The organism is Streptomyces sp. LBL, assembly GCF_029893585.1.
GTDB lineage: Bacteria > Actinomycetota > Actinomycetes > Streptomycetales > Streptomycetaceae > Streptomyces.
The window spans coordinates 1-57,671 of the sequence record NZ_JARXYX010000005.1; the positions used below are offsets into that span (position 1 = coordinate 1).

General features: G+C 70.8%; 44 protein-coding genes, 3 pseudogenes and 1 riboswitch (1 of these 48 running past the window's edge). Of the genes and pseudogenes, 18 read left to right on the forward strand and 29 right to left on the reverse strand.

All coding sequences use genetic code 11. The annotated features are described in order from the left end of the window. A partial coding sequence (locus M2271_RS07040; RefSeq protein WP_280886247.1) for a hypothetical protein occupies positions 1 to 796 on the forward strand: 796 nt, incomplete at its 5' end. Between the two features lie 33 nt (positions 797 to 829). Here the strand turns inward: M2271_RS07040 and M2271_RS07045 are convergent. Beyond that, positions 830 to 2,239: pseudogene (locus M2271_RS07045) on the reverse strand (DUF6350 family protein); the annotation flags it as partial. A gap of 174 nt (positions 2,240 to 2,413) precedes the next feature. On the opposite strand from M2271_RS07045, the pseudogene M2271_RS07050 reads away from it, so the two are divergent. Then, positions 2,414 to 3,208 (forward strand): annotated as a pseudogene (locus M2271_RS07050) (RNA polymerase subunit sigma-24); the annotation flags it as partial. Between the two features lie 209 nt (positions 3,209 to 3,417). Here M2271_RS07050 and sucD read toward each other — a convergent pair. The 7 genes from sucD to M2271_RS07085 form a co-directional block, all read right to left on the reverse strand. Next, positions 3,418 to 4,302 carry a succinate--CoA ligase subunit alpha gene (gene sucD, locus M2271_RS07055; RefSeq protein WP_280886249.1) on the reverse strand — a complete coding sequence of 295 codons (885 nt, stop codon included), beginning with the start codon at positions 4,300 to 4,302 and terminating at the stop codon, positions 3,418 to 3,420. A gap of 21 nt (positions 4,303 to 4,323) precedes the next feature. Beyond that, positions 4,324 to 5,502: an ADP-forming succinate--CoA ligase subunit beta gene (gene sucC, locus M2271_RS07060; protein ID WP_280886250.1), complete on the reverse strand. Its 1,179-nt coding sequence runs from the start codon at positions 5,500 to 5,502 to the stop codon at positions 4,324 to 4,326. Between the two features lie 492 nt (positions 5,503 to 5,994). Next, a complete protein-coding gene (locus M2271_RS07065; RefSeq protein ID WP_280886251.1) occupies positions 5,995 to 8,148 on the reverse strand; it encodes a hypothetical protein in 2,154 nt (717 codons plus the stop codon). A 177-nt stretch (positions 8,149 to 8,325) separates the two neighbouring features. Beyond that, positions 8,326 to 8,946: a hypothetical protein gene (locus tag M2271_RS07070; protein WP_280886252.1), complete on the reverse strand. Its 621-nt coding sequence runs from the start codon at positions 8,944 to 8,946 to the stop codon at positions 8,326 to 8,328. 706 nt (positions 8,947 to 9,652) lie between these two features. Further along, positions 9,653 to 10,954: a VWA domain-containing protein gene (locus tag M2271_RS07075; protein ID WP_280886253.1), complete on the reverse strand. Its 1,302-nt coding sequence runs from the start codon at positions 10,952 to 10,954 to the stop codon at positions 9,653 to 9,655. A gap of 145 nt (positions 10,955 to 11,099) precedes the next feature. Then, positions 11,100 to 13,535 carry a DUF5682 family protein gene (locus M2271_RS07080; RefSeq protein ID WP_280886254.1) on the reverse strand — a complete coding sequence of 812 codons (2,436 nt, stop codon included), beginning with the start codon at positions 13,533 to 13,535 and terminating at the stop codon, positions 11,100 to 11,102. After that, the gene (locus M2271_RS07085; RefSeq protein WP_280886255.1) at positions 13,532 to 14,662 is read right to left on the reverse strand and encodes an AAA family ATPase; all 1,131 of its coding nucleotides are present in this window, start codon (positions 14,660 to 14,662) and stop codon (positions 13,532 to 13,534) included. The genes M2271_RS07080 and M2271_RS07085 overlap by 4 nt, the downstream gene beginning before the upstream one ends. A gap of 133 nt (positions 14,663 to 14,795) precedes the next feature. Between M2271_RS07085 and M2271_RS07090 the strand changes: the two genes are divergently transcribed. Together M2271_RS07090 and M2271_RS07095 are read left to right on the forward strand one after the other, a co-directional pair. Continuing rightward, positions 14,796 to 16,151, forward strand: a complete 1,356-nt coding sequence (locus tag M2271_RS07090) for an SWIM zinc finger family protein (RefSeq protein ID WP_280886256.1) — start codon at positions 14,796 to 14,798, stop codon at positions 16,149 to 16,151. A 158-nt stretch (positions 16,152 to 16,309) separates the two neighbouring features. Beyond that, on the forward strand, positions 16,310 to 17,956 hold the full coding sequence (locus M2271_RS07095; RefSeq protein WP_280886257.1) for a DUF5691 domain-containing protein: 1,647 nt from the start codon (positions 16,310 to 16,312) through the stop codon (positions 17,954 to 17,956). A gap of 227 nt (positions 17,957 to 18,183) precedes the next feature. Here M2271_RS07095 and M2271_RS07100 read toward each other — a convergent pair whose 3' ends face one another. Further along, complete coding sequence (locus M2271_RS07100) at positions 18,184 to 18,600, reverse strand: cobalamin B12-binding domain-containing protein (RefSeq protein ID WP_280886258.1); 417 nt, start codon at positions 18,598 to 18,600, stop codon at positions 18,184 to 18,186. A 416-nt stretch (positions 18,601 to 19,016) separates the two neighbouring features. Here M2271_RS07100 and M2271_RS07105 point away from each other — a divergent pair, with 416 nt between their 5' ends. Together M2271_RS07105 and M2271_RS07110 are read left to right on the forward strand one after the other, a co-directional pair. Then, positions 19,017 to 19,886, forward strand: coding sequence for an alpha/beta fold hydrolase (locus M2271_RS07105; protein ID WP_280886259.1), 870 nt, complete (start codon positions 19,017 to 19,019; stop codon positions 19,884 to 19,886). A gap of 458 nt (positions 19,887 to 20,344) precedes the next feature. After that, on the forward strand, positions 20,345 to 21,913 hold the full coding sequence (locus M2271_RS07110) for a M23 family metallopeptidase (protein ID WP_280886260.1): 1,569 nt from the start codon (positions 20,345 to 20,347) through the stop codon (positions 21,911 to 21,913). A gap of 115 nt (positions 21,914 to 22,028) precedes the next feature. Here the strand turns inward: M2271_RS07110 and pcrA are convergent, their stop codons facing one another. Continuing rightward, positions 22,029 to 24,557, reverse strand: coding sequence for a DNA helicase PcrA (gene pcrA / locus M2271_RS07115; RefSeq protein WP_280886261.1), 2,529 nt, complete (start codon positions 24,555 to 24,557; stop codon positions 22,029 to 22,031). 638 nt (positions 24,558 to 25,195) lie between these two features. Beyond that, positions 25,196 to 25,364, forward strand: a riboswitch (cyclic di-AMP (ydaO/yuaA leader). 8 nt (positions 25,365 to 25,372) lie between these two features. Between pcrA and M2271_RS07120 the strand changes: the two genes are divergently transcribed. Continuing rightward, positions 25,373 to 26,605: a C40 family peptidase gene (locus tag M2271_RS07120; RefSeq protein WP_280886262.1), complete on the forward strand. Its 1,233-nt coding sequence runs from the start codon at positions 25,373 to 25,375 to the stop codon at positions 26,603 to 26,605. Positions 26,606 to 26,664: 59 nt separating this feature from the next. Here the strand turns inward: M2271_RS07120 and M2271_RS07125 are convergent, their stop codons facing one another. Further along, positions 26,665 to 27,018, reverse strand: coding sequence for a hypothetical protein (locus M2271_RS07125; RefSeq protein WP_280886263.1), 354 nt, complete (start codon positions 27,016 to 27,018; stop codon positions 26,665 to 26,667). A gap of 534 nt (positions 27,019 to 27,552) precedes the next feature. On the opposite strand from M2271_RS07125, the gene M2271_RS07130 reads away from it, so the two are divergent. Then, positions 27,553 to 28,689 (forward strand): C40 family peptidase, encoded by a 1,137-nt coding sequence (locus M2271_RS07130; protein WP_280886264.1) that lies wholly within the window; start codon positions 27,553 to 27,555, stop codon positions 28,687 to 28,689. A gap of 16 nt (positions 28,690 to 28,705) precedes the next feature. Here M2271_RS07130 and M2271_RS07135 read toward each other — a convergent pair whose 3' ends face one another. After that, positions 28,706 to 29,680 (reverse strand): MarR family transcriptional regulator, encoded by a 975-nt coding sequence (locus M2271_RS07135; protein ID WP_280886265.1) that lies wholly within the window; start codon positions 29,678 to 29,680, stop codon positions 28,706 to 28,708. Between the two features lie 55 nt (positions 29,681 to 29,735). Here M2271_RS07135 and M2271_RS07140 point away from each other — a divergent pair, with 55 nt between their 5' ends. The 3 genes from M2271_RS07140 to M2271_RS07150 all read left to right on the forward strand — a co-directional run bounded on the left by M2271_RS07140 (position 29,736) and on the right by M2271_RS07150 (position 31,851). Further along, the gene (locus tag M2271_RS07140; protein ID WP_280886502.1) at positions 29,736 to 30,596 is read left to right on the forward strand and encodes an alpha/beta hydrolase; all 861 of its coding nucleotides are present in this window, start codon (positions 29,736 to 29,738) and stop codon (positions 30,594 to 30,596) included. Further along, complete coding sequence (locus tag M2271_RS07145) at positions 30,553 to 30,870, forward strand: alpha/beta fold hydrolase (protein ID WP_348539151.1); 318 nt, start codon at positions 30,553 to 30,555, stop codon at positions 30,868 to 30,870. Before M2271_RS07140 ends, M2271_RS07145 begins: the two co-directional genes overlap by 44 nt. Positions 30,871 to 30,951: 81 nt before the next feature. After that, complete coding sequence (locus M2271_RS07150; protein ID WP_280886266.1) at positions 30,952 to 31,851, forward strand: helix-turn-helix domain-containing GNAT family N-acetyltransferase; 900 nt, start codon at positions 30,952 to 30,954, stop codon at positions 31,849 to 31,851. Between the two features lie 108 nt (positions 31,852 to 31,959). On the opposite strand, the gene M2271_RS07155 is transcribed toward M2271_RS07150, so the two are convergent. Together M2271_RS07155 and M2271_RS07160 are read right to left on the reverse strand one after the other, a co-directional pair. Next, positions 31,960 to 32,718 (reverse strand): response regulator transcription factor, encoded by a 759-nt coding sequence (locus M2271_RS07155; protein WP_280886267.1) that lies wholly within the window; start codon positions 32,716 to 32,718, stop codon positions 31,960 to 31,962. After that, positions 32,715 to 34,007 carry an ATP-binding protein gene (locus M2271_RS07160; RefSeq protein ID WP_280886268.1) on the reverse strand — a complete coding sequence of 431 codons (1,293 nt, stop codon included), beginning with the start codon at positions 34,005 to 34,007 and terminating at the stop codon, positions 32,715 to 32,717. Before M2271_RS07160 ends, M2271_RS07155 begins: the two co-directional genes overlap by 4 nt. Before the next feature lie 179 nt (positions 34,008 to 34,186). Here M2271_RS07160 and M2271_RS07165 point away from each other — a divergent pair, with 179 nt between their 5' ends. Both M2271_RS07165 and M2271_RS07170 read left to right on the forward strand, forming a co-directional pair. Next, positions 34,187 to 35,569, forward strand: a complete 1,383-nt coding sequence (locus M2271_RS07165; RefSeq protein ID WP_280886269.1) for a PspC domain-containing protein — start codon at positions 34,187 to 34,189, stop codon at positions 35,567 to 35,569. After that, positions 35,556 to 35,798 (forward strand): hypothetical protein, encoded by a 243-nt coding sequence (locus tag M2271_RS07170; RefSeq protein WP_280886270.1) that lies wholly within the window; start codon positions 35,556 to 35,558, stop codon positions 35,796 to 35,798. The genes M2271_RS07165 and M2271_RS07170 overlap by 14 nt, the downstream gene beginning before the upstream one ends. 303 nt (positions 35,799 to 36,101) lie before the next feature. On the opposite strand, the gene M2271_RS07175 is transcribed toward M2271_RS07170, so the two are convergent. Together M2271_RS07175 and M2271_RS07180 are read right to left on the reverse strand one after the other, a co-directional pair. Then, entirely contained in the window at positions 36,102 to 36,626 is a 525-nt protein-coding gene (locus M2271_RS07175) for a DoxX family protein (RefSeq protein WP_280886271.1), read from the reverse strand. A 259-nt stretch (positions 36,627 to 36,885) separates the two neighbouring features. Continuing rightward, a complete protein-coding gene (locus M2271_RS07180; RefSeq protein WP_280886272.1) occupies positions 36,886 to 38,184 on the reverse strand; it encodes a hypothetical protein in 1,299 nt (432 codons plus the stop codon). A gap of 179 nt (positions 38,185 to 38,363) precedes the next feature. Between M2271_RS07180 and M2271_RS07185 the strand changes: the two genes are divergently transcribed. After that, complete coding sequence (locus M2271_RS07185) at positions 38,364 to 39,275, forward strand: DUF4429 domain-containing protein (protein WP_280886273.1); 912 nt, start codon at positions 38,364 to 38,366, stop codon at positions 39,273 to 39,275. 164 nt (positions 39,276 to 39,439) lie between these two features. On the opposite strand, the gene M2271_RS07190 is transcribed toward M2271_RS07185, so the two are convergent. Continuing rightward, positions 39,440 to 40,249 carry a class II aldolase/adducin family protein gene (locus tag M2271_RS07190; protein ID WP_280886274.1) on the reverse strand — a complete coding sequence of 270 codons (810 nt, stop codon included), beginning with the start codon at positions 40,247 to 40,249 and terminating at the stop codon, positions 39,440 to 39,442. 143 nt (positions 40,250 to 40,392) lie between these two features. On the opposite strand from M2271_RS07190, the gene M2271_RS07195 reads away from it, so the two are divergent. After that, positions 40,393 to 40,860 (forward strand): pyridoxamine 5'-phosphate oxidase family protein, encoded by a 468-nt coding sequence (locus M2271_RS07195; RefSeq protein ID WP_280886275.1) that lies wholly within the window; start codon positions 40,393 to 40,395, stop codon positions 40,858 to 40,860. Positions 40,861 to 40,882: 22 nt separating this feature from the next. Here the strand turns inward: M2271_RS07195 and guaA are convergent, their stop codons facing one another. Continuing rightward, complete coding sequence (gene guaA / locus M2271_RS07200; RefSeq protein ID WP_280886276.1) at positions 40,883 to 42,454, reverse strand: glutamine-hydrolyzing GMP synthase; 1,572 nt, start codon at positions 42,452 to 42,454, stop codon at positions 40,883 to 40,885. 422 nt (positions 42,455 to 42,876) lie between these two features. Here guaA and M2271_RS07205 point away from each other — a divergent pair, with 422 nt between their 5' ends. Beyond that, on the forward strand, positions 42,877 to 43,167 hold the full coding sequence (locus M2271_RS07205) for a chorismate mutase (protein ID WP_280886277.1): 291 nt from the start codon (positions 42,877 to 42,879) through the stop codon (positions 43,165 to 43,167). A 637-nt stretch (positions 43,168 to 43,804) separates the two neighbouring features. Here M2271_RS07205 and M2271_RS07210 read toward each other — a convergent pair. Further along, positions 43,805 to 44,941: a hypothetical protein gene (locus tag M2271_RS07210; protein WP_280886278.1), complete on the reverse strand. Its 1,137-nt coding sequence runs from the start codon at positions 44,939 to 44,941 to the stop codon at positions 43,805 to 43,807. A gap of 291 nt (positions 44,942 to 45,232) precedes the next feature. Next, positions 45,233 to 45,538, reverse strand: a complete 306-nt coding sequence (locus tag M2271_RS42470) for a hypothetical protein (protein ID WP_348539152.1) — start codon at positions 45,536 to 45,538, stop codon at positions 45,233 to 45,235. Between the two features lies 1 nt (position 45,539). Between M2271_RS42470 and M2271_RS42475 the strand changes: the two genes are divergently transcribed. Beyond that, positions 45,540 to 46,181, forward strand: a complete 642-nt coding sequence (locus M2271_RS42475; protein ID WP_348539153.1) for an LAETG motif-containing sortase-dependent surface protein — start codon at positions 45,540 to 45,542, stop codon at positions 46,179 to 46,181. Between the two features lie 97 nt (positions 46,182 to 46,278). Here the strand turns inward: M2271_RS42475 and M2271_RS07220 are convergent, their stop codons facing one another. From M2271_RS07220 to M2271_RS07235, 4 genes are all read right to left on the reverse strand, one after another. Then, a complete protein-coding gene (locus M2271_RS07220; protein WP_280886280.1) occupies positions 46,279 to 48,162 on the reverse strand; it encodes a GMC family oxidoreductase in 1,884 nt (627 codons plus the stop codon). A gap of 51 nt (positions 48,163 to 48,213) precedes the next feature. Then, complete coding sequence (locus tag M2271_RS07225) at positions 48,214 to 49,839, reverse strand: succinic semialdehyde dehydrogenase (protein WP_280886281.1); 1,626 nt, start codon at positions 49,837 to 49,839, stop codon at positions 48,214 to 48,216. A gap of 136 nt (positions 49,840 to 49,975) precedes the next feature. Next, entirely contained in the window at positions 49,976 to 50,920 is a 945-nt protein-coding gene (locus tag M2271_RS07230) for a serine/threonine-protein kinase (RefSeq protein WP_280886282.1), read from the reverse strand. A 190-nt stretch (positions 50,921 to 51,110) separates the two neighbouring features. Then, positions 51,111 to 51,374 carry a hypothetical protein gene (locus M2271_RS07235; protein WP_280886283.1) on the reverse strand — a complete coding sequence of 88 codons (264 nt, stop codon included), beginning with the start codon at positions 51,372 to 51,374 and terminating at the stop codon, positions 51,111 to 51,113. Between the two features lie 469 nt (positions 51,375 to 51,843). Here M2271_RS07235 and M2271_RS07240 point away from each other — a divergent pair. Then, positions 51,844 to 52,251 (forward strand): annotated as a pseudogene (locus M2271_RS07240) (tyrosine-type recombinase/integrase); the annotation flags it as partial. 174 nt (positions 52,252 to 52,425) lie between these two features. On the opposite strand, the gene M2271_RS07245 reads toward M2271_RS07240, so the two are convergent. From M2271_RS07245 to M2271_RS07265, 5 genes are all read right to left on the reverse strand, one after another. Further along, positions 52,426 to 52,899 carry a hypothetical protein gene (locus M2271_RS07245; RefSeq protein ID WP_280886284.1) on the reverse strand — a complete coding sequence of 158 codons (474 nt, stop codon included), beginning with the start codon at positions 52,897 to 52,899 and terminating at the stop codon, positions 52,426 to 52,428. Between the two features lie 72 nt (positions 52,900 to 52,971). Further along, complete coding sequence (locus M2271_RS07250; RefSeq protein ID WP_280886285.1) at positions 52,972 to 55,482, reverse strand: RHS repeat-associated core domain-containing protein; 2,511 nt, start codon at positions 55,480 to 55,482, stop codon at positions 52,972 to 52,974. After that, positions 55,442 to 56,149 carry a hypothetical protein gene (locus tag M2271_RS07255; protein WP_280886286.1) on the reverse strand — a complete coding sequence of 236 codons (708 nt, stop codon included), beginning with the start codon at positions 56,147 to 56,149 and terminating at the stop codon, positions 55,442 to 55,444. Before M2271_RS07255 ends, M2271_RS07250 begins: the two co-directional genes overlap by 41 nt. 81 nt (positions 56,150 to 56,230) lie before the next feature. Continuing rightward, complete coding sequence (locus M2271_RS07260; RefSeq protein ID WP_280886287.1) at positions 56,231 to 56,536, reverse strand: hypothetical protein; 306 nt, start codon at positions 56,534 to 56,536, stop codon at positions 56,231 to 56,233. Between the two features lie 349 nt (positions 56,537 to 56,885). Beyond that, positions 56,886 to 57,671, reverse strand: partial view of a serine/threonine-protein kinase gene (locus tag M2271_RS07265; protein ID WP_280886288.1) — the 3' portion only. It continues 1,005 nt past the right edge of the window; 786 of the gene's 1,791 nt are visible here — the last part of the coding sequence; its start codon lies off the right edge, out of view; the stop codon is at positions 56,886 to 56,888.

The following is a 57,671-nucleotide window of genomic DNA, read 5'->3' on the forward strand; positions in this document are numbered from 1 at the left end:
CAGCACCGACGGGCGCGACAGCACCGACGGGCGCGACAGCACCGACGGGCGCGACAGCACCGACGGGCGCGACAGCACCGACGGGCGCGACAGCACCGACGGGCGCGACAGCATCGACGGGCGCGACAGCATCGACGGGCGCGACGACAACCCCTTCGCTCCGCCGCCGGAGGGCACGCCGGACCGCCCCTGGCAACCGCGCCGTCCGGCGGACGGCAAGGGGGCCGACGGCGGACAGCCTCCGCAGGGCGCCGACAGTGGTGGTGGTTCCCCCTGGGGCAGCCAGTGGAGTGACCAGCAGCCCGGCCGCTCCCCCGGCGCTTTCGGCGAACGTCCGGGTGCCCCGAGCAACGGCCCCGAGGGACCGGGGAACTCCGGCCCTGGCTCTGGCATGCGGTGGGACCCGAAGGACCCGGCCCAGCGGCGCGCACGGTTCGCCCTGCTGAGCGGTATGTGGGCCTTCTTCTTCGCCCTCTTCAGCTGGCCGTACGTCGCTCTGCTCCTCGGTGCGCTGGCCATGTACTGGAGTATCAGCGCCCTCCGCGCCAAGCCCCGCACCGCCGACCCGGACACCCCGGCGCCCGTCCAGAACGCCCGCCCCCAGACAACCGCCGCGGTGAGCGGCCTGGTCACCGCGTCCCTGGCCATCGCCCTGGTCGCCGCGGGCTTCACCGCCAAGCTGGTCTACAACGACTACTACACCTGCACGAACGACGCCCTGACGAACCAGGCCAAGCAGTCCTGCACGGACCTTCTGCCGAAGGAACTCCGGGGTTTGCTGGGCACCAGCAGCTGACGTCCGCGACCTGCCTCACCCGGCGCCCTGACGCGCCCGTCGGCACCGCCACGCCCGCAATCCCAACGCCGCCGGAACCCCCGCCCCCGCCGTCCACACCAGTGCCGCTCCCCCCGCCTGCCACCACACCGGCCCGAAGTGGGCCAACGCGGACACCCCGAGCGGCCCACCTGCCAACCCGGCCAGCACCGCCACCAGTCCCGCGCACAGCACAGCGGCCACACCGGCGGTAACAGCAGTCCGTTCGCACGACCACACCCCAACCCCCACCCCGGCCCCGGCACCGCCCCCCGCAGCACTCCGCCCCGTGAACCACCCCATCACCAGTCCCGCAGCCACCGGCACCAAACCCGCCGCCCAGTTCCACGCCGCCCCCGCCCCCGCATCCGGCACGGCCGCCAGCAGAGGAAACGGTGGCAACAGCGGCGTCGGCGCCGAGGACAGCGGGGTCACCGCATGGCCGACGCCGAGCGTGAAGCCCGGGCCCAGCCCGTACGCCGCCGCCCACACCGTCGCGTTCGGCACCAGCGCCAGACACAGCAGCAGCACCGCGAACCGACCCGACCATCCCTCCGTCAGCTGGAGGAACGCGCCCCGCGCCGCCCCTCCGTGCCACACCAGCGAGGCCGCCAGCAACAACGCCCCGCCCCCGACCAGCACCGCCACCCCGGCCCCGGCCGCCCGCCCGGCGACACCGAGCCCTTCCCGCACGTCCGGCCCGGGGACGAGCCGTCGTACCCCCGCCGGCAACAGGACCAGCACGCTGTCCACCGCCACGCGCGGACGGCCGTACGCCCTCCACACCCCCGTCCCGGCCGCCCCCGCCAGCGTCACCGGAGAGCACACCGCCGTCCACCCCCACGCGGGGCGCAGTGCGCCGCCCGAGGCGTACAGCGCGGCGACCGCCGCGACGGCGAGGTAGCCGAGGACGACCCCCGTCCAAGCCGTCCAGGCCGTCCGCGCCGCAATCGGCGGCGGCGACCCGTCGGCTCCCCCGGCTCCCCTGGCTCCCCCGATTCCCCACCCCCCGCTTCCCCCCCAGGTCCCCCAGACCCCCCAGGCCCCTCCGGCCTCTCCGCCCGCGTCCACCGCGTCCCGCGCCGCCCGGCGCACCAGCCAGATCGGCGGCGCGAGCAGCAGGAACGGGGTGACGCCCATGGGCGCGGGGACGCCGGAGAGCGTGTCGGTGCGGACCAGGTCCGTGCCGTGCGCCAGCAGCCACAGCGACGCGGCGACATGCAGCGCGCCGTCAGGCCCGCTGTCGGGATACGGCGAACTGATCCACAGCACCATCACGAGCACGGCGAACGAGCCCAGCCCCAGCCCCGCGGCGAAGGCGCCGCCCAGGAGGCCGGGGGCCAGCCCGGGCGATCGGTCGCGGACCCGGGTGAGCAGGGACGACAACAGCGGGCGGCGAGCGGTCATCTGGATCACGACCGCCATGCTCCCAACGACACGCGCTTTCTCGCCGTAACAGGCCAACCGCCGATGTGTCGCTCAATATACGTTTATGTACTTTTTCGTGCGAAGGAGTGCCGGGTGACGCAGATCCCTGCCACTTCGCTTCCCCCGCACAAGGAGCGCCGACGCCCGCGCGATGCCGCGCCTCCCGCCCCCCTGACCCCCGCTCAGGCCTTCGACGCACTGTACGCGTTCTGCGCGCCCGCTCTCGTCCGGCAGGCCTATCTGCTCACCGGGCGCCGCGAGCTGGCGCGCGAGTCGGTGGAGCGGGCCTTCCAACTGGCCTGGCAGCGCTGGCCGGAGGTGGCCCGCGACCGGGACCCGGCAAGCTGGGTGCGGGCGACGGTGTACGAGTACGCGCTCTCCCCCTGGCACCGCTTCCGCCCCTGCCACCGGCACCCCGAGCCGCCCCCGGCCGACACCTCCGCCCGCGCGCTGCTCGACGTACTCCTCGATCTCCCGTCCCCCTACCGCCGCGCCCTCGTCCTCTACGACGGTGTCGGCCTCGATCTGCCGGAGACGGCGGCGGAGACGGAGGCGAGCACTCCGGCGACGGCGAACCGGCTGCTGCACGCGCGCACGGCGATCGCGGCACGGCTGCCGGAGCTTGCGGACCCGGAGGAGTTGCACTGGCGGCTGGCGGCACTGGCGTCCACGGAACGGCTGCGCGCCCCGAAGCCGCCGACCGTGCGGACGGAAAGTGAACGGCGGGCCCGCTTCTGGACCCGGGCCGCCATCGCCTTCACGGTCGCCCTGGTCGGCACGACGGCACTGACCCTGCGGACGGCCCCCACGCACTACGAACCACCGGTCGCCCCGGGCGAGACGGTGCAGGGCGTGCCACCGAGGACGGCGCCGGGACCCTTGTCGGAGGGAGAGCTGGAACTTCGCAAGCAGATGCGGGAGAAAGCGGTGAGCGGTCCCGCGAAGCTGATGCCGGTGCCGCGCTGATACCGGTGCCGGTGCCGGTGCCGATGCCGATGCCGATGCCAGGCGCCGATGTCGGCGCCGGTGCCGCGCTGATATCGGTGCCGCGTCGGCCACCGGCCCGGCGCGACGACCGGGCGACGGCGCCTTCAGCAACGCCGGTGGGCCCGCCCCCCGTGAGGGGAACGGGCCCACCGACTGTCGGCTGACCACGTCAGCCGACCAGACTGTGCTCAGCTGCCGAGGATGGCGCGCGCCAGCTTCGCCGTCTCCGTCGGCGTCTTGCCGACCTTGACGCCGGCGGCCTCGAGGGCCTCCTTCTTCGCGGCCGCCGTGCCGGAGGAGCCGGAGACGATGGCGCCGGCGTGGCCCATGGTCTTGCCCTCGGGCGCGGTGAAGCCCGCGACGTAGCCGACGACCGGCTTGGTCACGTTCTTCTGGATGTAGGCCGCGGCCCGCTCCTCGGCGTCGCCACCGATCTCGCCGATCATCACGATCAGGTCGGTGTCGGGGTCGGCCTCGAACGCGGCGAGCGCGTCGATGTGGGTGGTGCCGATGACCGGGTCACCGCCGATGCCGACGGCCGACGAGAAGCCGATGTCCCGCAGCTCGTACATCATCTGGTACGTCAGCGTGCCGGACTTCGAGACCAGACCGATGCGGCCCGGCTTGGTGATGTCGCCCGGGATGATGCCGGCGTTCGACTGGCCCGGGGTGATGAGACCGGGGCAGTTCGGGCCGATGATCCGGGTCTTGTTGCCCTGGGACACGGCGTACGCGTAGAACGCGGCCGAGTCGTGGACCGCGATGCCCTCGGTGATGACGACCGCGAGCGGGATCTCCGCGTCGATCGCCTCGACGACGGCCGACTTGGCGAAGGCCGGCGGCACGAAGAGGACGGACACGTTGGCGCCCGTCTTCTCGATCGCCTCGGCGACCGTGCCGAAGACCGGGATCTCGTTGCCGTCGATGTCGACGGACGTGCCCGCCTTGCGCGGGTTCACGCCACCGACGATGTTCGTGCCGTCCGCCAGCATGAGCTTGGTGTGCTTCATGCCCGTGGCACCGGTCATGCCCTGGACGATGACCTTGGAGTCCTTGTTGAGGAAGATAGCCATGGCTGTGTCTGTCCCTCTTCCTTACTTCGCAGCCGCGAGCTCGGCGGCCTTGTCGGCCGCGCCGTCCATGGTGTCCACTCGCTGCACCAGCGGGTGGTTGGCGTCGGAGAGGATCTTGCGACCCAGCTCGGCGTTGTTGCCGTCCAGTCGGACGACCAGCGGCTTGGTGACTTCCTCACCCTTGGACTTGAGAAGCTCCAGGGCCTGGACGATGCCGTTGGCGACCTCGTCGCAGGCGGTGATGCCGCCGAAGACGTTGACGAACACGGACTTGACGTCCGGGTCGCCGAGGATGATCTCCAGGCCGTTCGCCATGACCTGCGCGGAGGCGCCGCCGCCGATGTCGAGGAAGTTGGCGGGCTTGACGCCACCGTGCGCCTCACCGGCGTACGCGACGACGTCCAGGGTGCTCATGACGAGACCCGCGCCGTTGCCGATGATGCCGACCTCGCCGTCGAGCTTGACGTAGTTGAGGTTCTTCTCCTTGGCGGCGGCCTCGAGCGGGTTGGCCGCGTCCTTGTCCTGGAGGGCCTCGTGCTCCGGCTGACGGAACTCGGCGTTCTCGTCGAGGGAGACCTTGCCGTCGAGGGCGATGACGTCACCGGAGGCGACCTTGGCCAGCGGGTTGACCTCGACGAGGAGCGCGTCCTCGGCGATGAAGGTCTTCCACAGGGTGACCAGTACGTTCACGATCTTGTCGGCGACCTCGGCCGGGAACTTCGCGGCCGCCACGATCTCGCGGGCCTTCTCGGGGGTCACACCCTCGTTGGCGTCGATCGGCGTCTTGGCGACGGCCTCCGGACGGTTGGCCGCCACCTCCTCGATCTCCATGCCGCCCTCCACGGACGCGATGGAGAGGAAGGTGCGGTTGGCACGGTCAAGGAGGTAGGAGACGTAGTACTCCTCCAGGATCTCCGGGGCCGTCTCGGCGATCATCACCTTGTGGACCGTATGGCCCTTGATGTCCATGCCGAGGATGTCCGTCGCGCGGGCGACGGCCTCGTCCGGGGTGGCGGCGAGCTTCACGCCACCGGCCTTGCCACGACCGCCGACCTTCACCTGGGCCTTGACGACGGACTTGCCACCGAGACGCTCAGTGGCTGCGCGGGCCGCCTCAGGCGTGTCGATGACTTCACCGGCCAGCACCGGTACATCGTGCTTGGCGAAGAGGTCCCTCGCCTGGTACTCGAACAGGTCCACGCGCTTCCGTCCCTATCAGTGATCTCGCGGTTCGTTGTCTGCGTGGGCGTGCCGCGAGGGCAACGTGACGTCAACCGTCTGTCAGTCACAAGGGAGGCGCACACGGTGTCCGAGCGCGCGGCATGTCCGTCTCGCAGGTTATCGCTGCTTGCGGGGGCCCTCTAAATCGCGGGTCACACCTGAGCGGTGATACCTGTCACATGATGCCGGGATCACTGGCACGGGGTGCCGCAGAGAAGGGACCTCACCGGGTTGGGGTTGACCCGGTGAGGTCCCTTGAACAGCCCCCTCAGGGGGCGCAGGACGGCTGGCCCCCAAGCCTATGGGGACCTTCCGCCTCAGCCGTGAGGTTTCGGCCGGACAGACCGACGGTTTTCGGCCGTCCGGAGCCTGCCGCCTCACGGAGTCGTTGGGATGGGCGGACTCAGCGACTCGGCGCCTCAGCGGACCGAGCGCCTCACCGCCTCAACAGACTGCGCGGACTGAGCTGACTCAGACGCGGTACGGGCTGCCGTGGTGCGGGTTCTGTGCGTACTGCGTGCTCTGTACGTCCTGCACGTAGCCCTGGGTGAACTGCGTGCCCTGCACGTCCTGCGCGTCCTGCACGTCCTGCGCGTAGCCCGAGGTGAGCGAGTCGACGTACGCCGGAGTGATCGAGTCGGCGACGCCCTCGACGCCGGTGACGGCGTGGCCGGCGAGCGGGCCGGCCGTGTCCCGGACGGTCCCGGTCAGGTCCCCGGCGAAGGGCACGGCCTGGCCGACGACCCCGTGCGCGAACGGGCCGACCTCGCCGACGACGCCGTACGCGAAGGGCGTGACGTCACCGGTGACGCCGTACGCCAGCGTCGTGGCGCTGTCGACGACGGGCCGGACCGTCGCCCGGACCGTCGCCCCGACGGTCCGGGCGACCGTGTCGACCACGGGCTGGACAGCGGCGGTGACTCCGTGCGCGAACGCGGGCACCTGGCCCGACACGCCGTACGCCAGATCGGTCGCGTGCCCGGCCGCGCCGTACGCGAGCGGCGGCACCTGGCCGACGACGCCTCCGGCGAAGGGCCCGACCTCCTGGGTGACGCCGTACGCCGGCCCGCTCGCGTCCGCGACAGCCTGCCCGGCCACCGGGACCACGCCGTGCACGACCGTGTTCGCGACGGGCGGCAGGACGGCGTCCGTGGTGTCGTCGGCGACCTGGCCGACCAGACCGGTGGCGTACGGCGGGACGTCCGTGACGACGCCGCCCACGACCGGCTGGACGCCCGCGACCGTGGCGGAGGCGTACGCGGGTACGTCCGCGACGACGCCGTGCGTGGCCTGCCGCACCTGGGCGACCGCACCGCCGGGGACCGGCCGCACCCCCTGCACGACACCGCCCGCGACGGGCCGGACGTCGGCGACGACCCCGGACGCCAGCGCGGTGGCCGCGCCGACGGTGTGGCCCGCGGTCTGCTCGACCCCGGTGACGGCACCGCCCGCGACGGGCGTCACCACGTTCACCGTGCCGGTGGCGACCGGTGTCACCCCGTTCACCGTGTGGCCGACGACCGGGCCGACACCGGCGACGGCCTGCCCGGCGGCCGGCACCACGCCCGCCACTCCCCGACCGGCGACCGGCAGGACTCCGTCCACGGCGCTGGTCACCACGGGCGGCACGACCGCGGCCGACGTCTCGTCGACGACCGCGAAGACTGTGCCGGGAACGCTTGAGACCGTGCCGACGACCTGCTGCTTCACGCCGCCGACCGTGCCCGTGACATGGCTCGGGACAGCGGAGACGCCGGCCTCGGCAGCGCCCACCACGGTGCCCGCCGTGCCGTGGACGGTGGTGAGCGTGTCGACGGCCCGGCCCTCGACGCCGGTGACAGTGGTCTGCGCGGCCGCGGTCGCACCCGCCGCGGTGCGACCCGCGCCCGCGACCGCGTGCCGCGCCTTCGTCCGTACGACACCGTCGACGCCCTGCGCCTGGGAACGGGCCGCCGACTGCGCGCCCTGCAGCTTCGTCTGGGCGGCGGCCAGTGCCTGCTCCACTTCGGGCGCGAAGGCGGCGAGGGGGCCGAAGAGGTAGTCGATGCCGTGCTGGGAGGTGGTGTCCGCGCCGGAGACGGTTGCCTTGGCGGCGGAGACGGTCTCGTCCGTGGTGGCGCCGGTGACGGTGGCGCCGGTGACGGACCCTCCTGTGACGCCGGCGCCTGCGACGGTCGCGGTGGCGGTGGCGGTGGCGGTCTTGGCCTGCGCGGCGCGGGCCGCCTTGGCGCCCTGGATCGCGGCGGCACCCCTCACCTTGGACGCGTTCGGGACGGTGACCTTCGCGTCGACGTAGCGGCGGGCCTGGTCGGCGGCGCCTGCGGGCGTCGTCCTCCTGGCGGTGTCGGTGACCGTGCCGCCGGTGACACCGGTGACGGTGTCCTGTACGTCGGAGACGACACCGTCGAGCGTGCCCGCGACGGTACCGGTGACACCGCTGAGGGTTGCGGTGACCGTGTCGTTGGTTGCGTCGATGGGTGCGTCGGTGATCGCGTCTGTGGTCGCGTCCGGTGCCGATACGGGAGCCGCGGGCAGTTCGTCCGCGCTGGCGGCGGCGGAGCCGAGCGCCCACGCGCCGGTGACTCCGGCGGCTATCACGATGGAACGGCGGATGTTCGTGTTCATGGCGTGCGTCAGATCCTTAGATCCTCAGGAGTCCGGCGCTCCTCGACGGGAGCTGCGGGACTGGGAAGGCTGGGGACAATTCCGAGGGCTTCCGTCCGGAGATCGCAGGAGGATCCGGACGGGCGGGCAGACCTGTTTCCGCCCCCGCGCGGCAGGTCTACGGGGGAAAGGTCCTGCCTAGGCGGGAGAAACGGGAATGTCCCGGTGCCTGTCCCTGGTGCCGTCCGCGTCGACGCCCGCGGCGGCGCCGGGTACGAGGCTCAGCGGCGCCCGGTGGTCGAAGGTGACGGCGTGCGCGTTGCCGCCGTGCCGTGACGAGCCGGTGTCCAGACCCGACTTGCCGCCCAGCGCACCGCCCGGGCCCTGGGTGGGCGCCTGACGCACGGGGGCGAATACGGAACGGCCGACCCGGTGCGCGGACAGATGCGCCACAGCCTGGGTCACGGTGGTGCCGGCAACGTATGGGGGGCCGTAGGCGAGGGGCATCGCCGTGTCGGAACGTCCCTCCGACCTCTGCCCGCCCCTCGCATCCATCGCCGAAGAGGTCGTCGGTGCCGTCGCTGTCGACGGCAAGCCCGGCTGGGGAGCGGGCGTGACGTGGATCGGCAGCGTGTGCACGGGGAGCGTCGGCAGGCCGGGGAGTTCCGGAAGACCCGGCAGGGCCGGCACCGTCGGCTCGGACGGCACGGTCGGGAACCCCTGCAGCTGCGGCAGGCTCGGTATGCCCGGCAGACCCGGCAGTCCCGGTGCAGGCGAGTCGGGCACGCCGACGGGCCGCGCAGGAAGCTGCGCCGTCACGTCGGCCGGCCCCGCCGACACCGAGTTCACAAGGTCACCGACCGGACGGCTGCCAGACCCGGCACCCGGCTCAGGAGCCGTGGGCTCAGAAGCAGTGGACTCAGAAGCAGTCGGCTCGAGACCAGTCAGCTCGAGACCAGTCAGCTCGGCCGGCACCGCCTCTGCCCGCGCCCCCGCCCCCGCCCCCGCTGTCACCACCGCCGGGATGTGCGCCACCCCGGCAACGGCACCGCTCGTCACCGACCGAACGTTTCCGGCCGAAGCCGACGGCATCTCACCGGCCGAGCCCGACGACCCGCCGACGGCCGAAGCCGAGCCCATCCCGTCCGCCGCCTGGGCCTGCTCCCCGCAGAGGAACCCGAGTGCGAACAATCCGCCCAACAGCAGCGCCACTTGCAGCGCACGCCGCCCGGCCGCCCTACGCGTCACGCGCAGAGCAGCACCGGAAAGGACGGCAGACAAGATCAAGTCGGGGAAGTTCCCTCCATGCGACGGAGCATGACACGCCGTACGACTCGGTACGCGGCGAAACAAGCGGTACGAAACAAGCGGAGCGTTTCGCACCGCTGATGGTCGTCGATCCTCGCACGGGACTCCCGAGGTTGCGCAAGCCCCCCGCTACCGATGAGTAGTCATGTCCCGTTTTGCTGGGCCAAGTCATGTCAATTGGTCGACAAATCGCCCCGCTCCCGGTGCCGTTACAGGGTCACGCGGACTCCGGTATCGGCAACGGCCGCTTCTCGATCGCCGCCGCCATCACCTCCGGGAACAGGTCGGGCGTACAGGCGAAAGCCGGCGCCCCCAGCGCGGCGAGTGCGGACGCGTGCTCCCGGTCGTAGGCGGGTGCCCCCTCGTCGGACAGCGCGAGCAGCGTCACGAACTGCACCCCCGACGCCTTCATCGCCGCGACCCGCTTGAGCATCTCCTGCCGTATGCCTCCTTCGTAGAGGTCGCTGATCAGCACGACCACCGTCTCCGCGGGCCGGGTGATCTGCGACTGGCAGTACGCGAGCGCTCGGTTGATGTCCGTGCCGCCGCCGAGCTGGGTGCCGAACAGGACGTCGACCGGGTCGTCGAGCTGGTCGGTGAGGTCGACGACGGCGGTGTCGAAGACGACCAGTCGTGTGTTGATCGACCGCATCGAGGCCAGCACCGCCCCGAACACCGACGCGTACACGACCGATGCCGCCATCGACCCCGACTGGTCGATGCAGAGGATGACCTCCTTCTTCACCGACTGGGAGGCACGCCCGTACCCGATGAGCCGCTCCGGCACGATCGTCCCGTACTCCGGCAGGTAGTGCTTGAGGTTGGCCGCGATCGTGCGGTTCCAGTCGATGTCGTGGTGGCGCGGCCGGTTGATACGAGCGCTGCGGTCCAGGGCGCCGGTGAGGGTGGCCCTGGTGCGGGTGGCGAGCCGCTTCTCCAGGTCCTGGACGACCTTGCGGACGACGGCCCGTGCCGTCTCCTTCGTCGTCTCCGGCATCGCCTTGTTGAGCGAGAGCAGCGTGCCGACGAGGTGGACGTCGGCCTCCACCGCCTCCAGCATCTCCGGCTCCAGCAGCAGCGTGGACAGTCCGAGCCGGTCGATGGCATCGCGCTGCATGACCTGGACGACGGAGGACGGGAAGTACGTCCGGATGTCCCCCAGCCAGCGCGCCACGGACGGCGCCGACGCCCCGAGCCCCGCCGAACGGTCTTTGTCCGTCTGCCTTTTGCCCGTCTGCCCGTCGTCCGCCCTTCCGTAGAGCGCGGCCAGCGCCCCGTCCATCGCGGCGTCCTGCCCGGAGAGCGCACACCCGGTGCCGTCGGCCGCGCCGCCCCCGAGCACCAGCCGCCACCGTCGCAGCCGCTCCTGCGCCGGGTCGCCGGCCCCGTTCGTCGTCTGCGACTCAGGCTCCGTTCGCGGCCCGGTGATCGACTGCGGCCCAGTCGCCGTTCGCAGCCCGGTGATCGACTGCGGCCCCGTCGTCGTCCGCGGCGTCGCCGTTCGCGGTCCCGTCGTCATGCTTGCACCCCCGTACGCAGTCGTTCCCAGAGCGGGATCACCGGCACGGTCGTCGTCGGTCGGTCTTCCGGACGCAGCCCGCGTCCGTCCTTCGCGGCGTCCATCACGTCGGCCCTCTCCCTCGGCCCACTCAGGCACTCGGTCGTCATCGCGCCACCCCTACAAGGTCGTTGCCCGCGTCCTCTTCCGCTCCGCCCAGCCCCAGCAGCAGCCGCACGACCGGCAGCACCGCGTCCGCGCGCTCGCCGTCGAGGTCCGCTGCGAAGCCGGGTATGCCGGATCCGGCCGCCGCCTCTCTCCCTCGCTGCCCCGGCCCGCGTCGGACCAGTTCGCCGAGTGTCCGGCGCACGCCCGCCTCGTACGCCGAGAACGTGCGCCGCAGCAGGGGCAGCACGTCGGTGAACGCCTCCGCCGGCACGCCGGTCAGCCAGGCGTCGACCAGTGCGAGCAGCCGCTCGTCGTGCACGAGCAGCATCCCGCCGCCCGAACCGCCGCCGACGAAGCCCTCGATCCACGCGGCCGCGTCGGCCGGCGGTGTCCCCGGCGACAGCACGAGTCCCATCAGCCGAGCCGCCTCGTCCTGCGCCAACTCCCCGCCGTCCAGCAGCAGTCGCACGGCCCGGCCCCGGATCACCCCGGGCACGGTGTCCCGCCGTGACAGCACTCCGAGCACCGTGTGCCACCTCGCGCGCAGGTCGCCGTGGGCCGGTGCGGCGACGTCGTCGAGCAGCCCCAGAGAGCCGTGCACCGCGTCGACATGCCGGCGCATCTCCTCGGCCGCGTCCGCGTCGAGCGCGGCGCAGGCCGGGGGCAGGCCGACGAAGATCCGCTCGGCGAGTCCCGCGGCGACCTCTGTCAGCGCCGCCGTGTCCGTGCCGCGTACGTCGCCGTAGCGCAGGGAGCGGACCAGGGCGGGCAGGGCCTGGGCGAGATGGCCGACGTCGGCGTCGAGGGCCGCCCGGTCGGCGAGGACCCGCATCACGGTGGGGAGCGCGTCCGGCAGGTCGGCCAGCAGGCAGCGCTCGGCGAGTGCCGTGACCTCGGCGAGGCCCTGCGCGGCGACCGCGTCGGACTCCGCCTTGGCGGTCGCGGCGCCGAGCACGGTCGTCCCCCACACTCCCGCCTCCGCGACCCGCACGGCCAGCTCCGGCTCCCACCTGAGCCGCCAGGTCTCCCGGAACGTGCCCGTGCTGCCGCGGGAGGCGGCCGGCTCGCCCCACGCCACGCCGAGCAGCCGCAGCCGGTGCAGCAGCCTGCTGCGCTCCGCGTCGGTTTCCTTGCGCAGGTCGAGCTCCAGCTCGCGCTCCGCGGCCTCCGGCTTGAGCCGCAGCCTGCGCTGTGTCCGGTCGAGGTCCCGCTGCAACGGCACCGCGGGCGCCGCGGCCGGCACCTCACCCAGCGCGTCCCCCACGACCAGCCGGTCGTGTACCAGCGCCAGCGGCACGTCCGACCCGTCGCACATCACCGCCCGCACGGCCTCGGTGGTCTCGCTGAGGCCGGCCAACGGGCGGCCCCGCATCGTGGCGAGCGTCCCGGCCAGCCGCACCGCCTCGATGACGTGCGCCGAGGACACGAGCCGGTCCTCTTCCCGGAGCAGCCCCGCCACCTTGGTCAGCCACCGCTCGACCGGCCGGTCCGGTGTCCGGAACAGGTGCCCGTACCAGCCCGGGGAGTCGATCCCCGCGCCGTAACCGCTGTGCCGCGACAGCCTGCGGTACGTCCACGGCACCCACGTCATGTCCGTCTTGACCTTGGGCAGCCCCTTCAGCAGTGCCTTGTCGGCGGCGACGGTGGTCCTGTGCCGCAGCGCCGGCACGTGCCAGGCCCCGCACACCACCGCGACCCCCTCCCCGAACCGGCGTTGTGCGTCCCGCATCTGAAGGCGCATGTACGCCTCCCGCACGAGATCCCGGTCATGGCCCCCACTGCCGTATGCCTCCCGCAGCGCCCCCATGGCCTCCTCCAGCGCGGTGAACGGCGCGAAGGGGTCACCGTCGCCCGGCCCCCGGTGCTCGACGACGTCCTCCCACCAGCGTTCGGGATCGTCATAACCGGCGATCTCCGCGAGCACGGCGAGCGGATCGACCCGGACATCGGCCCGAACGTCAGCCCGGGCGTCGGACCCGATGTCGGTCCCGCCGTTCGGTGCGGCACCCTCCTCTTCGGGTTTCTCCCCTTGAGACGACTCCTTCTCCCGGTCGTCGCTCCCCCACGCCAGCGTGTGCGTGGCGGGCAGGTCGATGAAGTGAGCCGGGACGTCGTGCTCCAGGGCCCAGCGGATCGCGACCCATTCCGGTGAGAACTCGGCGAGCGGCCAGAACGCCGAGCGGCCGGGCTCGTCCACCGCGTGGGCGAGGAGCGCGACCGGCGGTCGCATGTCCTCGTCCGCGGCGAGCGGGATCAGCGCGTCGGCCTCGGGCGGGCCTTCGATCAACACGACCCGCGGCCGGGCCGCGGCCAACGCCGCCCGCACGGCCCGCGCGGATCCCGGCCCGTGATGCCGCACCCCGAGCAGCAGCGGCCCCTCCCCACCGGCCTCCGTTCGACCGCCGTACGCGTGTCCCCGCCCGCCGTCGCTCACGCGCCGACCTCCCGGCAGGCGCGGTAGAAGTCCATCCAGTCGTCTCGCTCGCGGACGACCGCCTCCAGGTACTCCTGCCAGACGACCTTGTCGGACGCCGGGTCGCGGACGACGGCGCCCAGGATGCCCGCGGCGACGTCACCGGCCCGCAGGACGCCGTCACCGAAGTGGGCCGCCAGTGCGAGGCCGTTGGTGACGACGGAGATGGCCTCGGCCGTCGACAACGTGCCGCTGGGCGACTTCAGTTTCGTACGGCCGTCGGACGTGACGCCGTCGCGCAGTTCGCGGAAGACGGTCACGACACGGCGGATCTCGTCGATACCGTCGGGCGCGGACGGCAGGTCGAGGGAGCGGCCGAGCTGGTCGACGCGCCGCGAGACGATGTCGACCTCGGCCTCGACGCTCTCCGGCAGCGGCAGCACCACCGTGTTGAACCGGCGGCGCAGGGCGCTGGACAGGTCGTTGATCCCGCGGTCGCGGTCGTTGGCCGTCGCGATCAGGTTGAAGCCGCGGACCGCCTGCACCTCCTGGCCCAGCTCCGGTATCGGCAGCGTCTTCTCCGACAGGATCGTGATGAGCGTGTCCTGCACGTCTGCCGGGATCCGGGTGAGCTCCTCGACCCGGGCCGTCATTCCCTCGGCCATCGCTCGCATGACGGGGCTGGGCACCAGGGCGCCACGGCTCGGGCCGTGCGCGAGCAGTTGGGCGTAGTTCCAGCCGTACCGGATGGCCTCCTCCGGGGTGCCGGCCGTGCCCTGCACCAGCAGGGTGGAGTCTCCGCTGACCGCCGCGGCCAGATGCTCGGACACCCAGGTCTTCGCGGTGCCGGGCACACCGAGCAGGAGCAGGGCGCGATCGGTGGCGAGGGTGGTGACGGCGACCTCGACGATGCGGCGCGGGCCGACGTACTTCGGCGTGATCACCGTGCCGTCGGGCAGGGTGCCGCCGAGGAGGTAGGTCGCGACGGCCCACGGCGACATCTTCCAGCGGGCCGGGCGCGGGCGGTCGTCCTGCGCGGCGAGCACGGCGAGTTCCTCCGCGAAGGCGTCCTCGGCATGCGGCCGCAAGGCCTCGCTCGGCTCCTGCTCCCGCATGGGTGCGGACATAGGTTCTGCAGACACAGACATGGCTGAGTCCCCCTCCAGCTCGGCCGGTTCGGATCTGGTGTCCACCCTGCACCACACCACTGACAATGCGGTCTGACCTGCGAAAACGTGCTCGCGAGGCCGATTGTCAGTGGGGGGATCTACCTTCGATGACATGACTCAGCAGGGGGTGCGCTGGAGCGCGGACCAGGTGTTGTCGCTGGCGCCTGACGCCGCGTCACGCAAGGCGGGCAGCAAACTCGGCGCGGCCGGACCATGGTCCGAGGCGGGCAGTTGTGGAGAGGGGACGGTGTGGGGGCTGTGCAAGGGCAGTGGCAGCAAGCCGTATCGGACGGTCGTGGACATCGCGGACGCGTCCGGTCCGGCATACAAGTGCAGTTGTCCGAGCCGTAAGTTCCCGTGCAAGCACGCGCTCGGGCTGCTGCTGCTCTGGGCGGGCGGGGACGGCGCGGTGCCGGCGGGACAGCCGCCGGAGTGGGCCGGGGAGTGGATAGAGGGGAGAAGGAAGCGCGCGCAGGAGAAGCAGTCGGCGGGTGCGGCCGGTTCCTCGTCCGGCTCGGGTGATCCGGAGGCGGCGCGGCGCCGCGCCGAGCGCCGGGCCGAGCGGATCACCGCGGGGGCGACGGAACTGGAGCAGCGGCTGGCGGACCTGCTGCGGGGCGGCCTGGCGGGCGCGCAGTCGACGGGGTACGGGATGTGGGAGGAGACAGCGGCCCGCATGGTCGACGCCCAGGCCTCCGGACTGGCCGCGCGGGTGCGGGAATTGGGGGCGATCCCGTCGTCCGGGCCGGGCTGGCCGGTGCGGCTGCTGGAGGAGTGCGCCCTGCTCCATCTTCTCGACCAGGGCTGGCTGCGCCGGGAGCGACTGCCCGAAGGCCTGGCGACGACGGTCCGTTCCCGCATCGGCCTGACCGGCTCGGCGGACGGCCCGCCGCTGCGGGACCGCTGGCTGGTCCTCGCCCAGTACGACACGGCGGACGCCCGGCTGACGACCCGGCGGATATGGCTGTACGGCGCCGAGTCCGGCCGTACGGCGCTGCTCCTCTCTTATGGCGCCGCCGGCCGCGCACCGGAGCCGGCGCTGCCGGTGGGGCTGGTCCTGGACGCGGAGGTGTCGGCGTATCCGGGTGCCGGGCAGCCGCGGGTGACCCTGGGTGAGCAGTTCGCCCCGCCCGCGCCGGCCGCGATACGACCGCCGGGGCTCACCCCGGCCGAGGCGGCCGCCCGCTACGGCGAGGCCCTGCGGGACGACCCGTGGCTGGATTCCGTCCCGGTGACGCTGGGACGGGTCGTGCCCACCCCGGACGACGACTCCTGGCAGTTGGCGGACGCCGACGGGCGGACGGCGCTGCCGCTGACGCCCACCGCACGTTCCCGTCCGGGCCTGTGGCGGCTCGTCTCCCTGTCCGGCGGCGCCCCGGTCACGGTGTTCGGCGAGTGCGGCCACCGCGGCTTCACCCCGTTGACGGCCTGGCCGGAGGGGGCGGGCGAGGCCGTGTCCCTGTGCTGAACCGACGCGCGCACCGGCGCTACAAGCGGCCCCACCCGTCCGACGATCCACCCGCTCTCCCCCGATCCACGCATGTGTCGGGCTTCACGGGACACCCGGACCGGGTGACTCTTCAACCACTCCCCGGCTCCCCCGCGAAGAGGAACCGAAAGGAACCCATGACCAGGACTTCCGCTCCTGTGGACGCGCCCGCCCCGGGCGCCTGGGAGGAACTCGTCACAGCGGCCCTGCTCGGGACCGAGCGTCGCACGCCACCCGGCTGTCCGCCCGGCCCGGACGCCCCGCCGGCCCTGCTGGACGCGGCGGCCGTGGAGACCGTACGACGGCGGGCCGGCCTGCGACCGGGGCGGGCGGCGCGGCTGCCGGAACCGGTGGTGGAGGACCCGCGCCAGCCCCTGCCCCCCGCGGCGGCGGGCAGACTGGCGATGCTGCTGGCCGACCGCCCCGGCGCGGGCGGCGGTGGCCGCCGGGGTGCGGCGCCGGACCTCATGGAGTTGCTGCCGCAATGGCTCACCACGGCGAACGCCCGCGGCTACGCCCCTCCGTCCGAACTGCTGCCCGCGCTGTTGGACGCGGCCCGGGGGCGTACGGACCTGCGGCCGGCGGCACTGACGTTCGCGGGACCGCGCGCGGTGTGGCTCGCCCGGCTGAACCCGGACTGGCGGTTCGCCCTGCGCGCGACACCGGGCGGGGGCACGACGCTGCCCCACCCCGAGGACACCGGAACGATCCGACAGCTGTGGCAGGAAGGACTGTTCGCGGAGCGGGTCGCCCTGCTGGGCGCGATCCGGTCCCGTGAGCCCGCCACCGCGCGCGAGCTGCTTGCCTCGACCTGGACGACGGAACGGGCCGAGGACCGGCTGATGTTCCTCGACTCCCTGCGCACGGGCCTGGCCGCGGAGGACGAGCCCTTCCTGGAGCAGGCGCTGACCGACCGCAGCCGCAACGTACGGGCGACGGCGGCGGAGCTGCTGTCGGCGCTGCCCGGCTCGGCGCTCGCCGGACGGATGGCGGTGCGGGCCGGGACGTGCGTGGCGGTCGACCACACCGGGGACACACCGACGCTCACGATCGAGACGCCGCACGAGTGCGACGCGAGCATGGAGCGCGACGGTGTCGTGGCCAAGCCTCCCGCTGGGCGGGGGGAACGGTCGTGGTGGTTCGGCCAGTTGGTGGAGGCGGCGCCGCTCGGCACCTGGCCCGGGCGGCTCGGTGGGCGTACGCCCCAGGAGATCGTGGCACTGCCTGTGGCCGACGACTGGCAGGCCGAACTGCACGCCGCGTGGTGCCGGGCCGCGGTACGACAGCGGGACGCCGCGTGGGCGCGGGCGCTCCTCGGGGCACCCGCGGCACCCGAGGCCGGCGGCCCCGGGGCGGTGTCCCTGGCCGAGCGGGCCAAGCTGCTGGGCACGCTGGACGCCGCCGAACGGGCCGGCTGGGTGGCCGGGTTCATCTCGGTCCACGGTCTGTCCGAGGCGTTCCAGCTGCTCGGAGTATGCGCGGTGCCGTGGGCCGCGCCGCTCGGCGGGGCTGTGGTCGACGCGCTCAACATCGCACGGGACGCGGGGAGTTACCCATGGAGTTTCAGCGGAGTGATGGGCCTGGCGGAGCGCTGCCTCGACCCCTCGGAGGGAAGCCGGCTCGACGGGCTGATGGCGGTGCCGGACGAGTCGGAGGAGGCCAGTCCCGGGGCCGGGGGGTATTGGGCGGAGGCGTTCCAGCGCCTGGTGACCACCCTGCGGTTGCGGGCGGCGATGCAGGAGGAACTGGGGGCGGCGCGGCCCCTCGGGCCGTCCGACGCCTGAGGACGAGGCCGTTCAGGCCGGATGAGAGCCCGGCGGCAGAATCCCCGGACACGTTCAGGACCGACTGGGGTCCGGCGGCACCGTCCCCGGACACGTTCAGGCCGGACAGGGGGCCGGAGTCTCCGGACAGGTCCAAGCCGGACAGGGGGCCGGCGGCAGAGTCCCCGCACGTCGTTCGCCCGGACGGTCGGCCCGTCCCGCCGGATCGACCGGCAGGGGACGACGGTCTACGCCCCCGCCGGCTGCCTCACATTCGCGCGCACCCAGTCCACGATCGACTGCGTCGTCGCCCCCGGCGTGAAGATCTCCGCGACGCCCTTCGCCTTCAGCGGGGCGATGTCTCCCTCGGGGATGATCCCGCCGCCGAAGACCAGGATGTCCTCCGCGTCCCGCTCCTTGAGCAGGTCGATCACGGCCGCGAAGAGCGTGTTGTGCGCGCCGGACAGGATGGACAGCCCGATCGCGTCGGCGTCCTCCTGGATCGCGGTGGCGACGACCTGCTCGGGCGTCTGGTGGAGCCCGGTGTAGATGACCTCCATACCGGCGTCGCGCAGCGCCCGCGCGATCACCTTGGCCCCGCGATCGTGGCCGTCGAGCCCCGGCTTGGCCACCACCACGCGGATCGGACCGGCTGCCACACCCATCACTGCCTCCATGAAACGACTGCATCCATCTGTACCGACGAGTACTGCCGTACCCATTCCGGCCGGGAAAGTGAACGAACGTTATCGCCAGCATCCCGCAACCGGCAGTTTCGCGGTGGATACAGAGGGGGAAATCACACGATGGGACACGTTCGGGAGCCGCAACGAGGTCGCCTCGCCGCCGCGCCGCAGGCCGCGCGCCGCGGCGGTGAGGCGTATCGACGAGGGCGCGAAGGGCACGCAGGGCAGGTAAGGCACGGCAGCGGGGCACCTCGTCGCCACACCGGCAGGGAGCCTCACCAGGTCATCGCCCCCACCCGCCCCGCTCGCACTCCGTCGAAAGCCTTCGCCACGCCTCCCCAAGAGGGCACACGAAGGACAGCGCCGTCCCCCTGTGTGCCGACAGGAGGTCGGCCATGAAGGTGACCGGGGCAGCACTTCCCCTTCTTCCCCTCTGCCAGCGTCTGCTTCCGAGCAAACTGGCGGGACTCTCCCTGGCCCTCCTGAAGGCGACCGCCCTGGAGATCGCGATCCTCGCGGGCCACCTCCTCCTCTACCCCTCCGGCATCACCCAGGAGCGTCGCGCCCCCGTGCCCCCGATCCCCGCCCCGGAGGACGGCGCGGCCCAGCTGCCCAGGGAGGCCAAGCCCCCGGTCGTGCTGCTGCACGGGTTCATCGACAACCGCTCGGTGTTCGTGTTGCTGCGCCGCAGCCTCGCCCAGCACGGCAGGCAGCAGATCGAGTCGCTGAACTACTCGCCGCTGACCTGCGACATTCGCACCGCGGCGGCGCTGCTCGGCCGGCACATAGAGGAGATCTGCGAGCGCACCGGCAGCCGACAGGTCGATGTCGTGGGGCACAGCCTGGGCGGGCTGATAGCGCGGTACTACGTGCAGCGACTCGGCGGCGACCTCCGCATCCGCACACTTGTGACGCTCGGCACCCCGCACTCCGGCACCCGGGTGGCGCCGCTGGCGAACGCGCACCCGATCGTGCGCCAGATGCGCCCCGGCTCGGATCTGATCGAGGAACTGACCCTCCCGGCACCCGGCTGCCGTACGCATTTCGTGAGTTTCTGGAGCGATCTGGACCATCTGATGGACCCGCTGGAGACCGCCTGCGTCGAGCACCCCGACCTGATCGCGGAGAACATCCGGGTGACCGGCATCGGTCACCTCGCCCTGCCCGTGCACCCAGCCGTCGCGTCCGGAATACGGCGGGTTCTCGACACGGCACGCCCGGGTGAGGAAACCATCTCGCGCTCCGGCGGGCTCACAGTGGCGTAAAGCGGCGCAAAACCGGCGCAATCCATGACCCGCGCCCCGTGCCCCGCCCCACACCCCGGCCTCGTAACCCGCCGCAGCCGCCACGAGAACCCTTTCCGCACCCGCCCCGGACAGCAGGAGAAGAGCCACGGGAGGACAGTCCGCCATCGACCCGACGGCGACACGAGAGCGGCACGAGAGCGGTCCGACAGCGACCCGTCGGCAGCGCGAGAGCGGCCCGACGGCGGGCAGAACGCCGGTCCGACGACGGTCCCCTATCGAACATCCTTCGAACGCAAGGCCAAACCCTCGCCCTCAGTCCCCCGAAACACGGCCGAATGCCCGTTTCCTGCGCCAGGGAAACCTGACGAACATTGTCGCGCCCGCATACCGCCGGGTACAGTCGCCGCACTGCTCTGCCAGCCCCTGTTGTCGAGGCGAAAGAGAAGTTGGTGAACGACCGTCACCCGTCGGGGAGTATGACCACCCCGGCTCCGGCTTCCGACGCCGCCCCGGCGACCTACGCGTCGTACGGCACCCAGGAAGCCCAGTACGGCGACCTCACCACGTATGGCGGCTATGACGCCACCGGTTTCGAAACCGGCACCTACGCGACGACCGCGTCGGCGACCTTCGAGTCGGACCCCCTCTTCGGCAGCCTTCCCGGCGAGGCCACGGGATCCTACGACACGGGGACCTGGTCGACGGGCGGCCACCAGACCCTGAACTACGACATGTACGCGGCCCAGCATCACGCCGCGTACGACACCGGCGCCTACGACACCAGCGGGTACAACACCGGCGGGTACGACGCCACCGCCTGGACCGCCGAGCACCAGCAGCTTTCCGCGATCCCGCCGCAGGCCACCGGCCCCGACATCAGCGGTCAGTGGGATGCGAGCGCCTGGCTCCAGCCCCACCACTCCGGCGCCCCTGCCGACCAGACCCAGCAGGCCGACCAGACCCAGCAGTGGGAATGGGGCACGCAGGCCTTCGACACCGGGGCGTACGACGCCACCCAGTGGAACTCCGACGGCCATCACACAGCGGCCGGCGCCGAGGAGTACCAGCAGCAGGGCGAGGCGTTCGACCAGCAGGAGACGGCGACCTTCGACCAGGTCGCGTACGGCGAGCACCCTCCGCACGAGGGTGGGCTGAGCGCCACCGGCGAGATGCCGGTCCTGTCGGATTTTCCGTCCGACGCCGACTCCCCTCTCGTCGACGACCAGGAAGAGGTCGTCCCCACCCCGGCCGCGGCCACCCCGGCCCCGGCCACGTCGTCCCGCGCCGCCTCTCGCAGCGGGTCACGCTCCCGTCGTCGTATGCCCGCCAAGCGGTCCGCCCTGCTCACGGTGGCCGTGCCCTCGGCATGCGTGATGGGGGTCGCCGGGATCGCCGCCGCCTCGGTCACCACTCTGACCCAGGACGACACGGACGCGTCGAACACCGCGGCCGCGTCGGACGCGACCGCCGTCAAGCCGTCCACAGCGAACAACAAGCTGGACACCCAGCTGAAGACCCTCTCCGCCGAGGCGGACGACTTCAGCGACCGGGTCAGCCGGACGCAGGAACGTATCGACCTCAAGGCCCAGCAGGAGGCCGAGCGGAAGCAGGCGGCCGCGGAGGCGGCCCGCAAGGAGCGGCTGCGTCCCAAGTACGCGCTGCCGGTCGCCCAGCCCGGGCTCAGCGCCTACTTCGGCCAGTCCGGTATCAACTGGATGTCCGTGCACACCGGCATCGACTTCCCCGTCTCCTACGGCACGACCGTGAAGGCCGTGACCGACGGCACCGTGCGGACGCAGTGGAACAGCGCGTACGGCAACATGCTGATCCTGACGGCGAAGGACGGCACAGAGACGTGGTACTGCCACCTCTCCACCTACCGAGTCTCCTCCGGGACGACCGTGCAGGCCGGCGACCCGATCGCGTACTCCGGGAACTCGGGCAACTCGACCGGCCCGCACCTGCACCTTGAGGTACGGCCGGCCGGTGGCTCGGCGATCGACCCGCTGCCGTGGCTGCGCAGCCACGGCATCGACCCGACATAGGACCACGCGGGACGGTCGTAGGACCACGCAGGACCGGGGGCTTGCCGCCCGCAGACCCCCGTCTCCCGCAACACCGCGCCCAGAACGCGCCTGGAACGCGCCTGGAACACTTCTCCTACAGCTTCTCCACCGGCGCGTACCGCAGCAGCAGCCGCTTCGGCTTCTCCTCGCCGAAGTCGACCGTCGCCTCCGCGTTGCTGCCGGCCCCCTTCACACCGACGACCGTGCCCAGTCCGAACTGGTCGTGCGTGACCCGGTCCCCGACGGCCAGCGCGACCACCGGCTTCTCCGAGGTCCGACGGGTGGCGAACCCGGAAGCGCCCGAGGCGGACGAGCGGGAGCGGGACGAGGACAGTGCGGCCGCCACACCGGACACCGGGCCGGAGGGCACCGGTGACGTGGCACCCGTGCGTTTCCAGTCGACGTGCTGCGCCGGGATCTCCTCCAGGAAGCGGGAGGGCGGGTTGTACGAGGGCTGTCCCCACGCGCTGCGCAGCGACGACCGCGTCAGATACAGCCGTTCCCGCGCGCGGGTGATGCCGACGTACGCCAGGCGCCGCTCCTCCTCCAGTTCCTTGGTCTGGCCGAGGGCGCGCATGTGCGGGAAGACGCCGTCCTCCATGCCGGTGAGGAACACGACCGGGAACTCGAGGCCCTTGGCGGTGTGCAGGGTCATCAGGGTGATGACTCCGGAGCCGTCCTCGTCCTCGTCGGGGATCTGGTCGGAGTCGGCGACCAGGGCCACCCGCTCCAGGAAGGCGGAGAGCGTACCGGGGACCGAACCGGACGCCTCCCCCTCCGCGGTCTCCTGTTCGAACTCCAGGGCGACGGCGGCGAGTTCCTGGAGGTTCTCGATCCGGGTCTCGTCCTGGGGGTCGGTGGAGGCCTGCAACTCGGCGAGATAGCCGGTGCGTTCGAGCACCGCCTCCAGGACGGTCGCCGGGCCCGCGCCGGAGTCGACGATCGTACGGAGCTCCTCCATCAGCGTGTTGAACCGCTTCACGGCGTTCGTCGAGCGCGCGGCCATGCCGTACGCCTCGTCGACGCGCTTGAGCGCCTGCGAGAAGCTGATCTTCTCCCGCTGGGACAGGGCGTCGATCATCGCCTCGGCGCGGTCGCCGATGCCGCGCTTGGGAACGTTCAGGATCCGGCGCAGCGGGACGGAGTCCTCCGGGTTGGCGAGGACCCGCAGGTAGGCCAGGACGTCCCGGACCTCCTTACGCTCGTAGAAGCGGACACCGCCGACGACCTTGTAGGCCAGGCCGACACGGATGAAGATCTCTTCGAAGACACGGGACTGGGCGTTCGTCCGGTAGAAGACGGCGACGTCTCCCGCCTTCGCGTCCCCCGCGTCCGTGAGGCGGTCTATCTCGTCGGCGACGAACTGCGCCTCGTCGTGTTCGGTGTCGGCGACATAGCCGGTGATGCGCGCGCCCGCGCCCGCGTTGGTCCACAGGTTCTTGGGGCGGCGGGACTCGTTGCGTTCGATGACCGCGTTGGCGGCGGACAGGATCGTCTGCGTGGAGCGGTAGTTCTGCTCCAGCAGGATCGTCGTCGCGTTCGGGTAGTCCTCCTCGAACTGGAGGATGTTGCGGATGGTGGCGCCGCGGAAGGCGTAGATCGACTGGTCGGCGTCGCCCACGACACACAGTTCGGCGGGCGGGACGTCGTACTCGTTGGGCGGTACGTCCACCGGGTGCTCGGAGGAGCCGACGAGTTCCCGTACGAGGGCGTACTGGGCGTGGTTGGTGTCCTGGTACTCGTCGACGAGGACGTGCCGGAAGCGGCGGCGATAGTGCTCGGCGACGTCCGGGAAGGCGCGGAGCAGGTTGACCGTCGTCATGATCAGGTCGTCGAAGTCGAGGGCGTTCGCCTCGCGCAGCCGGGACTGGTACATCGCGTAGGCCTGGGCGAGGGTCTTCTCGAATCCTCCCCCAGAGCCGATAGCCTGGGAGGTGCCCCCAGTTACCTGGGCGGCGAAGTCCTCTTCGTCGATCAGCTCGTTCTTGAGGTTGCTGATCTTGGCGCTGAAGGACTTCGGCGGGTAGCGCTTGGGGTCGAGGTCCAGGTCGCGGCAGACCAGGGCCATCAGACGCTTGGAGTCGGCGGCGTCGTAGATCGAGAAGGACGACGTGAAGCCGAGCCTCTTGGACTCCCGGCGCAGGATCCGTACGCACGCGCTGTGGAACGTCATCACCCACATCGCGTTCGCGCGCGGGCCGACGAGCTGCTCGACGCGCTCCTTCATCTCGCCGGCGGCCTTGTTGGTGAAGGTGATCGCCAGGATCTGGCCCGGGTGCGCGTTCCGCTCGCCGAGCAGGTACGCGATGCGGTGCGTGAGCACCCGGGTCTTGCCGGAACCGGCGCCGGCCACGATGAGCAGCGGGGTGTCGTGGTGCACGACGGCGGCCCGCTGGTTCTCGTTCAGCCCCTCCAGCAGCGCGGCCGCGTCCACCACGGGGCGCGGGGCGCCGTCGCGGTAGTACGGGTCCCGGTCCGGCGGCACGTCGAACTTCCCGCCGAACAGATCGTCCGGAACGGGCTCCGCAACGTGATCGTCCTCGGGCGGCGGCGGGGGTTCCTCCTCGTGCCCACGAGGGGTCTGGAGGTTCGCCAGGAAGCTGTCATCAAAGAGGCTGCTCATCGCTCTCCGAGTCTAGAGCGCCTCACTGACACCCCACCGCCGACCCGAGAACTCCAGCCGAATGCCGGCGCCGGGGCCGGGGCCGGGGCCGGGGCCGGGGCCGGGCCCTTGCCCTCTCAGAAGCGGGGAGTCTTCCAGAGCCGTCCGCCCGGCCTCCCCTCCCCTCCCCTCCCCGCACCTTCCAGGGCCGCGCCGTCGCGGTCCGCTGTCGGCCGGCGCCGACCAGGCAAGACAGTCGACCAGGCGAGACATGAGCCTGGCCGTCGTACGGATCGACGGCGACGCCCTGCCGGGAACGGCACCTTCACTTTCGTACGGGCCGTACGGCCCCGTACGACTCCGGCTCCGGCTCCGGCTCCGGCTCCGAACGTCTTCGAACGTCTTCGAACGGCGAAATCGATCTGCACGTCAGCCCGCTCTTCGTCAGCCAGTGACGAAGGTCTCGCGACACCGCCACTCAGCAGATATACGGACAAGCCCGTGCAGGTCATGGCGCATAGGCCACGCCATGCGAGGTTCTGACTTGAGGTCACGAAAATGTATCGGGCATTTCGACCATCAACCTTCACAGGCGCCACACCAGTTGGCTACGGTTTCGGACAGGCCGTACGACCCCCACCGGCGAACGTCGCCGGGCCGCGCGGCCTCCGCCGAATCCGGAGCCACCACCGCGTGACCGGAACCGGGGACCCACCGAACTTGGGGTGAATCGGCCGACCCCCTCCAGGGCGTGGCCGTAGGGCAAACCTTCCATAACCACCCGCCCGAACCCGACAGCTAACTCGGTAGGCGGAGCATGGAAGGAGTCGCCTCCCTTGGCGTCGCACCGCAAGTCGCGTCCCCCGGGTACGCGCGCAGCAGGCATACGGACCCCCGCCCTCGCGACGGCGGCCCTCACCTCCGTCGCCCTGCTGACCCAGTCGGCCGCCGCCGCCCCGGCCGCCGACAGACCGAGCCTCGAAGAGGTCGAGAAGAAGGTCGACGACCTCTACCGCCAGGCGGAGTCGTCGACCGACAAGTACAACGCGGCCAAGGAGAAGACCGCGAAGCAGCGCGAGGCCGTCGACGGCCTCCTGGACGACGTCGCCCAGCGCACCCAGAAGCTCAACACGGCGCGGGAGGAGCTGGGTTCCTTCGCCGCCGCTCAGTACCGCACCGGCGCCTCCGCGCCCGACACCGCGACCTTCCTGCTCGCGGACTCACCGCAGGACTACTTCGACCAGACCCAGCTGATGGGCCGGATGACCAGCCGCCAGAAGGTCGCGGTCGACGACTACGTCACCGAGCAGTCGGCGACGATGAAGAAGCGCCAGGAGGCCGCGGAGAGCCTGCGGACGCTCACCGAGTCGCAGAGTGATCTGAAGACGGCGAAGGCGACCGTCCAGAAGAAGCTCGCCGACGCACGTGGCCTCCTCTCGCAGCTGACCGCCCAGGAGAAGGCGCGGCTCGCGACGATCGAGAAGCAGAAGCAGCAGGAGGCGGCGCGCAAGGCCGCGGAGCTGGCGCAGCAGCAGGCGGCGGCGGAGCAGAAGGCCCAGGAGGCGGCCGCGGCTCAGCAGCAGCAGCAGGAGCAGGAGCAGGAGCAGGAGCAGAACAGCTCCTCCGGCACGGCCACGTCCGGGTCCGGGGCCGGGTCTGGCGGCGCCACGTCCGGGTCCGGCACGACCACCACGCCCGACTCCTCGTACGCGGCCAAGGCGGACAAGGCGCTCGCCTTCTCCCGCGCGCAGATCGGCAAGCCGTACGTCTGGGGCGCCACCGGCCCCGGGTCCTACGACTGCTCCGGCCTCACCCAGGCCGCCTGGAAGGCCGCCGGCGTCACCCTCCCCCGCACCACCTACGACCAGGTGAACGCCGGCACCACGGTCTCCGTCTCCAACGCCCAGCCCGGTGACCTGGTCTTCTTCTACGACGACATCAGCCACGTCGGCGTCTACATCGGCAACGGCATGATGATCCACGCCCCGAAGCCGGGCGCGTACGTCCGCGAGGAGTCGATCTTCTACGACGGCGAGTCGTCGATCTACCGGGTGGTACGACCGGCCTGACGGTCACCGCCGGGGGCGGTCCGCGCTGGTCCGGCGGCCCCTCCCGGCGCCCGTCCGCCTCACGTCCACAGCACCGCGATGAAGATGTTCGCCGTGGTCAGCGCACCCACCAGGCCGAACAGGCCCTTGTCCACCTTCTCGTCGTCGCGCTTCACATAGACGAGCCCCAGGATCACGATCAGCAGCGCCAGCTTCACGCCGATCTTGATGTTGTTGACGTGCTGGTCGTCGGCCTGGTTGAGGCCCACCAGGATCGCCCCGGTGACCAGCATCGTCAGGGCCCCGTGCAGCATCGCGGGGACGAAACGGGCGGTGCCGCGGCCCATCGCCTTCATCTGGGTGAGGAAACCGCCCAGCAGCGAGGCGATGCCGATGATGTGCAGGCCGACGAAGAGATGGATGAGTACGTCCATGAGGCGGAGCCTAGTCAGGGCCGCATCGGGCGCCTGACACCGGGCCCGCTCCCCTCGCCGGCCTCCCTTGCCCACTTCCCTTGCCCGCCTTTACTCGCTCCCCTTGCCCGCCTCCCTTGCCCGCCTCCCTCAAATGGCTCTTGCGTACATGCGGCCCATAGCAGCCAATCACCCGCAACACCCCCGAAACCCCCACTTCGGTCATCACGCAGCGTGAAGTCGACGGCGACGACGCCGGATCGCGGTCGCTTACGGTCACCAGGTGGTCCACTCCCGGCACTTCCGCACAACCCGTTACCGTGCCGTCACGGTCAGGCTTAGCGTCCTCCACCAGGTGACCGGCTCCCCACCGCAGCCCCTGGCCAGGGGCTGCAGTCGGCCACCACCGCCGAGAAGTCCGGCGGCGCCCCGTTCCCCCTGTGCGGGCCGCCGCCGGACGCCTCATCCGCCCCCGGGCGGCCGTACGTCCGCTCCGCTCAGCGGTCGTACGGATGCGGCGGTCGTAGGAGTCGTACGAAAGGACGTGCAGTCCAGTTGGCAGCGCACCGCAAGCCCCGGCGACGTTCGGTCAGCGGCAACCCGGTCCGTGCGGTGGCGACGATCGCCCTCGCGGGCGCGGCGACGGCGACGGGCTTCGACGGGACCGGACTCGCCGCGCCCCAGCCGGCGCCGACGCAGGTCAAGGCCGAGGTGAACAAGCTGTACCGGGAGGCGGAGGTCGCCACCGAGAAGTACAACGGCGCGCGGGAGAAGACGGAGGCCGCCGAACATCGGCTGTCGACCCTGCGGGACGAGGCGGCCCGCCGGACGGAGAGGCTCAACTCGGCGCGGGACGCGCTGGGTTCGACGGCCAGGGCGCAATACCGCGACGGCGGCCTCGATCCCGCCCTGCAACTCGCGCTGTCCGCCGATCCCGACCAGTACCTGGACGGGGCCGAGTTCGTCGAGCGGGCGGGCAACCGACAGGCCTCGTCCGCCGCGAGCGTCCGCAGACAACTGCGGGAGATCGAGCAGTTGCGCGGGGCCGCCCGCATCGAGCTGACCTCGCTGACGTCCCGCCAGGCGGAGCTGAGACGGCACAGGACGACGATCAACGGAAAGCTGACCGCAGCCCGACGGCTACTGTCCCGGCTGTCCGCCGAGGACCGCGCCCGCCTCGGGCAGGGCGCCGGTTTCGGGGAGAACGGCGGCTTCGGGGAGGGCGCCGGCTTCGAGGAGGGCGCCGGCTCGGCCCGCGCCGCACGGTCCGCCCGCGCCGCGCAGGACGGCCTGTCGGCAACCGGGACAGCCACCTCCGATACACCCAACCCCGATACGCCCAACTCCCGTGCTGCGGCCGCCGTCTCCTTCGCCTACGCCAAGCTCGGCAGCCCGTATGTGTGGGGCGCGACCGGCCCGGACGCCTTCGACTGCTCGGGTCTCGTCCTCTCCGCGTACCGCGCCGCGGGCGTCTCCCTGCCCCGTACGACCTACGCCCAGATCGGCGCCGGCCGGCGCGTCTCCCGCTCCGAACTGCTCCCGGGTGACCTGGTGTTCTTCTACTCCGGCATCAGCCACGTCGGCCTCTACGTCGGCAACGGCCAGATGATCCACGCCCCGAACCCGTCGGCACCGGTGCGCCTGGCCTCGATCAGCGAGATGCCGTTCGCGGGGGCGACACGGGTGGGGTGAGAGCCCGTCTGATGGCTCACGGCTGTCCAACCGCGAGGGGACGAGATGTGGCCGATTGTCGACGGTCACGAGCGGCAAGAGCTTCGCGGGAGAGGACGACCGCGTTCTGACGGCGCAGCTCTCCACCGCCCCGGGGCGGTGTCACGGGAGCGCCCGGTGAGGCCGTACGGCACCCCCGGCACAGGCCGCCGACGAAGGCCTCAGGGCGTCCCGGCACGCCGCACTCGGTGCACTCCGGCATGAGACGGCGGGGGCGGCCCGAGGGAAGCTCATCGAAAGCCGCCGGTACGGGGGTGGGCGCGGGCTGGGGCGGCAGCTTGTCCCGCAGGCGGCGTGCGACGAACCCGCGCGGAGCGTGGACGGCGTCGGGCAGGCCCGCGGTCAGGGCCTGGATCACGGAGACGGTACTCGCTCCCCGCTCCAGCCACGGGGTGACCAGCTCGGTGAGGGCGTCGCAGTCGGCGGCGGAAAGGGCGAGCCGGGATTCGATGCTGCCGAGCCGGGCCAGGACCCGGTAGGCGGTGGCGGCATGCGGCTCGGTGGGCGCGGCTTTGGCGGGCGCGGCCATGGGGGATGCGGGCGCGGCGGTGGCGGGCGAGGCGGTGGCGGGCGAGGCAGTGGCGGGCGAGGCGGTGGTGGGCGAGGCGGTGGTGGGCGAGGGCTCAGCGGGCGCGGGCACGTCGGTGGATGGGGTGGTGTGGTCGGGCGTCGGGTTGACGTCCGACGCGACGCCGCCGCCCGGAGCCGGTACGTCACCGCCCTGGGCGATCTCCGGGGCTTCGCCGCCGCTCATGAGGGCGGCCCACCAGGCGTCGCCCCGTGCGGCGCTGGACCAGTACGTACGGAACACCCAGCGGGTGCCGTTGTCCCCGGTGGCGGCCAGGACCCGAGCACGGTGCAGGTGCCCGGCGCGGGACAGAGCGGTAAGGGCGCTGCTGACGGCTCGCTGACCGTGCAGGGGCAGTGCTTTGGCGAGGCTCTTGATGTCCATCGCAGAGCCGTCGGGCAGCCTCAGTTACACCGGTAGATTCTCCGCGGTGACCTTGATGGAGACGCAGGGCCTCACGTCGATGACCGACGAGGCGCAGTTACGTTGGATGGCGCTGGGGGACACGACTCGGCAGCCGGCCGTGATCCTGCTCCATGGCGGTCCGGGGCTGCCGGATTATCTGGGCGATGTCGCCCCCATGATCGCGGACCTCGCGCCCGTGTACCGGTACGACCAGCGTGGCACAGGCCAATCCCCGTGGCAGGGCCACCATTCCTTCGCCCGGCATGTCGACGATCTTGCTGAGCTGCTCGACGCATGGGGCGTGCCCAAGGCCGTGCTGATCGGGCACTCCTACGGCACGAATCTGGCGAGCCGGTTCTGTCTGACGCATCCTGACCGGGTTGCCGCGATGCTGCTGATGTGCGGGCCGTTCGTCGGTGATTGGCGTACCGGGGACCGAGCGGAGCGCGGCCGCCGCATGTCCGCGGCGCAGCAGGAGCAGCTCCGCGCCTTGGAGGAGTTGCCTCACCGCACGGAGGAGCAGGAAGTCGCGCTGCTCACACTGGCCTGGTTCACCGACCACGCCGATCCCGAACGGGGGTGGCACTGGGCCGCGCAGGGTGCCCGGCGGCGGCGCCCCGTCAACTGGGCTATGAACAGCGAGCTCGGCAAGGAAGGCCGCGCGGACCCGCTCGATGAGCATCTTGCCGAGCTCCGCGCATGCCTGCCCGCGCGGGCGGAGCTCCTCGGTGGGGCCGATGATCCTCGTCCTGTGTCGGCGCTTGAAGCACTCGCGCTCAGGCTCGATCTTCCGCTGACCCGGGTCGAAGACGCTGGGCACGAGCCCTGGTTGGAGCAGCCCCACACCATGCGTGCGCACCTTCGGCGGTTCGTGCAAGGCACGGTGGGCTCATAGGGCTTCGACCGGATTGCAGGCCGGCCTCATCCTCGGCTGTCGGCACCGCGGCAGGGCTGGTGTCGAAAGGGAACGGCAGGTTCCCCTCCTCGCCGTCTGGGGCGCAGGCGACGAGATCTTCGGCCCGGACGGAGCACGCGCCTTCACAAGGGACCTGCCGGACGCGGAGATCCACCTGGTTCCCGGAGGTGGACACTTCCTGCTCGAGAGTCACCTGGACACCGTGGCCGGGTATGTCCGCGGGTTCCTGACCGTCGCCGCGTCACCAGCGTGAAGCCCGTGGAGCCCTCCCCTTGTGCGCCCCCACGCGGACCGCCTCTGGCCGCACACCAGATTCTCTGACTAGAGTCAGAGAATGGATGCGACGCAGATCGACCAGGTGCGGCGGTTCAACCGCACCGTCACCGAACGCGTGGGCGTGCTCCACGACCACTACCTGGGCCGCGGCCGGCCCATCGGTGAGGCCCGGCTGCTGTGGGAGATCGGCGAGCAGGGGAAGGACGTACGGCGACTGCGCGAGCGCCTCGGGCTCGATTCCGGGTACGTCAGCCGGCTGCTGCGCTCTTTGGAGACCGAGGGCCTGGTGACGGTGGAGCCGCAGCCCCAGGACAGACGGGTGCGTACCGTCCGGCTCACCGAGGCGGGCCGCGTGGAGCGTGCCCTGCTGGATACCCGCAGCGACGAGTTGGCCGGCTCCCTGCTGGAGCCGCTCAACGCCGCCCAGCGCTCCCGGCTGGTCGCCGCCATGGCCGAGGTCGATCGGCTGCTGACCGCCGCGACGGTCACGCTGGATGCCGTCGACCCTGACCATCCCGACGGCGAGCGATGCCTGCGGTCCTATTTCGCCGAGTTGCAGGAGCGCTTCGAGACCGGCTTCGATCCCGCGCGGAGTCTGCTGCCCGACGCGGGCGAACTCCGGCCGCCGCACGGGCTGTTCCTGATTGCCCGGCTGCACGGCGAGCCCGTCGGCTGCGCCGGTCTGAAGCTACCGGCTGACGCCCCGGCCGAGGTCAAGCGCATGTGGGTCGCGCCCCGCGCCCGGAGGCTCGGCCTCGGCCGCCGGTTCCTGGCCGAACTGGAGGCGCGGGCTGCCCTGCACGGCCACGACGTACTGCGGCTGGACACCAACAAGGCTCTCAGCGCGGCGATCGGCTTGTATCACTCCTGTGGCTTCCAGGAGGTCACCGCTTTCAACGACGAGCCGTACGCACACCACTGGTTCGAGAAGCAGATCACCAGGGCGTCGTCGGGGTGAGGGTTCCGACGAACCCTCGGGGTCCACTGCCCTGGTTCTGGCGGGTGCCCCCTGCGTTTGTGTCAAGGCAGGGGACCTCCCTCGGCGGCTGTCCGAGTCTCGGCAGGGTCACACCAGCCGTCGTGCCGTAGCCCACCGTGTCAGCTCGTGCCGGTTGGACAGCTGGAGCTTGCGGAGGACTGCCGAGACATGGGACTCGACCGTCTTGACGGAGATGAAGAGCTGCTTGGCGATCTCCTTGTAGGCGTAGCCGCGGGCGATCAGGCGCAGGACCTCGCGTTCACGCTGGGTGAGGCGGTCGAGATCCTCGTCGACGGGAGGCGCGTCCGTGGACGCGAAGGCGTCCAGCACGAAACCGGCGAGCCTCGGGGAGAAGACCGCGTCGCCCTCCTGGACCCGGAAGATGGAGTTGATCAGATCCGTGCCGGTGATCGTCTTGGTGACATAGCCCCGCGCGCCGCCTCGGATCACCCCGATCACGTCCTCCGCCGCGTCCGAGACGGAGAGCGCGAGGAAGCGGACGGGCTGCTCGGCGTCGGACATCAACGGGGCGCAGCGGCGCAGGACTTCGACGCCACCGCCGCCCGGGAGGTGGACGTCGAGGAGGACCACCTCGGGGCGGGTCGCGGTGATGACCGTGACCGCCTGGTCGACGTCCGCGGCCTCGCCGACGACCTCGACGCCGGTCTGGTCGGTCTGGCCGATCTCGGCCTGGACGCCCGTACGGAACATGCGGTGGTCGTCGACGAGGACCACGCGCGCATGCCGCGCGCCCGCGCTCCCGCCCCCACCCCCGCCGGAGGTGTTCGCGGACTCGGCCGTCTCCGCCGCTCCAGCCGTGCCGTTGTCGTCGGTCGGGTCGCTCATGACGTCTTCTCCGCCCTCTCCATCTCCAGCTCGACCTCCGTGCCGCCGTCCGGCACCGCGCGCAGTCGCGCCGTGCCCCCGTTGCGCTCCATACGGCCGATGATCGATTCTCTGACACCCATACGGTCGGTGGGTATCGAGTCGAGGTCGAAGCCGGGCCCCCGATCCCGGACGGACACGAAGACCGTCTTTCCCTCGACTTCGGCGAAGACCTGTACGGCCCCGCCCTCGCCACCGTACTTGGCCGCGTTCACCATCGCCTCGCGTGCGGCTTGCATCTGCGCCGCGATTCCCTCGTCGAGGGGGCAGTCGCCGACGACCACGACCTCGATGGGGACGCCGTGATTGTCCTCGACCTCCGCGGCGTTGCGCCGGACCGCGTCGGCGAGGGTGGTGGGTTCGTCGGCCTCGTCCTTGCCGGTGCCCTCGGGTTTGTAGAGCCAGGTGCGCAGGTCACGCTCCTGGGCGCGGGCGAGGCGGCGTACCTCGCCCACGTTCTCCGCGTTGCGCTGGATCAGGGTCAGGGTGTGCAGCACCGAGTCGTGGACATGGGCGGCCACCTCGGCACGCTCCTGGGCGCGGATGCGCATCAGACGTTCCTCGGAGAGGTCCTGGGTCATGCGCACGAGGTAGGGGCCGGCGAGGAGCGTTATACCGACGAGGACCGCGAGGGCGGCCTGCAGGACCGAGCCGAGGTGGGAGGCGGAGCCTTGCAGGACGAAGATCCCGGAGGCACCGGCGGTGACGAGCAGGACACCGGCGCCCGCGCGCAGCAGCGTGAGTGTGCGCCGGCGGCGGCCGGCCTCGACCCAGCGGGCCCGCCGGGCGTTGTCCGCCTGCCGCCAGACGAGGGCGACGCCCGCGCCGACCAGGACGATCGGCCACAGATACGCCTTCGCGCCGTTACCGAGGTTCACATTGCCGACGAAGACCATGGCCACGACGACCATGAGCAGCAGGGCCACGATCTGGCCCTTGTCCGGTCTGCGGGTGACGAGCTTGCGGCGGCCGTCCGGCGAGGTCTCGGTGGTGACCAGGGACGGGGGTCGCTGACCGCCGACGCCGCCGACGCCGAGGGGTACGAAGAACCAGAACGCGGCATACAGCAGGGCGCCGAGGCCGTCCGCCATGAACAGGCCGACGAAGACCAGCCGCACCCAGATCACGGGCAGCCCCAGATGCCCGGCGAGCCCCCGCGCCACGCCACCGAGCCAGCGTCCGTCACTGCTGCGGTAGAGCTTGCGCGGCGGCCGCGGTTCCACGAGGGGCGCTGCTGCGGCTTCCGGCATGCCAACGATGGTCACACGACGGGAGGTCCGGGGCATCAGGGTTGTCCCCCGAGACACCCCTGATCTTCGACGGGCCGCGCCGTCGAACGCTTCCCCGGCGCCGGATCAGGGGCGATATCAGGGTCCGGCCAGGGTCGTACCGACTGCCGTTGCGCGCGCTTGCCCGTCACCATGGACACATGACAGAGCGCCAGCATGCCGCGGACTCCGTGCCGGACGAGGACACCTCGTCCGGCACGCGCCCCGCGCCCGCCGCGGAAAAGGAACCGCGCGCGACCGAGCTGCCGCGCAGGTTCCGGCGCGACCGACGGCACAAGATGCTCGCGGGGGTGTGCGCCGGGCTGGGGCGGCAGTGCGACATGGACCCGGTGATCTTCCGGATCACCCTCGCGGTGCTCTCCGCGACCGGTGGGATCGGCCTCCTCTTCTACGGCTTCGCGTGGCTCTTCGTGCCGTACGACGGCGAGGACGAGAACGAGGTCCGCAAGCTCTTCACCGGCCGCGTCGACGGTCAGGCGCTGACGGCCGTGCTGTTCGCGCTGGTCGGCTGCGGGGTGTTCCTGACGCTGCTGAACAACGGCGGGGTGCTGACCTTCGCCGTCGTCCTCTCCCTGCTCCTCGCGGGCGCCGGCTACTGGTCGCGGCACCGTGGCGCACCCGACACGGACCCGCTGGCCGCGCAGGCCGTCGCCGACGCCCCGCCGGAGGCCCAGGCGCCGCCGGTCCCCGCCGCCTACCCGTCCTGGTGGCGGGACCCCATCGTGAAGGACGGCACCCATGTGGGCGGCACCGGCTATCTGTGGGGGCCGCGTGATTCCCGTGACCGGGACATCGACGCGGCCGTCAACATCAGCCTCGGCACCACGTGGGCCGGCCGCCAGGACATACGCACGCCGCCCGAGCGGGCGCCCAGGCCGCGCGGCCCCCGCTGGATCGGCGGCAGGGTCTTCGTCCTGGCGCTGCTCGCGGGCGGCCTCGGCACGGGAGCGACGTGGGAGGAACAGACGCTCGGCACCAGCCTGCAGACCGGTCTGGCCTGCGCGCTCATCGTGCTCGGCGTCGGCATCGCGGTCAGCGCGTTCCTGGGGCGTACGGGTGCAGGGTCGATCTTCCTGGCGATCATCACGGCGGGCCTGCTCGCGGCCTCGACGGCGCTGCCCAAGAACATCGGCACCGACTGGGTGCGCACGACCTGGCGGCCCGCCGCGGTGGCCGACGTCCAGCGGAAGTACGACCTCGGCACCGGCGTCGGAACCCTGGATCTGACCCGGCTGCGGTGGGGCAAAGGACAGTCGGCGACGTTGGTGGAGTCGGAGGTCGAGGTGGGCGTGGGCCGGGTGCGGGTGGTCGTGCCCCCGGACATCACGGTGAAGCTGAACATCGACGTGGGGGTGGGCGACATCCAGTTGCCGGGCGACAAGCAGAAAGACGTGGATGTGAAGCCGGGCAGGTACAAGCAGGTGACCCTGCCGCCGAGCCCGGGTGTGAAGAGCGCCGGCACGGTCGACCTCGACCTCCAGGTGGGCGTGGGCCAGGCGGAGGTGAGCCGTGCTACGTCATGAGTTCCAGCCCGGGAAGCTGGTCGCCGGCACCTTCCTCACCCTCGCGGGCATCATCTACGCCGGCGACGCGGGCGGTCTCTGGGAGACCCCGTGGTTCGCGGTGATCCCCGCGGTGGTGATCGGCCTGTTCCTGGCAGGTACGACCGCCATCGTGACCCGGTCCCTGCGCAGACGCCGGAGAGCGCGCCACGCGGAGCCGGCGGGAGTGCCGACGGAGACACGAGAGTGACCGGCGCCGCGCCGGCCACCCTGGTCCAGGCGGGACAGGCCGACGGGGACATCCATCAGGACGTCACCGTCGACGACATCTACCTGCTCTTCAGCACCGCCCCCACCGACCAGCCACCCGCCGCCCGCCGCCCGCGCACACTGGCTCACCCTCGTCCTCACCGGCCTCACCGCCCACACACGAACCCAAAGCAATCAGCCCGAAAGCACCCAGCCCACCTCGTAACCGGCTGTTCCGGTCGGGGTGGGCTGGGCGTCATGGTGTGTGAACGGGCGTAACCGTCAGATCAGGCGCAGCTCTGACTCATCGCCAGACGCTTCGGTCACGTCGGCGTTTGATCAGGGCGTCCAGGGACCAGTAGGGCGCCCCGGCCAGCACGAGAGGCACCCAGCAGAACATGTACGGGAGGTCGTTGCCGTAGTAGTACGGGTCGGACGCCCAGCTCATGGTCAGCCACAGGCTCAGGGAGATCAGCGCGCCGCCCAACGCGGCCAGGCGGGCGAGGAGGCCGATCAGGACGCCGATGCCGACGGCGAGTTCACCGAAGGCGATGGCGTAACCGAAGCCGGCGGGGTTCTTCAGGGACAGGTCCACCAGGGCCGGGATGGCGGAGGAGTCGCGGACGGTGCGCATCAGGTCGCCGACGGAACCGGAGCCGGATGCCTTCATGAAGGCGCTGTCGGTGAGCTTGTCCAGTCCGGCGTAGATGAAAGTGACACCGAGGAAGACGCGGAGTGGGAGCAGGGCGTAGCGGGTAGCGGTGTCCCGCCAGCCGCGACCGCCCTCGACATAGGGGGAATGCGTGTCCGTACGAACGCCGTGAGTCATCGCTCCAAGCCGCCTCTCGCCTGCCGTGCAGTGACCCCTTGAAAGACGATACGTACGACCGGGGAGCCACACTCAATGCTGTCCCGACCAGTCTCTCCGATATGAGCGGCCCCGGCCGCTGCTCGGTTCCATCAATGACAGGGGGTCACTGCACGGCAGGCGGCAGGCGGCAGGCGGCAGGCGGCAGGCGGCAGGCGGCAGGCGGCAGGCGGCAGGCGGCAGGCGGCAGGCGATCACATCGGCTACTCGGTCACCTCGATCACTCGGTCACCTCGATCTCGTACCGGTTCGTCTCCACGCCCGTCGCCGTCACCACCTGGACCACCACCCGGCCCGGCTCCACGTCCACCGGTACCGGCACCGTGAGCACCGCGTCCGCCGGGTTGCTGAAGCCGCCGGTGACCGGGACGAGAGGGACGCGGACGTTCACCGCGCCGATGCGGACGACCGTGCGGGAGAGGCGGTCGGCGGTCTGGGCACCCGGGGGCACGAATCCGGCACCCCGGATCTCGATGTCGTCGCCGGTGCGGATCGGCCCGTCCAGGTCGCCGGCCTCCCGAGCCCGTACGACGGAGTGGATCACCGGGCGCCCGCCCTCCGCGTACTTCCCGGCGAGATAGGTTCCGGCCGACACCAGCACCACCACCGCCAGCCCCCAGGGCAGGTCCGGCAGTTGGTCGGGGCGTCGGGCGAGCCGTACCGCTGCGAACAGGAGGGCCACCGCGCTGATGACGACGTACTGGATGTCGGCGAAGGTGCCCCGGCCCGCGTCATCGGTCAGCAGATCGGAGGCGCGCGGCCGGTCCGCCCGTACCTTCTGCAGCCGTTGCCCGAGCACCCGCAGTCCGACCACGCGCCGCACCAGCACGGCGATCCCGCAGACCACGGCGAGCACGCTCACCACGCCCGCGCCCCGGGCGAGTTCGAGACCGGAGATCAGCGCGTCGCGTTCGGTGTGGCCGGAGGCGGCGGCCAGGCGGCCGACCAGCACGAGCACGGCGTACGCGACGAAGAGCACCCAACCGACCGCCACCGCGCGGGAGGTGGACAGCCGGTGGTCCTCGCCGATCACCGGCGCCAGCGCCCCGCCGCGCGCCCGGTGGAACCAGGAGGCCGCGGTCAGGGCGCCGGCCAGCACGAGGGCGGCCAGCAGACCGGCCGTGCGCGCGGTCGTCCAGCCCGCGCCGATCGCCGTGAGCGCCTGCGCCAGGAGCAGTACGACGACCAGCCCCCACACCGTGATCGCGGTACGGCGCCACAGCGAAGCCAGCCAGGCCTCGCCCTCCGCCCGGGCGCGTTCGGCGACCAGTTCGGCGGACTGGGTCAGCTCCTCCGATACCCACTGGCGGGAGGCCGTGGCCGAGTGGGCGACGCCCGCGGGCAGCCCCTCCCCCACCGCGAACCCGTCCCGCTTCAGCAGGAACGCGGCGACCGCCTGCCGGTGCCCCGCACGCGCCCCGTGCGGACAGTCCCCGCAGGTGCAGCCCCCTCCGTGCGCACTCCGCGGGCCGCCCTGCGCGCCCCCGCCCACGCCCTGTCTCGCCTCCTGCACCGCCACGTCCGACGTCCGCCTTCCCAGCCCCGCAACTGCCCTACGATGACAGCGAATTGTGCCCTATCCAGCACGCTCCGCGTCGGCCAGGCCGGTCAGCGCGGGTGAAGTAGCGGGTGAAGCAACGGGGGAAGTAGCGGGTGAAGTGCGGGCCGCTGTGTTGACCCGGCTGCGAGAATGTGGCCATGGCCGAGATCATCCAGCGCGACGGGACCTGGGCCTTCGACGGCAGCACGGTCCGGATCACGCCGGGTCTGCACCGCTCCGTGCCGCTGTTCCGGCAGACGTACGGGGAGATCGCCGTGCCCCTGGAGGCCATCTCGGGCGTCGTCTTCGAACCCGAACGCAAGCGTGGGCGGCTGCGCATGTGGCTGCGTGAGGGCGCCGATCCGCTGCTCCAGGCGACCGGTGGGCGGCTGCCCGATCCCGCCGATCCGTACCGGCTGGCGGTGGACATCGACCGGGCGGGGGTCGCCGAGTACGTGGCCGAGGAGATCCGCCACGCGCTGCTCCTGGACCAGATCCCCCAGGAGCCGGCCAAGGCCTATCTCCTGCCCGGGCCGCCGGTCCCGGTCTCGGTGCGTTCCTCCGACGGCACGGTCTCCTTCGACGGCACCCAGGTGCGCGTCGACTGGTCCGACACCTCCGACCGGGTCAAACGGGCCACCGGTCCGCGCATCATCACCATCGGGGACGTCGTCCAGGTCGAGTGGCTGCCCAACTCCGGTTACGAGGACGGCTTCCTGCGCTTCGCGACCCGCGAGACGGCGTTCTCCAAACTGCCGCCCGAGAAGGACCCGTACGCCCTGGACCTGTGGGGCAGCGCCCGCCGTGACCTGCTCACGGCGATCGTCGCCGCCGCTGTCACGGCCCGGCTGCCGCACCCCTCCACCCGCACCGGCGTCGGGTACGACGAACGCCCCGCCGACCACCCCGCCGACGACCGCCCCCGTCTCGCGGCGGCGGCTTTGCCCCCGGCCGACCATCACGACGTACTCCTGCGAAGGCTGCGGGAGTTGGGCGAACTGCACCGGGCTGGGGTGCTCACGGACGAGGAGTTCGCGATGACCAAGGCCGCCGTGCTCCGCGACTTCTAGCACTGGCTCGGCACTGGCTCGGCACTGGCTCGGCACTGGCTCGGCGCGAAGCCGAAGATGCTGACGGCCCGCGCGTTGCCGGTGACCCAGATGCTGGTGCGGGTCAACCGCGAGATCCCCCTACCGGCGCCCTCCGGCAATCCCCCTACCGGCGCCCTCCGGCACTAACTCAGCAGGTCCGGCTCGCTGCGGCTGATGTCCTGCCACATCGGCTGGTAGTTGATCCACGCCACCAGGTCCCCGCCCAGTTGCTCGCGGGTGGCCACCGCCATCTTGTGGTCGATCAGGAGGGGGCGTCCGGCGGCCTTCGCTGTCAGCTGTACCTGGCAGGACCGTTCCAGCGACAGGAACCACCAGGCCGCCGCGTCCACCGAGTCTCCGACGGTCAGCAGGCCGTGGTTGCGCAGGACGAGCGCCTTGCGAGTGCCGAGGGCGGTGGCGATACGGCGGCCCTCGTCGGCGTCGACGACGACGCCGGAGTAGGCGTCGTACAGGGCGTGGTCCTCGTAGAAGGCGCAGCTCTCCTGGGTGATGGGGTCCAGGAGGTCGCCCAGCGCGGACAGGGCGCGGCCGTGCACCGAGTGGCAGTGGGCGACGGCGACGACGTCGGGGCGGGCGGCGTGCACCTGGGCGTGCACGGTGAACGCCGCCTGGTTGACGTGGTGGCCGCCCTCGATGACCTGCCCGTCGGAGTTGGCGAGCACCAGGTCGCTCACGGTGACGTGCTTGAACGGCATCCCGAACGGATTGACCCAGAAGCAGTCGCTGTACTCCGGGTCGCGGGCGGTGATGTGTCCGGAGACCCCGTCCTCGAAGCCGAGCCGGCCGAAGATCCGCAGCGCGCCCGCGAGCCGCTCCTTGCGGTGCCGTCGCTCGTCCTCCACCGACTCGTGCATCGGCGGCATGGCGAACCGCAGCCGGTCGGTGGGCAGCGGCTGCGGCGGTGTGGGCCCGGCATCGGGCGTGCCGTGCATCTGTCGGTCCTCCAGCACTGGGGGGCTTTACGGGGCGGAAGTTACCGTCGGTCAGGGCAAGAGAACAGCGCCGAGCGGTAAAGATGAGGTACACAAGCAATACACGACAGAAGATGTCGGTTTTCGACAGGAGAATGGCTGATATGAACTGGGCAGCATTCTCTTCCTCGGAACCCGATCTCGCCAGGACCGTCGAGGCACGCTTCGGCGCCTTCACGCACCACGTCCTCGCCACCCTGCGCAAGGACGGCTCGCCGCGCACCACCGGCCTGGAAGCGCGGTTCCTGAACGGCGAGCTGTGGCTGGGCATGATGCCCGACTCGCTCAAGGTCCTCGACCTGCGCCGCGACCCCCGTTTCGCACTTCAGGCGAATCCCGGAGAGGGGCAGGGCATGGGCGGCGGTGACGTACGCGTCAGCGGCCGGGCCATCGAGGTGGACGACCCGGGAACCATCGCCGGATACGTCGAAGAGGTGGAACCGCCGGAGCCGTTCCACCTCTTCCGCACCGAGCTGACGGAGGTCGTACGGACCTACGTGGAGGACGACACGTATCTGGTCGTCCAGGTCTGGAAGCCCGGAGCCTCGGTGCGCACGCTCAGGCGAACCTGAGCCCTGAGCTGCGAAAAGGAGCTCACTCCCACTCGATGGTGCCCGGCGGCTTCGACGTCACGTCGAGGACCACCCGGTTGACGTCCTTGACCTCGTTGGTGATCCGGGTCGAGATCTTCGCGAGGACGTCGTACGGCAGCCGCGACCAGTCGGCCGTCATGGCGTCCTCGGAGGAGACCGGGCGCAGGACGATCGGGTGGCCGTAGGTGCGGCCGTCGCCCTGGACGCCGACGCTGCGGACGTCCGCGAGCAGGACCACCGGGCACTGCCAGATGTCCCGGTCGAGGCCCGCCGCGGTCAGTTCCTCGCGGGCGATGGCATCGGCGTCCCGGAGCAGGTCCAGGCGCTCCCTGGTGACGTCGCCGACGATACGGATGCCCAGGCCGGGGCCGGGGAACGGCTGGCGCTGGACGATCTCCTCCGGGAGGCCGAGTTCCTGGCCGACCATCCGGACCTCGTCCTTGAACAGCTGCCGCAGCGGCTCGATGAGCTGGAACTCGAGGTCCTCGGGCAGGCCGCCCACGTTGTGGTGGGACTTGATGTTGGCGGTGCCGGTACCGCCGCCGGACTCCACCACGTCCGGGTAGAGCGTGCCCTGGACCAGGAAGGCGACCTCGGGACCCTCGTCCGCGATGATCTCGGCCTGGGCCTGCTCGAAGACCCGGATGAACTCCCTGCCGATGATCTTCCGCTTCTGCTCCGGGTCGGAGACCCCGGCGAGCGCCTTGAGGAAGCGCTCCTCCGCGTCCACGACCTTCAGCTGGACGCCGGTCGCGGCCACGAAGTCCTTCTCGACCTGTTCTGTCTCGCCCTTGCGCATCAGGCCGTGGTCGACATACACGCAGGTCAGCTGGGAGCCGATGGCCCGCTGGACGAGGGCTGCGGCTACCGCGGAGTCCACGCCGCCGGACAGACCGCAGATCGCCCGCTTGTCGCCGACCTGCTCACGGATCGCGGCGACCTGCTCCTCGATCACGTTGCCCGTGGTCCAGGTCGGGGCCAGGCCCGCGCCCCGGTACAGGAAGTGCTCCAGCACCTGCTGGCCGTGCGCGGTGTGCATGACCTCGGGGTGGTACTGGACTCCGTAGAGCTTCTTCTCGTCGTTCTCGAAGGCGGCGACCGGGACGACGTCCGTGGACGCGGTCACCGTGAAGCCCTCGGGGGCGGCGGAGCAGGCGTCGCCGTGCGACATCCACACCGACTGCTCGTCCGGGGTGCCCCCGAAGAGGGTGGAGCCGGAATTCGAGACGTGGAGGGGCGTGCGGCCGTACTCGCGGGCGCCGGTGTTGTCGACGGTGCCGCCGAGGGTCGTGGCCATCAACTGGAAGCCGTAGCACATGCCGAAGACGGGAACGCCGGCCTCGAAGAGCTCGCGGTCGAGCCGGGGGGCCTCGTCGGCGTACACCGATGAGGGGCCGCCGGAGAGGATGATCGCCGCCGGGTTCTTGGCGAGCATCTGAGCGACCGGCATGGTGCTCGGCACGATCTCGCTGTAGACCCGGGCCTCGCGGACACGACGGGCGATGAGCTGGGCGTACTGCGCGCCGAAGTCGACGACCAGGACGGTGTCGGGGGCGGGGGTCGCTGATGACACGGGGGCCTTCCGGCGGTGGGGCGGGGTCTCTGTGCTATCCGATTCTACCGAGGTGGGCGGGAGTGGGGCCCCGGCACCTGAGAACGGGGTCCAGGCACGTGAGGTCCGGAGTCCAGGCACCTGAGATCCGGAGTCCAGGCACCTGAGGGCGGGACTGCGGACCTCGGAGCGGGACTGCGGACCTCAGAGGTGCGGATCGGCGCCGGAAAAGTTCCGTGGCATACTGGCGCCCATGCTCACGCACCCGACCTTCCTCTTTACCTATGGCAACCGGCCCACCGGCTGCCATGGTCGTGCTGCTTGAGCTACTGACAAGCGACTTCCCAGGCGCCCCGGGCCGACAAGGCCCGGGGCGCCTGGCGTTTTCCGGACCTTGCCGCTCCGGGGCACCGCACCGCACCCCTTCCGACGAGGAGCCCCGCATGACCGCCACGACCGCCACCGACGTGACCGGCGCCCGTACCCCCGAGGCCGCCGACGTGATCACCGGTGCCCGTGAACGCATCGACGCCCTGGACGACCGGATCATCGGACTGATCCAGGAACGGGTGGCCGTGTCCACGGTCATCCAGGAGGCCAGGATCACCTCCGGCGGGCGGCGGGTGAACCTGTCCCGTGAGATGGAGATCCTCAGCCACTACAGCGAGGCACTGGGCAAGCCGGGAACGTCCCTCGCGATGACCCTGCTGGAGCTGTGCCGGGGTCGCATCTGAGTTCGGGCCCGCTCTCACCCGTACGGCGCGTGACCGCGACGCGCGACGCTTCGTTGGTGGTGGTGTCCGTGCCAGCCAGGGGCGGGCTCGAACGAACCACGCGTGGCTCGCTGGAGCGATGAGACGTACGGATCGTGCCGTGTGTCGTGGGACCTCGCTCCGGACAAGTGACCGGACGGCAGGGGACAGCAGCCCGGTCACCCAAGAGAACGGTCGGCTCCGGGGACGCCCGGGGCCGCCCGGCGGAAGCACAACAAGACCGGGTCAAACGGTTGCGGAGGCCCGCAGCCAGCCAGCACGATGCGTAGAAAGCCCCCAGTCCCACCGTGGACAACTGCATCAACCGCCCGCGACAACGGCAACAACTGCATTCGTGTGGTGCCTCATTGCCAAAGGTCGAGACCATTCACGCGCCCCGCATGCGCCGGGGCGCCGACCCAGGGCACACAAGCAAGCGGCGCAACCCCCCGGCGCCGCTCCCAGGCACCGGCGCTGCCCTGACGTCGGTGCTGACTGAAGAAAGGCCCCGCGGGTCCGAGCCGATGCGGTTCGAACCTGCGGGGCCCTTCGTCTGTCAGAGGCCCGGAAGAGGCCTGCCAGAGGCCTGCCAGAGGCCTGCCAGAGGCCCGTTCGCAGGTCAGACTCGGGACACCGATCCGCAGGTGTCCGGGTCGGTGTCCAGGTTCCCACTGCGGTCGTAGGGGTCCGTCGTCGGGCCCGTCGCGGGCGCGCCCGTCGGGTCGGCCGAGTCGAACCGCGGGTGCAGATAACCGTCGTACACACCGCAGGCCGAGTTGCCCGAGCTCACGTCGTAGCGCAGGACGTCGAGTCTGCCCGGCGTGGCCCGGTAGCGGGCGGGGTCGAGGAGTTCGACGTCGAGGACGCGGCGGACGATGGTGCGCGTGACCTCGGTCGAGCCGTCGGTCCGCACCAGCGGGTAGACGAAGGTGTAGTCGGCGTGCACGGCGACGCCCCCTTGGTCGCCCTTCGCGAACGTCATCCGGCCGCGTGTCTTGATCACCTCACCGACCAGCTCCACGTCCGCGGGGTCGAAGCGGCTGAACATGCGCAGCGGGTCGTCGTCCTTGCCGGGCGCGCGCAGGGACCGGTTCACGTCGTCGACCAGGTCGGGCTGCTGCGGGTCGAGGACCGCGAGGACGGCCTCCGGGCGTTCTCCGCGCAGGGTCTTCGGGTCGAGGTTCGCGTGCACGAGCAGCTTCCTGGTCTGCTGGAGCGCGAGTTCGACCCGGTCCTTCGGCAGCCCTCCGACGGCCGTGGCCTCCGGCAGGGCGATACCGGCCGCGCCGTCGGCCCACCGCAGGGCGGGAGATCCGGCGAAGGGCTCGTCCAGGGTGGGGGGTTCGGGGTCCGTGGCGGCCGGGGGCGCGGTGGGGGCCGCGGTCTCCGCCGGGAGCGACGAGGCCGCGGCCTGTGACGATCCCTTGCCGAACGGGTCGCCCGGCAGCAGCGACGGCTTCATCGCCACGACGACCACGGCGAGGGCGACGGCCACACCGCCGATCGCCCACAGGCGCCGACGCCTCGCCGTGCGCCCGCCCCTCTCGCGCCCTGCCGGGCCGGTGCGCCAACCCTCCGGCTGCTCACCCCGCGCCTCCTGCTGCCGCAGCCGCTCAGTCACCAAACGGGCCCGCGCGGAGGGCTCCTTGGGGGCCGAGCCGCGGATGTCCCGTTCGGTATCGCGGGCGAACTGTTCCCAGACGTCGTCGGGAATCTCCGGAGTCGAGGACGGTTCCTCGGACGGCTTGTCAGACACGAAGCACAGTTCTAAGCGCTGGGAAAGCGCATTCACAAGGCGATCCAAGGTGTGACTCACCCCACATAAAAATCCTGTGAAGGCGAGTGCAACCTTTCACACGCTTCACAGATCAAACACGGCGAACCTAGGGCCACACCCGCGCCCCACACGCGGAGGCCTCCCCCAAGTGGGCTGCCGTCGCGCAGCCCACCGGATTACCGAGGTCTTCATGAAGCTTCGTCGTGCCATGGTCGCAGCGGCTGCCACCGCCGTCATAGCCCCGCTGACTCTGCTTGCCGCGCCGGCCGCCTACGCGACCGACGATCCGGCGTCCACCTCCCCGAGCGCCTCCGTGAGCGAGACGTCGACCGAGAGCGCATCAGCGTCGCCGAGCACGTCCGCGACCGAGAGCACCCCGACGGCCACCGCCACCGCCACCACCACCGCCACCCCCACCGGGTCCGCGCCGGCGAGCTCCCCCGCCCCGAGCTCCCCCGCCCCGAGCTCCCCCGCCCCGAGCACCTCCGCCACCGAGACCACTCCGGCGCCGAGCACCTCCGCTCCCGAGGAGTCGGAGTCGCCCCTCCCCGAGCCGTCCGAGTGCGAAGACTCCAAGGTGGACGTCAGCATCAACGGTCTGCCCGGCAAGATCGCCGCCGGCAGCGGCTGGCACAAGTTCTCGCTGAACGTCCTCAACTCCTCGGACTCCACTCTCACGGACCTCGACTTCTTCGCCGGGGCCTCCTCCGATGCGGACGGCGAGGAGCTGTTCCGCAGCAAGCAGGTCCAGCTCCAGGCGTGGAACCCGGAGGACAAGGTCTGGGAGAACCTTGACGAGGAGGGCTACGCGGTCGGCTACGTCGGCGCCACCGACGAGCTCAAGCCCGACTACGAGGCCGACATTCCGCTGCGCGTCAACGTCAAGTCCAGTGCTCCGGTAGGCGCCGGATTCTCCCTCGGCGCGACCATCTACGGGGACAGCGACGGCGAATGCACCGGCTTCGGTGACATCTCCTACAAGTTCCAGATCGTGGCCGCCGGTACGGACACGAACGGTGCCAAGCCGCAGGAAGGCGGCAGGGCCCCCGTGACCGCTCAGAAGCCGGCGAGCAGCACGCCGAAGGTCGACGGCACGCTCGCCGAGACCGGTTCCAGCTCGGCGCTGCCGATGGTCGGCCTCGTCGGCGGGGTCGCCGTCGTCGCCGGTGCGGGCGCGGTCTTCATGGCCCGTCGCCGCAAGGCGGGCACGGCGGCGTAAGCCCCCAGCGGCCCGGTTGGCTCACCGCACGACAGAGAAGGACCTGCGCTCGGAGGGGGGTGCAGGTCCTTCCCTTTGCCGTGAGTGCCTTGCTTCTTCACTTCTTCGGCGGCACCGCCGGCATCCCCAGGAACGGCAGCTTCAGCGCGCCGAACGCGTCCGCGGGGACCGCCGGCGCCTTCGGCTCGACCGGCTGCAGACGTTCGTACGGCTGTCCCTGCGCCGGACGCGGGTCCGCCTCGCCCTTGTTGGGCCAGTACGACATCGCCCGCTCGGCCTGGGCCGTGATGGTCAGGGACGGGTTCACGCCCAGGTTGGCGGAGACCGCGGCGCCGTCGACGACCGAGATGCCGGAGTGACCGTAGAGGCGGTGGTAGGGGTCGATGACGCCGGTCTCGCGGGAGGAGCCGATCGGGCAGCCGCCGAGGAAGTGGGCGGTGAGCGGGGTGCCCATCAGCTCGCCGACGTTGGAGCCGGCGAAGCCGTTGATCTCGGCGGCGATGGCGGACGCGCCCTCCGAGGCCGCCCTGATCTGCTGGGGGTTCGGGGAGCCGTGGCCCTGGCGGGCCGTGAGCAGGCCTTTGCCGATTCCGTCCGGTTTCAGGTACGTCGTGAGGGAGTTGTCCAGCGACTGCATCACCAGGCCGATGATGGTCTTCTCCGACCAGCGGCGGTTGGAGAGGGAGCGCAGGACGAGGGCCGGGTGCCGGGCCGCGTTCTTCAGCCAGGCCGCCGCCCTGGACGCGCCCTCCGCGTACGGGACCTGGAGGATCGACAGGCTCCCCATCGAGTTGGAGCCCTTGCCGTAGCGGACCGGCTCGATGTGCGTGTTGGCGTCCGGGTGGACGGACGAGGTGATGGCGACTCCGCGGGTGAAGTCGACCTTCGGCTCGCCGGTCACCTCGCGATAGCGGCGGTCGTCGGTCTGCGCGCCGACCAGCGCCTCCGAGTTGGTGCGGGTCAGTTCACCCAACCGGCGGGAGAGATAAGGCAGTTGGCCGCCTGCCTTCATACGGTGCAGGAGGGTCTGGGTGCCGTACGTGCCCGCGGCCAGCACCACCCGGCGGGCCTTGAAGGTGCGGCCCTTCGCCTGGCGGTCCGTCACCTGGCGGTCCGTCGCCTTGCGGTCCGTCGCCTGGCGGTCCGTCGCCTTGCGGTTGTCGCGGCTGCCGCGGCGGTCGTCGGTGGGGAGGGTGGCGATCGCGTAGCCGCCCTGCGAGTCGTCCGTGACCGACACGGCCGTCGTGAGCGGGTGCACGACCGCGCCCGCCTTCTCGGCGAGGTACAGGTAGTTCTCGTTGAGGGTGTTCTTCGCGCCGTGCCGACAGCCGGTCATGCACTCGCCGCACTCGTTGCAGGCCTTGCGGGCCGGGCCCGCGCCGCCGAAGTAGGGGTCCGGCACCTGTTCGCCGGACTTCGCCTTCACCGAGCCGTCGGCGTCCTCGCCGTCGCCGAAGAACACGCCGACCGGCGCCATGTGGAAGGTGTCGCCGACGCCCATCCGTTCGGCGGCGGCCTTCAGATGCACGTCGGACGGGGTCATCGTCGGGTTGAGGCGGACCCCGAGCATGCGGCGTGCCTGGTCGTAGTACGGCGCCAACTCCTCCTGCCAGTCCGTGATGTCACGCCACTGGGGGTCGTCGAAGAACGGCTTCGGCGGTACGTAGAGGGTGTTGGCGTAGTTCAGGGAGCCGCCGCCCACGCCCGCGCCGGCCAGGACCATGACGTTGCCGAGCAGGTGGATGCGCTGGATGCCGTAGCAGCCGAGCCGGGGCGCCCACAGGTAGTTCTTCAGGTCCCAGGAGTTCTTCGGGAGGGAGGCGCGGGTGAAGCGACGGCCCGCTTCCAGGACGCCTACGCGGTAGCCCTTCTCCGTGAGACGGAGAGCGGTCACCGCACCTCCGAAGCCGGAGCCGACGACGATGACGTCGTAGTCGTAGTCGTCATCGTCATCGTCGTGGTGGTTGGTGTCCTGGGGCACGTGCTCTCCTCGTCGAGAACGGGCGGTGACGTACTGGCGCCTGTCGCGGCACTAGCGGAACCGGAACGCCTTCATCACCCTCAGGCTGCGGCTCATGAACTGCGCGTACTTCTCGTCGTCCATCCCCAGCGAGGGAGCCATCGGCAGCAGTCGCTGCTGGGCGACCGTCTGCGCCTCCGTGTACTTGAGGATGCCCTCGGAGCCGTGGCGGCGGCCGAGGCCGGAGTCCTTCATGCCGCCCATCGGGGACTGGACGCTGCCGTAGGCGGAGGCGTAGCCCTCGTTGATGTTGACCGTGCCCGTGCGCAGACGGGCGGCGACCTCGCGGCCGCGACGGCTGTCCTGCGTCCACACTGAGGAGTTGAGACCGTACGGCGTGGCGTTGGCCTGCTCGACCGCCTCGTCGTCGGTCCGGAAGCGGTAGAGGGAGACGACCGGGCCGAAGGTCTCCTCCGTGCACACCGACATCGGTTCGCTCACGCCGTCGAGGATGGTCGGCTCGAAGAAGTACGGGCCGACGTCGGGGCGGGCCACTCCACCGGCGACGAGCTTCGCGCCCTTCTCGACGGCCTCCTCGACATGCCGGGTGACGGTCTCCAGCTGGCGTTCGCCGGCCAGCGAGCCCATGTCGGCGCCGTACGCGAGGGACGTACCGAGGCGCATCGCCTTCGTGCGGGCGGCGAAACGCTCCAGGAAGGCGTCGGCGACCGCCTCGTGGACGTACAACCGCTCGATGGAGACGCACAGTTGGCCCGCCGAGGAGAAGCAGGCGCGGACGGCGCCCGCGGCGGCCTTCTCGATGTCGGCGTCCTCCAGGACCAGCATGGCGTTCTTGCCGCCGAGTTCGAGGGAGACGCCGACCAGCCGGGCGGCGGCGCCCTGGGCGACCTCGCGGCCGGTGCGGGTGGAGCCGGTGAAGGAGACGTAGTCGGCGTGCTTGACGATCTCGGGGCCGACGACCGGACCGTCCCCGAGGACGACCTGGAAGACGTCCTCGGGCAGTCCCGCCTCGATGAGCAGGTCACGGGCCCAGAGCGCGGTGAGGCAGGTCTCCGTGTCAGGCTTCATCACGACCGCGTTGCCCGCGGCGAACGCCGGGAGCGCGTCACCGACCGACAGCTCCAGCGGGTAGTTCCAGGGGGCGATCTGGCCGACGACACCGCGCGGGTGGCGCAGCTCGGTGACCTTCGTGAGAGTGGGGACGGCTCCGGCGTGCCGCTTCGGCTTCAGGTAGGCGGACGCCTTACGGCCGTAGTGGCGAGCCGTGACGGCTACGGACTGGACCTCCTCGTGGGCGTGCAGGCGGGCCTTGCCGGTCTCCAGCTGGATCAGGTCCAGGATCTCGGCCTGGCGCTCCAGGACGAGGTCGTGGAAGCGGAGCAGGACGGCGGCCCGCTGCCGTACCGGGGTCCTTTCCCAGACGGGCTGGGCCTTGCGGGCCGCCTGGAAGGCCTTCTCCACGTCCTCGGGGGTGGACTCGGGCAGGTCCGCCAGCTTCTCGCCGGTGAACGGGGTGTGGTTGGCGGTGCGGCCGGAGCCGACCACGCCCTTGGTGAGCTGCGCGATCAACTCGGGGGTGACCACGTCGGCGGCGGTACGGGCGCCCGCCGGGGCAGGGGCGATGGGGTTCGTGCCGGTCTGGGTCTGGGGCTGGGCCGGGGCCTGCGCGTCCGTCATGAGCCGCAGGGTATTCCGGCGCGGAGGCTTTGGGTACCCGTCAGTAATCGGGATTCACCGGGTGCGCACACGACGCCAGTGATCACTGGCAGGGAATGTGCTGATCAGGCCGTTGTACGTAGATGATCAGTGCCGCTCAACCGCGCTCCGGTTTTTTCGACAGGAGGAGACCGAGGGCGGTCAGTGGGGTGAGACGCCGGGACTCGTCGGCCTCGGCCGGGTACGGAGCGGGGGCTGCGGCCAAGGCTGGGGGCGCCACCGGAGCGGGTGCCGGCTCCGAAGGCCGCGCGGCCCACTCCGGCGGTCCCGTCCCGACGATCGCGGCCAGCGCCTCGGCGGCCTCCCGCGCCGTCGGCCGCGCCTCCGGGTCAGGCGCGAGGAGCCGGTCGAGCAGCCGACCGAGAGGGCCGGTCCGCGGGTCCGCCGCCGCCGTGCGCAGCAACGCGCCCAGCGACCACAGGTCGGAGGCAGGCCCCGAGACCCGCCCCGAGTCGCCCTCCGGGGCCACGAAGCCACCCGGCGCCTGCCCGCCGGGGCTCTGCCCGGCGGCGCCGATGCCGAAGTCGGTGAGGACGACGCGCTCGCCGCCTGCTTCGAGGAGGACATTGGACGGCTTGAGGTCACGGTGGACGATGCCGACGCGGTGGGCGGCGTGCAGCGCACCGAGGACGGCGAGCCCGATCCGGGCGGCCTCGGCGGCCGGCAGTGGTCCGCGGGCGGCGAGGGCCGCGTGCAGCGCCTCCCCCTCCACCAACTCCATGACGATCCAGGGAACTTCGTCGACGAGGAGTACCTCGTGGATGGCAACGGCGGCCGGATGGTCGACGCGAGCGGCAGCGCGTGCCTCGTGTGTCAACCGATGCGCGTGGCGCTGCCGTTCCTCGTCCTCTGCCTCCGCCGCGTCGTGCGCGTCCTGTGCGTCCCCGCTCAGCCGGAGCTCCTTGACGGCGACGTACCGGCCGCCCTGCTCGTCGAGAGCGCGCCACACGGTGCCGTTCGGGCCGGAGCCGATCCGCCCAACGAGCCGGTAGCGGCCACCGACCAGGCGTCCGCCGGACGGAGGTTCGACCTCTTCACTCATGGCACATGAGTACCGTGCGCACCATGTCGTTGTCGAAGCGACGGGGTCAGAGCCACGCCCTTCACCCGGCGGGGCGGCGAAGGATCACGCGACGTACTGCACCACCGTGTGGGGGATGAGCGTCCAGGCTGTGGGCCTCCGTTGGCCGCCGAAAGATATTCGCCATGAATCGACGGCCAACAGGTTCTGACTAACCACCAAAGTCCTGACTCCAGGACCGCTCCAAACTGGACTTCGCCACTCTCGAAACCGCCCGAATCTCTTCCCATTCGGCGGCTTCCCCTAGCGCACTCCCGGTCCAAACCGAATCGGGGCCAACGCTTATAGAATCAGCGCTGCCGTTGATCGACTGAAGCAGGATGTAATCTTCACGTTTCAGCGAACCGTCAGCCACCCTGGCGCGAGCCACGTGCAGCACTTCGTCGAATTGAAGCAGGATTTCATCCACTTCCACCCCTGTCTCCTGCAAGTATGCCACTTGCCTTTCGGACTCCGCACTGAGCAGGCCTAACACGGCGAGGGTCCACTGCCGAAAGTCCGCCAACTTCCGCTCGCCAGTCATCGAATGATCCATCTAAGATCCCCTTCGGGGCCCACAACTCTCCAATAGGCACCCTCGCCGTGGTGGCCACCGCCAGGATTCCACCTGCGCATCCGCCCGGTTGGGACTCCGCGACACGTATAAACGCTCACCATAGGCGGCACTTGCAGGGCAACTGGAATTGTGAACGAGGACCGGAGCCTCGCCCGCCAGTACATAGTGCGTGTGCGCGTCGGGGGCTGTCATCGGCGATTTCACTGGCGAGCGTCATTTCGGCGTGTACGCGGGTGTACATGGAAGTGCCGTGTTGTGCGCCCGTATTGTCGTCGGCGTTGCCGTCAGACGGCTCCACGGGTGAGGGCGGTGGAGTGGACTTTGACCCGTGCGGTTCCACCGCGAACAAAAGTAGCGCGAGCGTGAGGCCGCGGCGTGGCAGTACAACGGGCACGTGTTCACGACTGCGCGGGGCAAAACGATCGACCCGACCAACCTCACCCGCGCCTTCACCACGCTCCTCCGCAAGGCCGGCCTCCGCCGCATCCGCTTCCACGACCTCCGCCACTCGACCGCCACCCTGCTCCTGGAACAGGGCGTCGAACTCGTCGTGATCAAGGAACTCCTCGGCCACGCCCACATCGGCGTCACCGCCACCGTCTACGCCCACGTCCGACTCCGCCTCCAGCGCGACGCCATCGACACCCTCGGCACCGCGCTCGGCAGCCGGGAAACCACCGAGACGGCCCGCTCCGGCGGCGACGAACCACCACCCCGCGCCACTGGCGTCCGCTGACGTTGCCGTCAACTACTGCCGTCAAACGCCAGATCAGCCCCGCCAAGCACAGCTCGGCGGGGCTGATCTTTGCCACTGCATGGTCCTTCTCATGGCGCGGCTGGGTCGAATCGGGTAACGAATCCCATGCGGTCCATGAGAACCAACGTTACGGAACCCGATACTTGAGACCCATCAGAAAGAACCGAAGAACCGGTCCCACCAACTCGGCTCCCCAGAACCGTGGAAACGCAAGAGAGTGGGCCCGCCATAGCTTCTTTCAAGAAGTTCTTCCGGAATCGTGATGTATCCCGATTCAGCGAGAACTTGCTCTACCTTCTCAAGGTCATTCGCGTCGAGCTCGCCTTCAGCCTGCGCTTCATCCGTACCCAAGAAGGCGCCAGGGTTATCGGCCGCCACCATTGCCAATGGCTTGAACTTGCTCACCAGGGCAACAATACTCGTCCCACAGACTGTGGCTTCCCCCGGCACTTCGATTCGTCCGTACTGCGCGGAGTCCTGGATGTCTCGATCGATTTCACAAGGCGTCGAGAAGCGAGAACCAACCTGCACAGCCAGACGGCTGAACGAAGCTGCAGCATCGGCCGCATTGTAGTCAGCTGGCGTTTCTGGACATTCGGGATCGTCCAAACGATGCAACAGTTCCATCAGATTCGCATCTCTCTCCATTAATCCTCCAATCATCGAATTCGCTACACCCGGATCGGGTGAACCATTTCCTCAGTGCGGGAACGCTGTGAGCACCTTCCCAGTGAGAGGTTCGTAACGCACCAGCATTCTCACCCCTCCCACTGACCCGATCACATTCTGAACCGCAGGTTCGCCCTTCCTGGTCTTCAGGGTTCTCTCGGCATGCACAGCAGATCCCTTGTACCAGGTCCTTTGACTATTTGGACTCGTCACCACGTCAGCAACAGCATCCAAAATCTGGTCATCAGACCACCCCTGTGGGAAAGCGTCCTTACCGGGCGCCCCCGGGTACCTGTGACCATCAAGGATGTGATCCGCCCTCTCGTCACCGATCAGCTCCCGACCAATTCCGCAGTTGCTGTTGTGAACGAGTACCGGCGTAGCCCCCGCCAGCACATAGTACGTGTGGACCTCGTCGATCGTGAGGTCGTGTGTGCGCTGTCGCTTCGTGTAGTGCTGGACCGCGGAGATCTGGACGTTGGTGCCCGCGCTGGTGCGCAGGTGCCGGCCGGGCTTGAGGTCGCCGGCGTCGACCCACCTGCCGACGTCGGGGACCCAGAAGGGGTGGGTGTCCGTGGCCGTGAGCGTGGAGGGGCCGGACTTGGTGGTCACGGTGAGGAGCGTGAAGTCCTTGTCGTCCTCCGTGGTGATGGTGCGGACGACCTTGCGTTTGACGGTCTTTCCGGTCTCCGGGTCGGTGACGAGGACGACGTCACCCGTTCTCAGGTCCTCGATGTTCCTCGTCGTGCCGTCGGCGAGCAGGACCTTCGTGCCCGGCAGAAAGCTGTGCTCGACCTCGCAGGAGGCGGCCGACTCCAGGATCTCGTCGGCCCACTTCTGCTCCTTGCGCCACTTCCGTACCGCCTTGGCGATCTTCCAGGCGCCCTTGATGAGCTGGGCGCCCTTCTTGAACATCGCCGTCCAGGGGACGGCGTTCAACAGCAGGTTGGCGCAGCCCGAGACGCTGCCGCCCGTGCAACCCTTGAAGTCGTTCCAGCCGATGTAGTCCTTGAAGAGATCCCAGCCGACCTTCTTGACGACCTCGATGACGGGCGTCTGCTTGATCGCCCGTGCCTTGCCGACGTTGACGGTCTGCTGACTCGGGGTCGCCCGCTTGGTGACCGGGTTGTAGCCGACCGACTCCTGGACCTCCCTGGAGCAGTAGTCCAGCGAGTACTGGCAGGAGTTGGGGCGTGAGCCGATCTCGGTTCCGGCGGGGTCACTCAGGGTGACCGGGTTGTTGTCGCTGTAGGCGTAGGCGTTGAGGGACTGCGGGTCGTCCGTGTTCAGGAGCGGGTCGACGGAGAGGAAGCGGCCCGTCGCCGGGTCGTACTCCCGCGCCCCGAGGTGGGTCAGACCGGTCGTCGTGTCCTGGGGGCCGCCGACGAAGCCCTTCTCCCCCGGCCAGCCGGTGGGCGGGCTGCCGCGAGTGCCGCCGAACGGGGTGGAGCGGCGCTGCCGCATCGTCAGGTCGGCGGCGTTGACGGCGATCTCGGAGGTGCCGTGGTGGTCGCCGATGAGGAAGGCGAGCTTGTTGTCGTCGGTGCGGATGGCCTGGTTGCCGCCGCCGAGGTCGTAGTAGCGGGTCGCCTTGTCGGCGGTGGCGCCCTTGGCGAGGGTGAGTTCCATGCCCCCGAGGTAGACGGTGGTCTCCGCGTCCGTGCGGCGGATCAGGCGCTCGCCGTCGGCGTCGTACACGTACGACGTCGCTTTGGTGCCGCCGCCGCTGGTCGGTTCGGTCACCTTGGCGAGGTGACCCTCGGCGTCCCACTCAAGGGTCTGCTTGTTGCCGCCGACGGTCCGGTTCTCGGTGTCACCGGTCGCCGTGTAGGTGAAGCTGTCGGTCGCCGTGCCCGTCGGGCCGACGGTGTCGATGCTGGTGACCGCGTGCGGGCGGATGCCGCCGGCCGCCGGGTAACTGTAGGTGCGCTTGACGTCCTTGGTGGTGTCGCCGGCCGTGTCGTGCCGGGTCTCGCCGGTGCGGTTGCCGCTCTTGTCGTAGATGTAGGAGTGCCAGTACGCGGCCGGTCCGCCGAGCACCGAGCCGCTCGGGGTGGCGGAGCAGCTCGTCGTGCCCTGGGTCCAGGCCTCGGTGAGGCGGGTCAGATGGTCGTACTGGAAGCACTGGGTGTCTGTGCCGGAGCGGGACACGTCCGAGATGGAGGTGACGTTGCCGGCCTCGTCGTACGCGTAGGTCGCGGACCGGTCGGTACCGGGCACATCCTCACGGTCGAGGCGGCTGTTGGCCAGCCGCTGGGTTCCCCACTGGTAGTCGCTGGTGACCTTCGTTTCCTTCGCGCCGGCCGCTTGATAGACGAACTGCAGCGGCTTGCCCACGTAGTTGTAGGTGGTGTCGGTGACATAGGTGACGCCACCGGCCGCGCCGAGTTTCTTGAGCCGCCCGATCTCGTCGTAGGTCGGAGTGAGGATCTCGGATGCCAGGGAACCGGCCGCCGGGTAGCTCTTGGACTGGACGGTGCCGTCGAGGTTGTAGACGGTGCTAGACAGATAGGTTCCCGCCAGGGCCTCCTCCCCCGTCACGGAGGGGATGGCCGCCGCGGTGCGCCATCGTCCACTCCCCCGCCTTCGGGGTGTAGGTCATCGGGTCGATGAAGACCGGGAACGTTGTGTCAGGGGCCGTCAACATGCCCTGGTCCGGGGTGAGGTGCAACTGGCCGCCGTCCGCGGTGACGCCGACGTCGACGGAGGCGACCTTGGCGGCGTCACCCGGGCCGTCGGTGGCGTCCTCCGTGGACACGGATGTGGACGTGGACACACCGGTGAGAGTGCGGGCAGCGGAGGCCGCGGACGGCTGCGTGCCGGAGTCCCACATGACAGGCTTGGGCGCCTGGAACACTACGCCGCCCATGGCCTCGTCGACCGCCTCCAGACCGCCGGATTCCGTGGCCCGCAGATCCAGCCCCGGTGACTCGACGGCCAGCTTCAGCTCCGCGAGCGTCGGGTTCTTCGCCGCCTCCGACGTTTTCACCACCAGCAACTGCGCGAACCCGTCCGCGGTTGCGCGCATCCTCAGGTCAACGTCCGGAAGCACGTCGGCATACGTCGCGGTGTCGCCGTCCAGCGCCGGGGCCGGCAGCGGGGCAGGCCACGAGAACGACAGCTCCTTGCCGGTGCGTTCGAGGGTGACGAGCGGTCCCGCGCCCCCGCCGGAGAACGCGATGCCGACCGCGGCGGCGTTCGGCGTCACTGTGCCGTCGGACCGCTCGGCCAGGATGTTGTCGATCGCCTTCCACTGCCCGTCGGCCCGGGTACGGACCGGCTTGAGGTGCTACACCTCCTCCAACTGTCCGTCCGGAGTGGCGTACACCTCGCCCGACTCGCTGCGCAGGGACGTGATCTCCACGTCCGAGCCACCGGCCTCGGCGGCCTCCTGGGCCGCCTGCGGCGTGGCAGCCGACTCGGGCGCCCTCTTGCCTGCCGCCACCACGTCCTTGCCCGCCGTCACCGCGTGCTTGCCCGCCGTCACCGCGTGCTTGCCCGCCGTCACCGCGGCCGTCGACTCCGCAGCGGTTGCGGACGGTGCGAAGGCGACAGGCTGTACGACTCCCACGAACACGGCGCCTGCGACAGCCACCAGAAACGGCCTGCGCGTCCGGCTCGGTCTACCGGAACGCCCCGTGGACGCACTCATTTCCCCGCCCCCCGACTCCACAGCCCCCACCTCGGAGTCACACAAGTCCCAGAAAGTGCCAGGACTTTAAGCCGCCCTTAGCTGTGCACGTCAAGGGCGGTTTGATCTACGACGGCTCCTGAGAGCGCTCAGTGATACGGAATCAGCCACACGCGGTGAGTGATCGGGAAACGGACGAATCAGTTCCCATCGGGAGCCGGTGAAGCGAGAATCGATACGGCGTGTACGGGGGGTGAACCCTGCCCGGCGCCGATCACCAGCCGACGGGGGCGAGCCCTTGGCGCGAAACGGCTCACAGTTTGTCGACATCCAGGTTGGCGATCGCTGCCCTGGCCACCTCGCGTCCGCGCTCCGTGAAGTCGCCCTTGCCCGGGTAGCCGATGGAAAGCTTGTACATGTCGCCGGTGGAGTTCTTGTAGTAGAAGATCCGCAGCTCGCGAGGGCGAGGGTGCTGCGTGTCGTCGGTGGTGTAGATGACCGTGTTCTCGGCGGCCTTCTTACCCTGGTACGTCGTCTCTTCGGGAGTGGTCTTCGACCCCGCGGGCATGTCGAACTGGTAGCTGCCGCTCTGCTTGAACTCGCCGTCGTCGTCGTACATCTCGGCGGCCGCGGAGCCCGCGATGTCGCCGGCCGTGTCCTCGGACTTCTTCTCCAGGGCCAGGCTGATCCAGATGGCGCCGCTCGCATCGGTGTACGTCACCCAGTGGCCCTTGTCGGTCTCCCGGTCGGGCCCGGATTTCTTGTAGCCGTCGGGCACCGCCGGCGTCGCGGCGACATCCGTCACGGACACCGTCTTCCAACCGTCCGGCAGCGGTCCCGCGAACGGATCCGCGTTCACCAGGTACGCCGCCACCGCCGCCGCGACGACCGCGGCACCGAGACCGAGCAGGGTCTTGAGGCCGAGCCGGATGCCGCCCCCGGTCGCGGGAGCGCCGGTGAGCTGGACGACCTGTGTCGGTGCCGGGGCCGGGGTCGGCGGATTCGCGGCGCGTTCCAGCAGGTCGCGGACCTGGGTGGCGTTGGGGCGGCGTGCCGGGTCCTTCTGGAGCAGGCCGTTGATGGCCTCGGCGAGCGGGCC

Excerpts from the sequence above, each read along its gene's own strand:
- sucD (WP_280886249.1), bottom strand. The coding sequence starts at position 4,302 with ATGGCTATCTTCCTCAACAAGGACTCCAAGGTCATCGTCCAGGGCATG.
- M2271_RS07225 (WP_280886281.1), bottom strand. The coding sequence starts at position 49,839 with ATGACGGACGCGCAGGCCCCGGCCCAGCCCCAGACCCAGACCGGCACG.
- M2271_RS07205 (WP_280886277.1), top strand. The coding sequence starts at position 42,877 with ATGACCGCCACGACCGCCACCGACGTGACCGGCGCCCGTACCCCCGAG.
- M2271_RS07085 (WP_280886255.1), bottom strand. The coding sequence starts at position 14,662 with ATGTCTGTGTCTGCAGAACCTATGTCCGCACCCATGCGGGAGCAGGAG.
- M2271_RS07090 (WP_280886256.1), top strand. The coding sequence starts at position 14,796 with ATGACTCAGCAGGGGGTGCGCTGGAGCGCGGACCAGGTGTTGTCGCTG.
- M2271_RS07105 (WP_280886259.1), top strand. The coding sequence starts at position 19,017 with ATGAAGGTGACCGGGGCAGCACTTCCCCTTCTTCCCCTCTGCCAGCGT.
- M2271_RS07135 (WP_280886265.1), bottom strand. The coding sequence starts at position 29,680 with ATGGACATCAAGAGCCTCGCCAAAGCACTGCCCCTGCACGGTCAGCGA.
- M2271_RS07155 (WP_280886267.1), bottom strand. The coding sequence starts at position 32,718 with ATGAGCGACCCGACCGACGACAACGGCACGGCTGGAGCGGCGGAGACG.
- M2271_RS07165 (WP_280886269.1), top strand. The coding sequence starts at position 34,187 with ATGACAGAGCGCCAGCATGCCGCGGACTCCGTGCCGGACGAGGACACC.
- M2271_RS07175 (WP_280886271.1), bottom strand. The coding sequence starts at position 36,626 with ATGACTCACGGCGTTCGTACGGACACGCATTCCCCCTATGTCGAGGGC.
- M2271_RS07095 (WP_280886257.1), top strand. The coding sequence starts at position 16,310 with ATGACCAGGACTTCCGCTCCTGTGGACGCGCCCGCCCCGGGCGCCTGG.
- M2271_RS07195 (WP_280886275.1), top strand. The coding sequence starts at position 40,393 with ATGAACTGGGCAGCATTCTCTTCCTCGGAACCCGATCTCGCCAGGACC.
- M2271_RS07150 (WP_280886266.1), top strand. The coding sequence starts at position 30,952 with ATGGATGCGACGCAGATCGACCAGGTGCGGCGGTTCAACCGCACCGTC.
- M2271_RS07140 (WP_280886502.1), top strand. The coding sequence starts at position 29,736 with ATGGAGACGCAGGGCCTCACGTCGATGACCGACGAGGCGCAGTTACGT.
- M2271_RS07075 (WP_280886253.1), bottom strand. The coding sequence starts at position 10,954 with ATGACGACGGGACCGCGAACGGCGACGCCGCGGACGACGACGGGGCCG.
- M2271_RS07100 (WP_280886258.1), bottom strand. The coding sequence starts at position 18,600 with ATGGGTGTGGCAGCCGGTCCGATCCGCGTGGTGGTGGCCAAGCCGGGG.
- M2271_RS07160 (WP_280886268.1), bottom strand. The coding sequence starts at position 34,007 with ATGCCGGAAGCCGCAGCAGCGCCCCTCGTGGAACCGCGGCCGCCGCGC.
- M2271_RS07230 (WP_280886282.1), bottom strand. The coding sequence starts at position 50,920 with ATGAGTGAAGAGGTCGAACCTCCGTCCGGCGGACGCCTGGTCGGTGGC.
- M2271_RS07125 (WP_280886263.1), bottom strand. The coding sequence starts at position 27,018 with ATGGACGTACTCATCCATCTCTTCGTCGGCCTGCACATCATCGGCATC.
- M2271_RS07190 (WP_280886274.1), bottom strand. The coding sequence starts at position 40,249 with ATGCACGGCACGCCCGATGCCGGGCCCACACCGCCGCAGCCGCTGCCC.
- pcrA (WP_280886261.1), bottom strand. The coding sequence starts at position 24,557 with ATGAGCAGCCTCTTTGATGACAGCTTCCTGGCGAACCTCCAGACCCCT.
- M2271_RS07110 (WP_280886260.1), top strand. The coding sequence starts at position 20,345 with ATGACCACCCCGGCTCCGGCTTCCGACGCCGCCCCGGCGACCTACGCG.
- M2271_RS07065 (WP_280886251.1), bottom strand. The coding sequence starts at position 8,148 with ATGAACACGAACATCCGCCGTTCCATCGTGATAGCCGCCGGAGTCACC.
- M2271_RS07245 (WP_280886284.1), bottom strand. The coding sequence starts at position 52,899 with ATGGAACTGTTGCATCGTTTGGACGATCCCGAATGTCCAGAAACGCCA.
- M2271_RS07185 (WP_280886273.1), top strand. The coding sequence starts at position 38,364 with ATGGCCGAGATCATCCAGCGCGACGGGACCTGGGCCTTCGACGGCAGC.